The organism is Pseudoalteromonas sp. S3785 (assembly GCF_005887365.1).
Classification (GTDB): domain Bacteria; phylum Pseudomonadota; class Gammaproteobacteria; order Enterobacterales; family Alteromonadaceae; genus Pseudoalteromonas.
Genome location: NZ_PNCT01000027.1, coordinates 57,672 through 101,424, shown reverse-complemented (window position 1 = coordinate 101,424; position 43,753 = coordinate 57,672). Strand labels below are relative to the sequence as shown.

45 protein-coding genes and 1 pseudogene (1 of these 46 running past the window's edge) are annotated in these 43,753 nt (G+C 41.1%); 10 read left to right on the top strand and 36 right to left on the bottom strand.

The features are described 5' to 3' along the window. Nucleotides 1–72: 72 nt before the first annotated feature. From CWC17_RS08210 to rppH, 11 genes are all read right to left on the bottom strand, one after another. A complete protein-coding gene (locus CWC17_RS08210) occupies nt 73–750 on the bottom strand; it encodes a FlgO family outer membrane protein (protein WP_138612568.1) in 678 nt (225 codons plus the stop codon). Nucleotides 751–758: 8 nt separating this feature from the next. Continuing rightward, nucleotides 759–1,451 (bottom strand): FlgO family outer membrane protein, encoded by a 693-nt coding sequence (locus CWC17_RS08205; protein ID WP_055017390.1) that lies wholly within the window; start codon nt 1,449–1,451, stop codon nt 759–761. A 13-nt stretch (nt 1,452–1,464) separates the two neighbouring features. Beyond that, the gene (locus tag CWC17_RS08200; protein ID WP_138612567.1) at nt 1,465–2,058 is read right to left on the bottom strand and encodes a FlgO family outer membrane protein; all 594 of its coding nucleotides are present in this window, start codon (nt 2,056–2,058) and stop codon (nt 1,465–1,467) included. A gap of 72 nt (nt 2,059–2,130) precedes the next feature. Beyond that, nucleotides 2,131–2,718 carry an SPOR domain-containing protein gene (locus CWC17_RS08195; protein WP_138612566.1) on the bottom strand — a complete coding sequence of 196 codons (588 nt, stop codon included), beginning with the start codon at nt 2,716–2,718 and terminating at the stop codon, nt 2,131–2,133. A 39-nt stretch (nt 2,719–2,757) separates the two neighbouring features. Continuing rightward, complete coding sequence (locus tag CWC17_RS08190) at nt 2,758–3,456, bottom strand: SPOR domain-containing protein (RefSeq protein ID WP_138542084.1); 699 nt, start codon at nt 3,454–3,456, stop codon at nt 2,758–2,760. A 381-nt stretch (nt 3,457–3,837) separates the two neighbouring features. Beyond that, nucleotides 3,838–4,716, bottom strand: a complete 879-nt coding sequence (gene galU / locus CWC17_RS08185) for a UTP--glucose-1-phosphate uridylyltransferase GalU (RefSeq protein WP_138612565.1) — start codon at nt 4,714–4,716, stop codon at nt 3,838–3,840. A 19-nt stretch (nt 4,717–4,735) separates the two neighbouring features. Continuing rightward, nucleotides 4,736–5,587 carry a thymidylate synthase gene (locus CWC17_RS08180; RefSeq protein ID WP_055017386.1) on the bottom strand — a complete coding sequence of 284 codons (852 nt, stop codon included), beginning with the start codon at nt 5,585–5,587 and terminating at the stop codon, nt 4,736–4,738. Between the two features lie 11 nt (nt 5,588–5,598). Continuing rightward, a complete protein-coding gene (lgt, locus tag CWC17_RS08175; protein WP_055017385.1) occupies nt 5,599–6,402 on the bottom strand; it encodes a prolipoprotein diacylglyceryl transferase in 804 nt (267 codons plus the stop codon). Nucleotides 6,403–6,412: 10 nt separating this feature from the next. Beyond that, a complete protein-coding gene (locus tag CWC17_RS08170; protein WP_055015356.1) occupies nt 6,413–7,222 on the bottom strand; it encodes a sulfite exporter TauE/SafE family protein in 810 nt (269 codons plus the stop codon). A gap of 72 nt (nt 7,223–7,294) precedes the next feature. After that, on the bottom strand, nt 7,295–9,559 hold the full coding sequence (ptsP, locus tag CWC17_RS08165; RefSeq protein ID WP_138612564.1) for a phosphoenolpyruvate--protein phosphotransferase: 2,265 nt from the start codon (nt 9,557–9,559) through the stop codon (nt 7,295–7,297). A gap of 29 nt (nt 9,560–9,588) precedes the next feature. Continuing rightward, on the bottom strand, nt 9,589–10,107 hold the full coding sequence (gene rppH, locus CWC17_RS08160) for an RNA pyrophosphohydrolase (protein WP_004586239.1): 519 nt from the start codon (nt 10,105–10,107) through the stop codon (nt 9,589–9,591). A 577-nt stretch (nt 10,108–10,684) separates the two neighbouring features. On the opposite strand from rppH, the gene mutH reads away from it, so the two are divergent. Beyond that, nucleotides 10,685–11,356, top strand: a complete 672-nt coding sequence (mutH, locus tag CWC17_RS08155) for a DNA mismatch repair endonuclease MutH (protein ID WP_055015358.1) — start codon at nt 10,685–10,687, stop codon at nt 11,354–11,356. A gap of 166 nt (nt 11,357–11,522) precedes the next feature. Here the strand turns inward: mutH and eno are convergent, their stop codons facing one another. The 5 genes from eno to rlmD all read right to left on the bottom strand — a co-directional run bounded on the left by eno (nt 11,523) and on the right by rlmD (nt 19,036). Continuing rightward, complete coding sequence (gene eno / locus CWC17_RS08150; protein WP_055015359.1) at nt 11,523–12,821, bottom strand: phosphopyruvate hydratase; 1,299 nt, start codon at nt 12,819–12,821, stop codon at nt 11,523–11,525. 113 nt (nt 12,822–12,934) lie between these two features. Continuing rightward, nucleotides 12,935–14,569, bottom strand: a complete 1,635-nt coding sequence (pyrG, locus tag CWC17_RS08145) for a CTP synthase (protein WP_055015360.1) — start codon at nt 14,567–14,569, stop codon at nt 12,935–12,937. Nucleotides 14,570–14,746: 177 nt separating this feature from the next. Beyond that, complete coding sequence (gene mazG, locus CWC17_RS08140) at nt 14,747–15,544, bottom strand: nucleoside triphosphate pyrophosphohydrolase (RefSeq protein WP_171042075.1); 798 nt, start codon at nt 15,542–15,544, stop codon at nt 14,747–14,749. 1 nt (nt 15,545) lies between these two features. Then, nucleotides 15,546–17,702: a GTP diphosphokinase gene (gene relA / locus CWC17_RS08135; RefSeq protein WP_055015363.1), complete on the bottom strand. Its 2,157-nt coding sequence runs from the start codon at nt 17,700–17,702 to the stop codon at nt 15,546–15,548. A gap of 8 nt (nt 17,703–17,710) precedes the next feature. Then, nucleotides 17,711–19,036 (bottom strand): 23S rRNA (uracil(1939)-C(5))-methyltransferase RlmD, encoded by a 1,326-nt coding sequence (rlmD, locus tag CWC17_RS08130; protein WP_138612562.1) that lies wholly within the window; start codon nt 19,034–19,036, stop codon nt 17,711–17,713. Nucleotides 19,037–19,147: 111 nt separating this feature from the next. Here rlmD and barA point away from each other — a divergent pair, with 111 nt between their 5' ends. Continuing rightward, nucleotides 19,148–21,922: a two-component sensor histidine kinase BarA gene (gene barA / locus CWC17_RS08125; RefSeq protein WP_138542075.1), complete on the top strand. Its 2,775-nt coding sequence runs from the start codon at nt 19,148–19,150 to the stop codon at nt 21,920–21,922. 107 nt (nt 21,923–22,029) lie between these two features. On the opposite strand, the gene pdxJ is transcribed toward barA, so the two are convergent. The 10 genes from pdxJ to rpoE form a co-directional block, all read right to left on the bottom strand. Beyond that, nucleotides 22,030–22,761, bottom strand: coding sequence for a pyridoxine 5'-phosphate synthase (gene pdxJ, locus CWC17_RS08120; RefSeq protein WP_138542074.1), 732 nt, complete (start codon nt 22,759–22,761; stop codon nt 22,030–22,032). Nucleotides 22,762–22,782: 21 nt separating this feature from the next. Next, on the bottom strand, nt 22,783–23,475 hold the full coding sequence (gene recO, locus CWC17_RS08115) for a DNA repair protein RecO (protein ID WP_055019286.1): 693 nt from the start codon (nt 23,473–23,475) through the stop codon (nt 22,783–22,785). A 20-nt stretch (nt 23,476–23,495) separates the two neighbouring features. Continuing rightward, nucleotides 23,496–24,428 (bottom strand): GTPase Era, encoded by a 933-nt coding sequence (gene era, locus CWC17_RS08110; protein WP_138612561.1) that lies wholly within the window; start codon nt 24,426–24,428, stop codon nt 23,496–23,498. After that, nucleotides 24,418–25,095: a ribonuclease III gene (rnc, locus tag CWC17_RS08105; RefSeq protein WP_055017379.1), complete on the bottom strand. Its 678-nt coding sequence runs from the start codon at nt 25,093–25,095 to the stop codon at nt 24,418–24,420. The genes era and rnc overlap by 11 nt, the downstream gene beginning before the upstream one ends. A gap of 2 nt (nt 25,096–25,097) precedes the next feature. Then, nucleotides 25,098–26,033: a signal peptidase I gene (gene lepB, locus CWC17_RS08100; RefSeq protein WP_004586227.1), complete on the bottom strand. Its 936-nt coding sequence runs from the start codon at nt 26,031–26,033 to the stop codon at nt 25,098–25,100. Nucleotides 26,034–26,049: 16 nt separating this feature from the next. Continuing rightward, nucleotides 26,050–27,837 carry a translation elongation factor 4 gene (gene lepA / locus CWC17_RS08095; protein ID WP_055017378.1) on the bottom strand — a complete coding sequence of 596 codons (1,788 nt, stop codon included), beginning with the start codon at nt 27,835–27,837 and terminating at the stop codon, nt 26,050–26,052. Nucleotides 27,838–28,026: 189 nt separating this feature from the next. Beyond that, entirely contained in the window at nt 28,027–28,476 is a 450-nt protein-coding gene (locus CWC17_RS08090; protein WP_055019290.1) for a SoxR reducing system RseC family protein, read from the bottom strand. A 19-nt stretch (nt 28,477–28,495) separates the two neighbouring features. Continuing rightward, nucleotides 28,496–29,446: a MucB/RseB C-terminal domain-containing protein gene (locus CWC17_RS08085; protein WP_055017376.1), complete on the bottom strand. Its 951-nt coding sequence runs from the start codon at nt 29,444–29,446 to the stop codon at nt 28,496–28,498. Between the two features lie 4 nt (nt 29,447–29,450). After that, entirely contained in the window at nt 29,451–30,077 is a 627-nt protein-coding gene (locus CWC17_RS08080; RefSeq protein ID WP_138542072.1) for a sigma-E factor negative regulatory protein, read from the bottom strand. Nucleotide 30,078: 1 nt separating this feature from the next. Next, nucleotides 30,079–30,660 (bottom strand): RNA polymerase sigma factor RpoE, encoded by a 582-nt coding sequence (rpoE, locus tag CWC17_RS08075; RefSeq protein ID WP_004586222.1) that lies wholly within the window; start codon nt 30,658–30,660, stop codon nt 30,079–30,081. A 245-nt stretch (nt 30,661–30,905) separates the two neighbouring features. Between rpoE and nadB the strand changes: the two genes are divergently transcribed. Next, complete coding sequence (gene nadB, locus CWC17_RS08070; RefSeq protein WP_138612560.1) at nt 30,906–32,516, top strand: L-aspartate oxidase; 1,611 nt, start codon at nt 30,906–30,908, stop codon at nt 32,514–32,516. Here the strand turns inward: nadB and CWC17_RS08065 are convergent. Beyond that, the gene (locus CWC17_RS08065) at nt 32,491–32,862 is read right to left on the bottom strand and encodes a protein YgfX (protein WP_349654487.1); all 372 of its coding nucleotides are present in this window, start codon (nt 32,860–32,862) and stop codon (nt 32,491–32,493) included. The genes nadB and CWC17_RS08065 overlap by 26 nt on opposite strands. A 40-nt stretch (nt 32,863–32,902) precedes the next feature. Then, nucleotides 32,903–33,154, bottom strand: a complete 252-nt coding sequence (locus tag CWC17_RS08060; RefSeq protein ID WP_004586219.1) for an FAD assembly factor SdhE — start codon at nt 33,152–33,154, stop codon at nt 32,903–32,905. Between the two features lie 161 nt (nt 33,155–33,315). Here CWC17_RS08060 and ygfZ point away from each other — a divergent pair, with 161 nt between their 5' ends. Then, complete coding sequence (ygfZ, locus tag CWC17_RS08055; protein ID WP_138612558.1) at nt 33,316–34,227, top strand: CAF17-like 4Fe-4S cluster assembly/insertion protein YgfZ; 912 nt, start codon at nt 33,316–33,318, stop codon at nt 34,225–34,227. Between the two features lie 12 nt (nt 34,228–34,239). Beyond that, nucleotides 34,240–34,725 carry an FKBP-type peptidyl-prolyl cis-trans isomerase gene (locus tag CWC17_RS08050; RefSeq protein ID WP_138612557.1) on the top strand — a complete coding sequence of 162 codons (486 nt, stop codon included), beginning with the start codon at nt 34,240–34,242 and terminating at the stop codon, nt 34,723–34,725. 41 nt (nt 34,726–34,766) lie between these two features. On the opposite strand, the gene CWC17_RS08045 is transcribed toward CWC17_RS08050, so the two are convergent. The 3 genes from CWC17_RS08045 to CWC17_RS08035 all read right to left on the bottom strand — a co-directional run bounded on the left by CWC17_RS08045 (nt 34,767) and on the right by CWC17_RS08035 (nt 36,447). Further along, nucleotides 34,767–35,255, bottom strand: a complete 489-nt coding sequence (locus CWC17_RS08045; RefSeq protein ID WP_138612556.1) for a hypothetical protein — start codon at nt 35,253–35,255, stop codon at nt 34,767–34,769. Between the two features lie 16 nt (nt 35,256–35,271). Then, nucleotides 35,272–36,051 carry a DUF481 domain-containing protein gene (locus CWC17_RS08040; protein ID WP_138542090.1) on the bottom strand — a complete coding sequence of 260 codons (780 nt, stop codon included), beginning with the start codon at nt 36,049–36,051 and terminating at the stop codon, nt 35,272–35,274. A 66-nt stretch (nt 36,052–36,117) separates the two neighbouring features. Beyond that, the gene (locus CWC17_RS08035) at nt 36,118–36,447 is read right to left on the bottom strand and encodes an HI1450 family dsDNA-mimic protein (RefSeq protein WP_055015370.1); all 330 of its coding nucleotides are present in this window, start codon (nt 36,445–36,447) and stop codon (nt 36,118–36,120) included. 249 nt (nt 36,448–36,696) lie between these two features. On the opposite strand from CWC17_RS08035, the gene CWC17_RS08030 reads away from it, so the two are divergent. From CWC17_RS08030 to CWC17_RS08015, 4 genes are all read left to right on the top strand, one after another. After that, entirely contained in the window at nt 36,697–37,488 is a 792-nt protein-coding gene (locus tag CWC17_RS08030; RefSeq protein WP_138542068.1) for a crotonase/enoyl-CoA hydratase family protein, read from the top strand. 72 nt (nt 37,489–37,560) lie between these two features. Continuing rightward, nucleotides 37,561–37,914 carry a CidA/LrgA family protein gene (locus CWC17_RS08025; RefSeq protein ID WP_138542067.1) on the top strand — a complete coding sequence of 118 codons (354 nt, stop codon included), beginning with the start codon at nt 37,561–37,563 and terminating at the stop codon, nt 37,912–37,914. Then, a complete protein-coding gene (locus tag CWC17_RS08020) occupies nt 37,907–38,626 on the top strand; it encodes an LrgB family protein (protein WP_138612555.1) in 720 nt (239 codons plus the stop codon). The genes CWC17_RS08025 and CWC17_RS08020 overlap by 8 nt, the downstream gene beginning before the upstream one ends. A gap of 36 nt (nt 38,627–38,662) precedes the next feature. Continuing rightward, nucleotides 38,663–39,496: a mechanosensitive ion channel family protein gene (locus CWC17_RS08015; RefSeq protein ID WP_138612554.1), complete on the top strand. Its 834-nt coding sequence runs from the start codon at nt 38,663–38,665 to the stop codon at nt 39,494–39,496. A gap of 42 nt (nt 39,497–39,538) precedes the next feature. On the opposite strand, the gene CWC17_RS08010 is transcribed toward CWC17_RS08015, so the two are convergent. The 5 genes and pseudogenes from CWC17_RS08010 to CWC17_RS07990 form a co-directional block, all read right to left on the bottom strand. Then, nucleotides 39,539–40,891, bottom strand: coding sequence for a magnesium transporter (locus tag CWC17_RS08010; protein ID WP_138612553.1), 1,353 nt, complete (start codon nt 40,889–40,891; stop codon nt 39,539–39,541). 269 nt (nt 40,892–41,160) lie between these two features. After that, nucleotides 41,161–41,910: an RIO2 family protein gene (locus tag CWC17_RS08005; RefSeq protein WP_138612552.1), complete on the bottom strand. Its 750-nt coding sequence runs from the start codon at nt 41,908–41,910 to the stop codon at nt 41,161–41,163. 133 nt (nt 41,911–42,043) lie between these two features. Further along, the gene (locus tag CWC17_RS08000) at nt 42,044–42,568 is read right to left on the bottom strand and encodes a MarR family winged helix-turn-helix transcriptional regulator (protein ID WP_249929279.1); all 525 of its coding nucleotides are present in this window, start codon (nt 42,566–42,568) and stop codon (nt 42,044–42,046) included. A gap of 97 nt (nt 42,569–42,665) precedes the next feature. Next, nucleotides 42,666–42,815 (bottom strand): hypothetical protein, encoded by a 150-nt coding sequence (locus CWC17_RS07995; protein WP_502704909.1) that lies wholly within the window; start codon nt 42,813–42,815, stop codon nt 42,666–42,668. A gap of 5 nt (nt 42,816–42,820) precedes the next feature. Continuing rightward, a pseudogene (locus CWC17_RS07990) lies at nt 42,821–43,232 on the bottom strand (cache domain-containing protein); the annotation flags it as partial. 404 nt (nt 43,233–43,636) lie between these two features. Here CWC17_RS07990 and CWC17_RS07985 point away from each other — a divergent pair. After that, nucleotides 43,637–43,753, top strand: partial view of a bifunctional glycoside hydrolase/polysaccharide deacetylase family protein gene (locus CWC17_RS07985; protein WP_138542061.1) — the 5' end (the start) only. 2,592 nt of this gene lie beyond the right edge of the window; 117 of the gene's 2,709 nt are visible here — the first part of the coding sequence; it begins with the start codon at nt 43,637–43,639; its stop codon lies beyond the right edge, outside the window.

Below are 43,753 nucleotides of genomic sequence, written 5' to 3'. Positions count from 1 at the left end.
CTAACAGCTTACAGCTTACAGCTTACAAAAATTATAACGGCATCTTGTTTTTCATATCAAGCTAAAATTAACTTAATTGCTTGATAAATATATATCTTCTTTGTTTAACACGTACAGTGGTATGAGTTTACGGCTGCTTGCCACAATATGTTTACTGTGAACATTTATAACGCGGGTGTTTACTGCTACGCCATTTGGGCGGTAAATTAACGTACCTGCTAATACATAGTTAGCCATGCTGCTTTCACTTAGCTTTTCTATATCGCGAGATAACACAAAGTCGCCTCTATTTGATACATCAATGCTGTCCATGGTTTTAAAATCGACCACGCCGTAGCCAAATTTTTGCAGCTGATGAATAAACGTCTCTGCTAATTGATTACCCAACTGATTACTTTTATTAAGCGATGCGTCTAAATCGACAATGGTGGTAACCGCTATGTTGATGCTATTGTTATCGGGCGCTTCGGCTTCAAGCGTATCCACTAAATCCAGCGCCATTTGCTCTACATAGTTTGCCAGCGTTTTGTGGTGTTTAAGCGGTGTAAACTGCCTTGCTGTGTCGTACTCACTTTGTTGCTGCACAGATTGGTTGGCATACACTGGCGTGGGTTGGCTGTTTTGCGTGACTACGGTGTAATCTGAGCGCGTGTTTATGCTTTCGTTATGCTCATTATTTTGCGTTATTGAACAGCCAGCTAATGCTAACGTTGCCGTGAGCCCCGCTATAGCAGATAGTTTGTAAAACATGGTCAACCTCACTCGCTGGCTTGTTTAAGCATAATTCCGTCGGTGCGATAGCTACTGTTTAGCGCATCAACCACCGATTGCGGGATAAACCCTTGCGCACTGCCCACTACCGCTTTACTTTTAATACCTACTATACGTGCATTTACCAGTACGCCGCCTTGGTGGCTCACAAGTGTTCCTGCTAATACGTAATTAAAGTTTTGATCTTGGTTTAGCTCTAGGTAGTCGCGGCTAAATACAAAGTCGCCTGCGGGGGTTACTCGCATATAATCGGTGGTTTTAAAATCGATAACCGGTACTCCAAAACTATGCAGTTCATGCATAAAGCTTTCGGCTATTTGGTTACCTAACAGGCTTCCATCACTGTAGTCATCATCTAAAAATACAAAGCTAGAAACGGCAAGTGGCGTTTTGTCGTTTACGTATTGCAGATTTTCGACCATGTCTTGCATTATACCGCGCACATAATGGTTTATATTTTTGCGTTTTGCAGGGGCACTTTTGGTGTAGTTACTTTGCTTGTTTAAGTTAGACTGAAATAACGCGTCATTTGCTACAGGTGCTTTTACCGCACGTTGCTCTGAAACAAGCTGGGCTGCATTGTCTTGCTCAACTTGCTCCGGCTCTGAATGTAGCGAATTTAACATTTGCGAACAGCCAAAGCCTAATGGCAAACATAGGGTAATTAATAGGTTTCTCATGGTGTGCTCCTGATTAATATTCGCTGCGGTACAAAGAGCCGTCGCGCTGCTGAATTTTTTCACTTCCCCACATTACATTTATAGGGATCTCTGTGCTGCCTGCCGACAGGACTTGCTTGTTTTCAATATTAACGAGTCGTGCATTAACTATATAAGCATGCTGTTGGCGCGTTACAGTGCCGGTGATGACTAAGTCAATATTTTGGCGATTGCGCAATTTACTTAAGTCGCGGCTTAATATGCTGTCTGCGTTTTGCGCTAATATAAGGTTATTACCAAGTCGGTACTCAACAGTATGATAGCCAAGCTGGGTAAATTGCGTTAGTAAGCTTTCTTGAATTTGTAAGCTCAAACCCGAGGCCTGCCCTGCTACTAGCTTAGTATCTAAAGCATCGGCATAAAAAAAGCTACTCACACCAATACGCGCATTGGCATTTAAAGCGCCATTTATATGATTAAGCTGCGAGGTTAGATTGGCTACATACTCGTTTACAGTATAGGGTGCCATTGCTGCTTTTGGCGCGGCAGTGGGCACACTCGGCTCCGGGGGCGGAACCAAGTTGCAAGCAGTTAAATTTAACAATACTAAAGGCAGTAAAAGGCGCATAGTTGCCGTCCTCTTTAAAACATATCGAGGATAAAGCAATTATTATGCCTAATTAACCTTAAGGCGTTTTTATTAACTTTGAGGCGTTTTGACATAATAGGTTACAAAGCAGTTATTAATTTTTATTAATGACTTACATGCATCTTCAGCTGCGTTTTTTGTTTTAAACGCACCAAGCTTTAACCTATAAAATGTGTGCTGCTCAATGAGTACTTGTTCGATATTAACTTCAAGCATATTTGAGGCCGATTGATATTGTTTTACAGCCGCTTCAAGTACCGCTTTATTTTTATAAGCCCCTACTTGAACTGCAAACAGCGCATTTGTATTTACAACAGCTAAGTGGTTAGTTAGCTGGGTTTGCTCAAGTTCTGGCTGGGTGTTTAGTTGTTTTAATTTATCGACTGTGCGCTGTAATTCACTTTCTAGCTTTAACAGTCTTTCTAATTGAGGCTGGGTTTGTTGCCACTGCTGCGCAGACTCTTTTAGTACAGCTAAATCATCCTTTTTAATAAGCACCGCCTGCTTTTGATCTGTCGCTAGTGCGTGAGCACTGTTTGCTAATGCAGAGCCTAAAACTAATGTAGCTAAAAAGTCCTTGTAGTGCAGCATAAGTATGTTGTTAATTTGGGTAAGAGTGGGCGCTATTTTAACAGCCAATCAACGCTTAGCAAGTCAGGGCTTATCGAGCTATCAGCTTTAAAGTTTAATTGGCTTGTCGGTATAGTTACTTACAATGCAGTCAAGCTTATACATTTTAAATACTTCACAATCGGCTTTGGCATTTTTAAGGTTTTTATAAGAGCCAAGCTTTAAGCGATAAAAGGTTTTATCATTTATTTTTGCGGTTTCTACGTTGGTTAATATTTTATCCCTAAATAGTGGTGCTGCTTTAGTGTTCAGCTCTTGCCAAGCCTTCGCTACATCTTGCTTAGAGTCGACCGAGGCAACTTGTAATGCAAATACATGTTTAGGTGTATTAAGCTTTATAGTTTGCTTTTGATTATTGTTAGCGGCTTTATACCTTTGCTGGCGACGTGGCTTGTTACTGACTATACGCGAAGGCGTACGAGTATAGCGGCTGCTGTAGGCAGGGCTTGCATTAGATTGTGCAATCGCCTTAGAGTTTATTATATCTATATGGTTAACGAGGTAAGTAATTTCTTTTTCAAGCTTTAAAATGCGCTCTATACCGGCGCGTGCTTGTTGCCATTGCATGGCGGCATCTTTCAATTGGGCCAGCTCCAGTGCCGTTATTGATACGTAATCGGGCGCGGTGTTAGGTATTTCATTATCAATAGCAGGTTTAGCTGTAGGCGTAATAGAGCACGCCGAGCCAAACGTAAGCGTAAAAAGGCATACAAAAAAGTGTTTATAATATTTTTTTAATTTAAGCATGTACCCGTTATCCTGAAAGCAGTGCCTGTGCACTTGCATTTCAGTTAAACATTCTCACAAGAAAGCGTTTAACTTAGCAATTTAAACAATGAGCGATTTTTGCTCCTGCACGCTAATTGACCTACATAGGTAATAATTAACGTGTCCCTTCCGTGAGTTTGGCTTTTAATACAACTTTAATGCCAATTAACATAAACTTTACAATATAAATTACGTTATGTAGCTATATAACGCAAGTCAAATTCAGAACATAAATAAGCGTAGACCAACTTTATTACTTGCGCCGTTAAAATTAAGTAAAGCTATACCCATAGTGGCATTAATAATTTAGCAATAAAAAAGGCGCCTAAACAGGCGCCTTGGTCGGTGATTTAATAAAACCTAAATTAACGATTTAATAAATGTTTTTAAATCATCTGCAAACTCGTCGCGGCGCAGGGCAAACTCTATCGTTGCTTTTAAGTAGCCTATTTTGCTGCCACAATCGTGGCTACGGCCTTTCATTGCGTAAGCGTCTACTTTTTCTTGCTCCATTAGCATGGCAATTGCGTCTGTAAGTTGAATTTCGTTACCAGCCCCTTGCGGCGTTTTAGCAAGCAGTGGCCAAATTCTTTCGCTTAATACATAACGCCCTACTACCGATAGGTTTGAAGGTGCTTCATCTACTGGTGGTTTTTCTACCATGTTAATAATTGGCGAGCTTTCGCCTTGGTGAAGCTCTACGTCACCTAAATCAACAACACCAAATTTGTCTACTTCGTCCATGGGTACTGGCTCAACCATAATTTGGCTGTGCTTAGTTTGTTCAAAACGGGCGATCATCTCTGCTAGGTTGTCTTTTTTAAGATCGCTCTCTACGTCATCAACAATCACATCTGGCAAAATAACCACAAAGGGTTCGTTGCCAATAATTGGCGCAGCACAATTAATTGCATGACCTAAACCTTTGGCTTCCCCTTGGCGCACGTGAATAATGGTCACATCTTTAGGGCAAATTGCCTGTACTTCGGCAAGTAATTGCCGCTTTACACGTTTTTCAAGCGTGGCTTCTAGCTCAAAGCTGGTATCAAAATGATTTTCGATAGAGTTTTTACTTGAGTGCGTTACAAGTACAATTTCTTTAACGCCTGCGGCTACCGCTTCATTTACTACATATTGAATAAGCGGACGGTCTACCACTGGAAGCATCTCTTTAGGGATGGCTTTTGTGGCAGGTAACATACGCGTTCCGAGGCCTGCTACTGGGATCACTGCTTTCATCTTGTTCTCCTTAATCTTATTATACTGAAAACGGATATTGGATTGGTTCGTGGCATTGATAGCCTACTACTTCAAAATCGTCTCGTGTTACCCATGTTTCTATATCTTCTAGTGATTTTATGTTTGGGTTAATATTTAATTGCGGTGAATCAAACGGCTCACGTTTTAACTGTACATCGCGCATTAACGGTAACTGGTTTTCGTAAATATGCGCATTAGCAATTTTATGATACGCCTTGCCTGCTTTATGGCCGGTAATTTGTGCAACCAAGGCCAGTAATACAAAACACTGAATTTGATTAAAATTAAGGCCTAGCGGCACATCGCAACTGCGCTGATATGATGTTAAATACAGCGTGTCACCAAGCAGCGAAAACGTATGTGTGTGCATACATGGGCGCAAACAACCAAGCTCAAACTCACCAGGATTATAAAAGGTAATTATTTCACCTCTGTCATCAATCCCGTTCTTTAAGTTATTTACTACTTTAGCAAGCTGATCGAGCGTTGAGCCATCTGGGCGTTGCCAATTACGTCCTTGCACACCATAAACGCGGCCCATGTCGTCCTCGCCTTTGCGGTTAGGGTTATTTAGCCATGCGTTATTATCGTTTGCGTTTGCATCCCAGGTTTTACAACCTATATCGCGAAATTGCGCTGCGCTATCGTACCCGCGTAAGTAACCTAAAAGCTCTGCTATAGCGGCTTTGTAATAACTTTTACGCGTGGTGATCATAGGAAATTTATTATTACCTACATCGTATTCTAAGTCGGCATTAATAACAGTTAGGCAGCGCGTGCCTGTGCGTTTATTTTCTACCCATACACCTTCGTCAACGATGCGCTGACATAAATTCAAATATTGTTTCATGTTATGTTTTACTATGCCTTTGCTGCTGTTACAGGTTGCGGTTTTTTATATGCCCAAATCAATAGCCCAAGGCCACCAATAATCATAGGCAACGAGAGTATTTGCCCCATTGAGATAAAGTCGGCAAATAGGCCAAGCTGCGCATCAGGTTGGCGGAAATATTCAATACAAAATCTAAATACGCCATACCCTAATAAAAATACACCGGCTACACTGCCTGCAGGGCGAGGCTTTTTAATAAACCATAATAAAATTAAAAACAGGACTAACCCTTCAAAAAAGGCTTCGTATAACTGCGATGGGTGACGCGCAAGCGGCCCACCCGTTGGAAATACCATGGCCCATGGCACATCGCTTACGCGGCCCCATAATTCGCCATTTATAAAGTTACCAATACGCCCTGCTAATAAACCCACTGGTACAAGCGGCACTACAAAGTCACCCACTGCAAACAATGATTTTTTACGGGTTTTTGCAAATAGAATAATAGCGGTAATAACCCCTAAAGTTCCGCCGTGGAACGACATTCCGCCTTGGTCAATTCTAAATAAATAGAATGGATTTTCTAAAAAGTAGCTAAACTGATAAAACAATACATAGCCAATTCTGCCACCTAAAATAACCCCAAGCATGCCGTAAAAAAGCAAGTCACTTACTTGCTCTTTAGTCCAACCAGAGTTAGGTTTTGCGGCTTGACGATTAGCAAACCACATTGCAAACGCAAAACCAATTAAATACATTAAACCGTACCAACGTACGCTTAGCGGTCCAACAGAAAAAATGATTGGATCGATTTGAGGAAACTCAAGTGCCATAAATAAACCTTTAGCTAAAAACCATTTTAAGTGCGATGAGCACAAGCAACACCGCGAAAATTTTCTTTATTATAGTAACAGGTAAATAATGAGTTGCTTTAGCCCCTAAGGGCGCCACAAACCACGATGTTATTACAATACCAAATAATGCAGGTAAGTATACAAACCCTGCGAACCCGTGGGCTAAATCAGTTACGTTCCAACCTGCGCTTATATAACCAATAGAGCCAAATAACGCGATAACAATGCCGCATGCTGATGCGCACCCTATCGCTTTTTTTATATCAACCGAAAAGTAGTTAAGCATAGGGGCAATAAGCGCGCCGCCGCCAATACCTATTAAACCAGAAAGCGCCCCCATAAGGGCAGAAATGCTCCCTAAAATAGGCCCTTTTGGTAATGGTTTTTCATTAAGCGATTTACTGCGTGATGCCAATACCATTCTGCCTGCAATAAACACAACACTCACAGCAAACACGCTGCGTAACGCTTGTTCTGGTATTAAACTGGCGGCAAAGCCACTTATTAAAGCGCCTAGGCCTACACCCGACATTACCCAAGGCGCAATTTGCCACGGTACATTATCATTTTTATGATGAGCCAATACTGAAGAAGTAGACGTGAATAAAATAGAGGCAAGCGATGTTGCAATAGAAATAACCAAAACGTGATCAGGTGAAGTAACATTAAACATCAGCAATAAACTACTTAAAACAGGCACAATAATTAAACCGCCGCCTATCCCTAATAGCCCTGCTAAAAAGCCAACTACACAGCCAAGTAGCGCACAACTGGCCACGAGTAAAGCTAAGTCATACATAGTGTTCTCAATTACCTTTTCGTGCGCCTATATTAAAGGATTATTACGTTAATAGCATCCTTAAGCGCTGCATTATTTAGCGGTGTAGAATAGATCGCCTAATTGGTGCTCAATCATAAAATTGCGCGTTAGACGCAGTACCTGTTTAGCGTTCGACTGCATTAGGCACTCTGCAAGTAACTGCTGCATATCGTGAATGTTTAAGCGTCTTAAAATCCACTTTACTTTAGTCAATGACGACATGTTCATACTTAAATGCCTATAGCCCATGGCAATAAGTAAAATTGCGCCCTCTGGCTCGCCGCCCAGCTCGCCACATAAACTCAAAGGTAAGCTGTGTTTGCTGCATTCATTAGCCACTTTATTTAATACCCTTAACACACCGGGGTGATATGGGTTAAATAACTGAGCTACCCTCGCATTTGCTCTATCTACAGCAAGTAAGTATTGCGTTAAATCGTTACTGCCTACTGAGCAAAAGTCGACCTTTTTAGCCCACTCGTCGAGCATAAATATACTGGAGGGTACTTCAAGCATTATTCCTACCTCGGGGCGTTCTAACTTTTGATTTGGGCACTTTTCGCTTAATTCAAAATAAGCTTGTTCAAATAACGCGAGCGCTTCGTCTACTTCTTCTGAGCCACTGATCATTGGTAGCATTATTTTTAAATTACCTAAGCCCATATTTGCTTTTAACATGGCTTTGAGTTGATCTAAAAACAGTTCTGGATGGTCAAGGCTTATGCGTATACCCCGCCAACCTAAAAAGGGATTTTCTTCGGTGATATTAAAGTAATCTAAAACTTTGTCGCCACCAATGTCGAGCGTTCGCATAACCACTGGCGCTGGGTGATAACTTTTTAGTACCTCCCTATACCAGTTTTCTTGCTCGGCCTGTGAAGGAAATTGCCCCTTTTGCATAAACCATGCTTCGGTACGATAAAGCCCTACTCCATCGCAAATATGTGCACTGCTTTGTTCGGTATTAAGCTCAAGCCCTGCATTGAGCATTAAATTGATTTGCTCACCATCTAAGGTAACCGACTGTGCACTTTGTTCTGCTAAAAAGCGGTTATTGAGTAATTTATCTTGGTGCTTTAACTGTGCGTATTCATCGAGTAACACTTGCGAAGGAGAAATATATAAACGCCCAGAAAAGGCATCTAAAATCATTGGTTTACCATCAAATTGCAATAAGGGTAAATCTTCAATACCCCAAATAGCTGGTATTCCCATAGCGCGGGTTAATATAGAGGCATGGCTATTGGCTGAGCCATTTACACTCACTACACCTGCTAAATGCCCGTTGGGTACTTCAGCTAGCATGGCGGGCGTTAAGGTATTCGCAATTAATATAGTATTCGGCGGATAATCTTTTACTGCGTGCTCAGTGTTTACAAGATGGTGCAATACTCTTAGTCCAATGTCTTTTACATCAACGGCCCGCTCTTTAATGTAAGGATCTTGCATGGCATTAAACTGTGAAATAAGCCGCTCAATAACAATTTTTAAGGCGCTTTTTGCACACCAGCCCTCTTGTAACTGCACCTCAACGTTGTGGCCTAAACTTTTGGCATCAAGTAATTGTTGGTATACATCAAATACCGCGAGTGCTTCACGGGGTATTGAGTCACTCAAAGTCATAGACAGGGTATTAAATTCTTTGCGGGTGGCAGCAACGGCTTGTGTAAATAAACGTTTCTGCTCAGCACTATCAGAGTCTTTTTTAAGCTCTATAGATTTAAAATCAAGCTTGGGGAGCACTACAAAGGCTTGGCCAATTCCTATGCCCGGCGCACTCGACACCCCTTTTAGCACTGAGGTTTGATGTGATGATTCGTCTTGGCGTAAAAGCTCTTTTATTTCAGCATGCGCAAGTTGCGAGGCTAGCTGCGCCGAAAGCGTAATTAAAAACGACTCTTCGTCTTGGCTAAAAACCCGCGCCATTTTTTGTTGCACAACAATAACGCCCAATACCTTTTTTTGATGCACCACAGGTACAGACAAAAATGCATTGTAACCTTCTTCGTTTACTTCGGGGGAGAGCTTAAAACGCGGGTGAGATTTTGCAAAAGCAATATTAATAGGCTCTTCACGCTGAGCAACTAAACCAACAAGCCCTTCGGTAAAACCAATTCTAAACTTACCTACGGCATCAGGGTTTAGGCCTTCGGTTGCCATAAGTACAAAGTTATCTTGACTGTAGTCGGCAAAATAAATAGAGCAGCACTGGGTTTTCATGGCTTCTTTCACCATTTTCACAAAGCACACTAGGGCACTGTCTAAGTTCGCTTGTTGCGACACAGACTCAGCAATAGTTCTTAGTGTTGCCAGCATTACCTGCTCCTTATTTTATAATTATACTACTACCTTTTGTGTCGCCACTGCTCTTTATGATGTTCTCTTTTATTAAAAGGCATTGCAAACGGTGCAAACTCTTTCATCACCCGTCTGTATACATCGCGCTTAAACGACACCACTTGCCTCACTGGATACCAATAGCTTACCCAGCGCCAATCATCAAACTCGGGATGATGAGTTTTAAGCAAATTTACATCTTCATCTTTGCAACGCAGTTTTAATAAAAACCATTTTTGTTTTTGCCCAATACACACCGGACTAGAGTCGCGGCGAATTAATCGTTTGGGTAATTTATAGCGTAACCAATGTTTTGAGCTTGCGACTATTTCTACATCTTCTGGTCGCAAACCTACTTCTTCGTGTAATTCACGGTACATGGTTTGTTCGGGTGTTTCTCCGTCATCAACACCACCTTGGGGAAATTGCCAAGAATGTTGACCGTAACGTCTAGCCCAAAAAACTTGCCCCTGATTATTGCAAATTACAATTCCGACATTGGCACGAAAACCTTCGGCATCAATCACCTTAGTGCCTCATTTGTAAGTCGATTTTTAATGATTGTTCCACATTAGCTGCAATTCGGCAAACACTATTATCCCCAAAGTCATCACGCCCTAGTTACAAGTTTACTATTTACACTGTGCATAACAACTTAACTATAAATTAGCATCTGATGAGTCTAGGGCTAAAATAACCCCTAAATCATGTAACTTTTAGCAAAAAAAACTAAGCTATGCCTTGATTAATATGTTTTGTACTATTTACTCACAGCTTGTGAATAACTTTTAATAAACACGGCTATTTTGCAAACAAGTCCACAATAGAAGATCTAAAAACTTGCTTTCTCCACAGATTCTGTGGATAAACATGTTTATATTGTTGTATTTATCCCATGTAGAATTTGCCAACTTAATTAAAACTGAATAAGTTAAGCAAAAATATTAAAGCTGGTCAGTCACTTACAGTTAAATAGTGACTTTTTGACGTGAGCAAAATTACGCCAAACACAGCGCGTATAAAAAACAACCAAAAGCAAAGATATCCACCTAAGTAGGCTTTTGCTATCATGGTGCGGTTAATTATTCAAGGTAAACCAATAGCATGCGACCAACTAGACCCCATTCAATTAATGACTTAATGCAACGCGTAAACGCTATTGCCGGATTAACATTAGGGCAATTGGCATCGCAATACCGTTTTAAAACCCCTGACGACCTATTGCGCGAAAAAGGCTGGACTGGGCAACTTATTGAATACGTGTTAGGCGCTACTGCAGGCTCCAAACCCCTCCCCGACTTTGAAGATTTAGGGATAGAGCTAAAAACACTCCCCATTTCTTACAAAGGTAAGCCACTAGAGACTACGTTTGTATCGGTAACACCTTTAATAAACGTCACCGGTATGACATGGCATACAAGCGCTGTGCGTAAAAAGCTAAATCATGTTTTATGGTTACCCATACTAAGTGAGCGAGATATAGCCCCATTTGATAGAACGATAGGCAGCGGCTTTTTGTGGCAACCAACACCTGAGCAAGATGCGTTATTACAGCGTGACTGGGAAGAACAAATGGAGTTAATCGCACTCGGACGAGTAGATGAAATATCAGGTCATTTAGGGGATGCGATTCAAATAAGGCCTAAGGCGGCAAACAGCAAAGTGGTTACTGATGCTATTGGGCCAAATGGTCAAATTATAAAAACCCTACCGCGTGGTTTTTATTTAAAAACCAGTTTTACAGGTGAGATTTTAAAGCAGCAGTTTCAGCTTTAATTACACGTAATTATTAAATGCTTCAGGTGTGCTCGTTTTTACTAAATAGGCACCTTAGAAGGTTCACTCAGGTCTCCTATTAGAAAAGTAACTGGCATAAAAAATCCCCGCCTGAGCGAGGATTTTATCATCTAAAATTAAGAATTAGATTCTATATAAAACAGAATTACTGACCTTTAACTTCTTTAAGACCGTTGTAAGGTGCTTTTGAGCCTAGCGCTTCTTCAATGCGAAGAAGTTGGTTGTATTTTGCAACACGGTCAGAACGACTCAGTGAACCCGTTTTAATTTGACCTGCAGCAGTACCTACCGCTAAATCAGCAATTGTTGCATCTTCTGTTTCGCCAGAGCGGTGAGAAATAACAACAGTAAAGCCTGCATCTTTAGCCATTTTGATTGCTGCTAACGTTTCAGTTAGTGAACCAATTTGGTTAAATTTGATTAGGATTGAGTTAGCAATACCGTTGTCGATACCACGTTTTAAAATCTTAGTGTTCGTTACGAATAAATCATCACCTACTAGCTGGATTTTATCACCCAGTAGCTTAGTTTGGTGTGCAAAGCCATCCCAATCAGACTCATCTAAGCCATCTTCAATAGACACAATTGGGTATTGCTCAGTTAGCTCTTTTAAGAAGTAGTTAAATTCTTCTGAAGTGAATTTTTTACCTTCACCTTTAAGGTCGTAAATGTTTGCTTCTTTGTCGTAAAACTCTGATGCAGCACAGTCCATAGCAAGCGTAATGTCTTTACCTAGCTCATAACCTGCGTTTGCAACAGCAGTTTTAATAGCAGCAAGAGCGGCTTCGTTTGACTCAAGGTTTGGTGCAAAACCACCTTCATCACCTACCGCTGTAGAATGACCGTCTGCTTTTAATACTTTAGCAAGGCTGTGGAATACTTCAGCGCCCATACGTAGGCCTTCGCGGAAGTTTGCAGCGCCAACAGGTTGGATCATAAACTCTTGAATATCTACAGAGTTATCTGCGTGCTCACCACCGTTGATGATGTTCATCATAGGCAGCGGCATTGAGTAAACACCTGGTGTACCGTTTAAGTCTGCGATGTGCTCGTAAAGCTCAACTTTTTTAAATTGTGCAGCGGCTTTTGCAGTCGCTAGTGACACTGCTAAGATAGCATTTGCACCTAGTTTTTCTTTATTTTCGGTGCCATCTAAATCTAGCATTACTTTATCTACAGCACTTTGCTCTAATGCATTTTGGCCTTTTAGCGCATCCGCAATTTCGTTGTTAATAAAACCAACTGCGTTTAATACGCCTTTACCTAAGTAACGGGCTTTGTCACCATCACGTAGCTCTAGCGCTTCGCGAGTACCTGTTGATGCACCTGAAGGAGCGGCAGCTCGGCCCCAAGAACCATCAGCTAAATATACATCAGCTTCAACAGTCGGGTTACCACGCGAGTCCATAATTTCGCGACCAATTACTTTTACGATTTCTGACATCTTGATTCCTCTATATTCCCAAAATGGTGAGTTCAGCTAACTTTACTACGTTTTATATCTTTTAGTCAGCCCTTTAGACAAAAAAGCCGTGCAATATGCACGGCTTTTTTTAATTACGAAGACGTTTTTTGATGAGTATGAGCGGCTGCTACAAACCCTTCAAATAACGGGTGTCCATCACGTGGTGTTGACGTAAATTCCGGGTGGAATTGCGCGGCAATAAACCATGGGTGATCTTTATTTTCGATGATTTCGACTAGTTTTTTATCTTCTGATAAACCAGTAAAGCTTAAGCCTGCTTGCTCTAATTGCTCTACAAAGTTGTTGTTTACTTCGTAGCGATGACGGTGACGTTCAACAATTTCTGTATTGCCGTACACTTCGTGCACCTTAGAACCCGGCGTTAAATGACATTTTTGTGCGCCTAGACGCATTGTGCCACCTAAGTCAGATTTTTCATCACGTACTTCAATATTACCTTCAGCATCTAGCCACTCTGTAATTAAGCCCACAACTGGCGCTTTTGAGTTAATATTAAACTCAGTTGAGTTAGCATCGGTTAAACCAGCAACGTTACGTGCGTATTCAATAAGGGCTACTTGCATACCCAAACAAATGCCTAAGTAAGGTACTTTGTTTTCACGGGCGTACTTAGCCGCTAAAATTTTACCTTCAACACCACGGCCGCCAAAACCACCTGGTACTAAAATAGCATCTAGATGAGAAAGCAATTCAACCCCTTTGCTTTCTAAGTCTTGCGAGTCAACGTATTCAATATTAATAGTTAAACGGTTCTTAAGACCTGCATGTTTTAGTGCTTCGTTAACTGATTTGTATGCATCTGGTAGTTCAATGTACTTACCAACCATACCAATCGTTACTTCGCCCGTTGGGTTAGACTCTTGATAAAGTACTTGTTCCCATTCAACTAAATCAGCTTCTGGTGCGTCAAGGTGGAAACGACGACATACAAAGTTGTCTAATTCTTGAGATTTTAATAGCGCAGGAATTTTATAAATACTGTCTACGTCTGGTAGTGAAATAACCGCTTTTTCTTCAACATTAGTGAACAATGCAATTTTTGCACGCTCGTTGTTAGGCAGTTTACGGTCTGAGCGACAGATGAGAATATCTGGCTGAATACCTACAGAGCGCAACTCTTTAACAGAATGCTGAGTTGGCTTTGTTTTAACTTCGCCTGCAGGGCCTAAGAATGGCACTAGCGTTAGGTGAATAAATAGCGCACGTTCGCGGCCAATTTCAGTACCTAACTGACGAATTGCTTCAATAAACGGTTGTGATTCAATATCGCCTACTGTGCCACCAATTTCTACAATCGCAATGTCATGACCTTCAGCACCGTCGTATACACGTTGCTTAATGTCGTTTGTGATGTGTGGAATAACCTGAATGGTTGCACCTAAGTATTCACCACGGCGCTCACGGCGTAACACGTCTTCGTATACACGCCCTTGTGTGAAGTTGTTGCGGCTGGTCATTTTGGTGCGAATAAAACGCTCATAGTGACCTAAATCAAGATCCGTTTCGGCGCCGTCTTCTGTAACGTATACTTCACCGTGTTGAATTGGGCTCATTGTGCCTGGGTCAACGTTTATGTAAGGATCCAGCTTTAAAATGGTAACATCTAAACCGCGGGCCTCTAAAATAGCTGCCAATGACGCTGCTGCAATACCTTTACCCAACGAAGAAACCACCCCGCCAGTAACGAAGATAAATTTTGTACTCATGCGAACCCTAGAATATCAGGAATTAAAAGGAATATAACACCCGAGAAAGAGACTCTGGGTATATCATCAAGACGGGGCGAAATTATACCAAAACAGCGTTGAGCAATCCAGCTAAAAATAGCGTTTACCCGCACAAAAAATGTTCTTTGATTAACATTAGTTTGTGCTGAGCTCATCTCATTTCACTTTTTTAATGGCTTCCCATGCTTCTTCCATTTCATCAAGCGTTGCGCTCTCTAAACTTTTTCCTTTTGCAATTAAATAACCTTGCACTTTTTCAAAGCGCCCCGAGAACTTATCATTGGCTTGTCTGAGTAACTGCTCCGGGTCGCGTTTAACATGGCGAGCCACATTGACCGTAGCAAATAATAAGTCGCCTATTTCTTCTGCGGTGTGTTCAGATAAAGGGTCGTGCTCAAGCGCTTCTTTTACTTCAAGTACTTCCTCGCTTACTTTATCAAGTGCACCATGATAAGTAGGCCAGTCAAAACCAAGTGCGGCGACCCGCTGCTGAATTTTTTTAGCTTTAGCTAAGCTTGGCATATTAGTGGGTATATCTTGCCAAAGCGAGGCGTTGCTCGGCTGTACTTTTGCTGCACGCTCTTGTGCCTTAATTGCTTGCCATTGCGTTGCTAATTGCTCGTCGGTTAACGCTTGCTTAGTGTTAAAAACATGAGGGTGACGGCGGGTAAGTTTACTATTTAGCTCACTAACCACGTCGTTAAAATCAAATAATTCCTGCTCTTTGGCAAGTTGGGCGTAAAACACTATTTGAAACAGTAAGTCACCGAGCTCATTTTTAAGATCGTTTAAATTACCCGACTCTATGCAATCTGCAACTTCATAAGCTTCTTCTAATGTATGTGGCACAATAGATTTAAAGTCTTGTTTTAAATCCCAAGGACACCCTACCTCAGGATCGCGAAGTGTTTGCATTATATGTAAAAGCTGCTCGAGTGCGTTGGTATCAGCCACTTTATTGGTTTCGTTTGGCACTGTGCACACCTTCAATTTGATGCAACTTAGATAATACCCGGTTTGTGCCCGATAGGTCGTGCACTTCTATTTGCATAGTAAATACTGCCAGCTGATCGGCCCCAACGGTATTAACGTTCATGTTGATCACATTTACTTTTTCATTAGCCAGCACAGAGCTAATATCGCGGATTAAACCTGAGCGATCGCTTGCTTCAATTTTTATACTCAGCGCATAAGAGCCGTTTATTTCATCTGACCAACTCACCGATATAACGCGCTCTGGGTGCTGCTCTTTTAAGTTGTTAAATGCATCGCAATCTTCGCGGTGCACGCCTATGCCTCGTCCTTGTGTAATATAGCCAATTATTTTATCGCCAGGGACTGGGCGACAACATTTTGCAACGTGGCTCATTAGGCTGCCAACGCCGTCCACCACAATACCGTTTTTATCGCCCGTTACTTTACTAGGCGCTTTAAAACGAATAACGGGTTCTTCTTCGGTACGGTCGCTTACAAAGTTGAGCATCTGATTTAAACGTACATCGCCTGCGCCTATGGCAACCATTAAGTCATCTAACTCTTTAAAGTTAAAGCGCTTAATAGCGGGGTCTAAATCTTTATAGGTTAAATCTAGCTTTTGCAGTTCGTTATCAAGAATCTCTTTACCGGCGCTTAAATTTTTATCACGGTCGAGCTGTTTAAACCAATGATGGATTTTAGCCCGCGCACGCGACGATTTAATATAGCCAAGCGATGGGTTTAGCCAATCGCGGCTTGGATTAGGCTGCTTTTGTGTGAGTATTTCGACCTGATCGCCCGTAGATAACTGGTGCGTAAACGGCACTATTTTGCCAAATACTTTCGCTCCTATGCAGCGATGCCCTACATTTGAGTGAATGTAATAAGCAAAATCCAGGGGTGTAGCACCAACAGGTAAATCAATAATGTCGCCACTTGGGGTAAATATATAAACGCGGTCTTCTACAACTTGGTTTTTAAGCTCTTCAGCTAAGTCGCCCCCATCGACCACTTCTTCTTGCCATTGCAGTAATTTGCGCAACCAGCTAATTTTTTGCTCATAACCTGAGCCTCGCCCTGGTAAGGCGCCTTCTTTGTACATCCAGTGCGCGGCTACACCTAGCTCAGCATCTTGATGCATTTCGCTGGTACGTATTTGTATTTCTACAGTTTTTCCTTCAGGGCCAAATACCACAGTATGAATTGACTGATAGCCATTTTGTTTAGGTGTAGCAACGTAGTCGTCAAACTCTTTATTTAGGTGACGCCAATTAGTGTGCACAATACCTAGTGCGCCGTAACAATCTTGCAGGCGCTCAACCACTATTCGCATCGCCCGAATATCAAACAGCTGATCAAACTCGTAGTTTTTTTGCTGCATTTTTTTATAAATGCTGTAAATGTGCTTAGGGCGGCCATACACTTGCGCCTCAATACCGGCTTCGCTTAGGCGCGCTTTAACTTGCTCAACCATATCTTCCATATAGGCTTCACGGGCAAGGCGTTTGTCATCAAGTTGCTTAGCAATGCTTTTATAAGTGTCGGGGTGTAAATACCTAAACGATAAATCTTCAAGTTCCCACTTAAGCTGCCCTATACCTAACCTGTTTGCTAACGGGGCAAAAATATCGGCGGTTTCTTTAGCAGCAATAACACGCTCTTCTTCATCGCCATTTTTTACATTACGTAAATGGCACACTTGCTCGGCAAGTTTAATTACAACCGCGCGCACATCTTCAACCATAGTAAGTAACATTTTACGAATGTTATCTACCTGCATTGTTCCTTTACCTTGGTGAGATAAAGTACTAATAGCCGCCATTTGTGCAACCCCCGTTAGAAGCATGGCTACATTTTTGCCAAGTTGTGCTTCTACGGTTTCAAGATCCACTAAGTCATTTAAGTAATAATGCGTGAGGTACGCAGTTGCGAGAGATTCTGCATCTAAATTAAGCTCGGCTAAAATCTCGACCATTTCGATAGCCGTGTTTTGCCGTGCTTGGTTGTCACATGTAACACACAATGCTTGCGCTTTGTTTAGTAGCGTTATTTTATCTTGCGATAACGCTAACTGTTTTAGGCTAGTAGCAAAGTCACCTGTGTCGTCCTGCTGATGTGATTGACGTGTAGCGACCATAAAACGCTTTACCTCCGTTGAAATAACGCCATTGTTTCTATGTGTCCTGTATGCGGAAACATATTCATTAGCCCAATTTTAGTAACTTCAAAACCTGCTTGCGAAATAATTGCACTGTCACGGGCTAAAGTAACAGGATCGCAAGAAACGTATAAAATGGTTTTAAACTGCTTTAAAGGTAGTTGCTCTAAAACAGCCATAGCACCGGTACGAGAAGGGTCTAATACTAATACGTCTAGCGCCTTATTAAACCATTGTGCTGTTTCAATTTTTTGCGTTAAATCAAAACAATGAAAGTGCGCATTAGTAATAGAGTTAGTGTGCGCATTTTGTGTCGCCATTGCAACCGCCGATGCAACCCCTTCTACGCCAATAACCGATTTAGCATGCTGAGCAAGCACTAATGAAAAGTTACCAATACCACAAAATAAATCCAATACCTGCTCGTTTCCTTGCAAGTTAAGCCAATTTACCGACTGCATTAACATAGCTTGGTTCACTTCATCATTTACTTGAATAAAATTACCAAGGCCAAACTCGAACTTTAAATTAAACTTTTCTAAAAAATAATAAGGCGTAGGTAAGTGAGCTTGTTCTATAACATCGCTGCTGTCTTGCCAAGTAATTAACCACTGCTGTGCATTTGCCGCCTCTTGTACACAGCTTTTGGCTTCATCTGCTATCGCTTTAGTATGACGAATAACAATAAAGTTCCCAGCTTCGTTTTGGCATAACTGTAAATGACTTATACTGTGTAGCGCTTTATATTGATTAATAAGCGTTTCAAAAACACTAAATACGTTAGTAAATACCTTACTAAGCACATCACATTGCTCAATACTAATCACATTTTTAGAGCTAAGCGCACGATACCCAACTCGCATTTTTTTAGCTGCTTTATCATACATTACAGCAATTCGGGCGCTGCGCCTGTAATGAGTGGGTTTACTTAACAAAGGAGATTGCCAATTTAAGTCGCTTAATTTGGCAAACTTTTTAAATAATTGCGTCACTGCAGTCTGCTTTTCAACCACTTGCTGATTTATTTCAAGGTGCTGCAACTGACAACCACCACAGTGATTATAATGCAGGCAAAATGGTTGCGTGCGTGCATCGCTTGGATTAATAACCTTAACCAACTTAGCACTACTGTACTTAGCTTTATCTTCTATTAGGCTTGCCGTTACTTTCTCATTCGTTAAAGCGCCGCTTACAAAGCACACTTTATTATTGTGTTTGGCAACACCTCGCCCCTGATGATCCATGGCCGTAATATTAAGTGTGAGTGTTTGCTGTTTAAGTGGTTTTTTCTTTGCTTTAAAAATTTGCGCCATGCGGCATTACCTTAAATTTTGTATTACGTATAAGCAAATCAGATGCTTTGAGAATAGCCGATGAACCGTATATACTCGGTGCATACTAATAATGATAATAACGCTTCCATTATGACCAAATTAGGCTTACGTGATTCTGTTTTAACCTTAACCTTGATCCCCACAGTGATCATTGGTTTGTTACTTGGCGGCTATTTTACAATAAATCGTTACATTGAGCTTGATGAAATTTTATATCAACAAGGCAGCTCAATATCTGAGCCCCTAGCAATTGCATTAGAGCAGCCCTTACTTGAAAAAAATAAAAAGCTGCTCAATCGTCTTATTAGTTACACGCACAATAAGCACTCTCCTACCATTAAGTCGATTGCTATTTTTGATACTAACAATCAGCTTATTATGACCAGTAACTATCATCGCTCGTTTGATGAACTGACCCAAAAAGCACAAATTGAAAACCTCAATACAACAAAAATTAATAAGACTGAAGAATTAATCACCTTCTACACCCCTATTTTTAATCACTCCGCGCCGGTATCAAAATGGGATATTAATGATTTTCAAACCCCGCTTGGCACCGTTATTTTGCAACTAAATAAAGACCAAGCCATTATAGGCCAGCAACGAGCGGTGTTAATTAGCGGCATTGTTATTTTATTTTCAATAGTATTGGCTTCTATTTTAGCCCTTAAGCTTAGCCGGATGTTCATGAACCCACTTAATAAGTTGGTACTTGCTACCGACAAGTTAGTAGAGGGTAAAAGAGACACTGGTTTAAACGACACCATGATGGGAGAATTTGAACTGTTGCGTGAAGGGCTTAATACCATTGCCCACACTATGGTTATGCAAAAAGACGAAATGCAGAAAAATATTGATCAGGCCACCAGTGATTACCGCGAAACCCTAGAGCAATACGAAACTTCAAATATTCAGCTAACCATGGCCAAAAAAGAGGCGCAAGATGCGAACCGCGTTAAGTCTGACTTTTTAGCTAAAATGAGTCACGAGCTACGCACCCCGCTTAATGGGGTTATTGGCTTTACGCGGCAGTTGTATAAAACACCTTTAAATAAACATCAAAAAGACTACCTCGATACCATAGAGCTTTCTGCCAACAGCTTATTGACGATTATTAGCGATATTTTAGATTTTTCTAAGCTTGAAGCGGGCGCCATGGAACTTGAATCCATCCAGTTTCAACTGCGCGATAGCGTAAACGAAGTGATGACATTATTAGCGCCTTCGGCGCATGAAAAACAACTTGAGCTATCTATATATATTAACCCGCAGGTACCTGATGATTTAACGGGTGATCCAACACGCCTTAAACAAGTCCTTATTAATTTGTTAAGTAATGCCATTAAGTTTACCGAAAAAGGCTCAATAAAAGTTGATATTAGCTACCGTTTATTAGATGAAGACCGTGCCTCTATTTTAGTCTCAGTAACCGACACTGGTGTGGGTATACCAATGGACAAACAAGATGCACTATTTACCGCATTTGGCCAGGCTGATTCATCCATTACCCGAAAGTTTGGCGGCACAGGTTTAGGCTTAATCATTACTAAACACATTGTTGAAGCTATGAATGGCCGAATAACGCTAAATTCAGCTCCTGGAAGCGGCACCTGTTTTACCTTTAATGGTGTGTTTAGGTTGCCTGATCATACCTTCAGTAACGACCTACCTTCTAAGTCTCTTATTGGTAAACGCATATTATACTTAGAGCCACACGAGCATACGCATCACTCAGTGCTTTCTGTATTAAACGAGTGGGAGGCGGTTGTAACGGCCTGCTTTAATGAGGCTGCGTTTTTAGATGCTATCAAGCATAAAATGTTTAAATACGATATTTGTATTATTGGTGATATGGCATCGGTAGATGATATGCAGCGCCTTAAAGGCTATGTGAATATGGTTCGCGAGTCGTGCGATTATTTATACCTTATGCTCAATACGGTATCACATAATATGCGCGAGGCATTTATTGGCAGCGGCGCCGATGCCTGTTTAAGCAAGCCGCTTAATCATCGTAAATTATGTGAAGTACTCGCTGCACCTTATCGACTTGATCACCCAACCTTAAATATTGAGCCAAGCGATCAAACCTTATTGCCATTAAAAGTACTGGTGGTAGATGACAACGATGCAAACTTAAAGCTTATTTGCACCTTGTTAAAAGAACAAGTTGAATTTATAGACACGGCCTACAATGGCTCTCAAGCCTACAGCTTAAGTAAAAGCCACAAGTACGATGTTATTTTTATGGATATACAAATGCCGATAATGGATGGCATTACCGCCTGTAAACTGATTAAGGAGTCGTCTTTAAACGAAGACACGCCTATTATTGCGGTAACCGCGCATGCACTGCACAGTGAAAAAGAGCAGCTATTAAAAGATGGCTTTAAAGGCTATTTAACTAAGCCTATTGATGAAGATATGCTCAGCCAAATTATTTGCGATCATAGTCCGCAATCGCCTGTAACCCGCGACAAAATTAAAAGTGTAACGCCACAAAGCCCAGCTCCATTTGAAAGTAACTGCTTAGATTGGTCGCTTGCGCTACAGCGCGCTGGCGGCAAAGGTGAGCTGGCGATGGAAATGCTTAATATGCTGTTACATAGTGTGCCAGAGACGCTCTCGCAGCTTAACGAGGCTATTGAACAAAACGATTGCCAAACAGTATTAAGTGTTATTCATAAGTTCCATGGCGCGTGCTGTTATACCGGGGTGCCTAAGCTTAAATCTCTGGCAGAAACCATAGAAACCTCACTTAAAAGTGACTGTGTGCTCGATAACGTTGAGCCTGAATTATTTGAGCTGCAGGATGAGCTGGAAAATCTCATGGCAGATGCACGTGTTACTGAGCATCAACGCTAAAAAACACATAATAAAAAAGCGCAGTAAATGCGCTTTTAATAGGTTTTAATATTACGGCTTTACTTAGTTAAGTATTGCTATTAAATGCTGTCACCATAGGGTTAAATTTATAACCTTGCCTCTATCATTAGGCGTTTCATGTCGCGTACTGCTTTTTCAAGGCCATCAATAGCTGCACGCGCAATAATAGCGTGACCAATGTTAAGCTCATAAATCTCAGGCATTGCAGCAATCGGCTTTACATTATGATAATGAAGACCATGGCCTGCATTTACAATTAAGCCTAAGCTCGCTGCGTATTTTACACCCTCTCGTATGTGCTCAAGCTCTTTATGTAACTCTTCATCATTAGTGGCATCTGCATAGGCGCCGGTGTGAATTTCTACATACGGTGCGCCACACGCTTTAGCAGCATCTAACTGTGCTTTATCAGCATCAATAAATAATGACACTTTAATACCCGCATCAGTCAATGTTTTAGTGGCCGCTTTAATTTTATCTACATTAGCGGCCACATCTAAGCCGCCTTCGGTCGTTAGCTCTTCACGTTTTTCAGGCACTAAACATACGTATTCTGGCTTTACTTCTAGGGCAATGTTAATCATTTCATCGGTAACTGCGGTTTCAAGATTCATACGCGTTTGAATCGTTTTAGCCATTACGTATACATCACGGTCTTGAATATGGCGGCGGTCTTCACGCAAGTGAATAGTAATACCATCTGCACCGGCGTGCTCTGCCACACTGGCCGCATGTGCTGGATCTGGGTATGATGTACCACGCGCTTGGCGAAGCGTTGCAATATGATCAACGTTTACGCCTAAAAGAATGTCTTTCATTTTGTTACCTGTAAAATATGTTTATTGAGAGGCCATAAATAATTCACGGCTTTTTAATGGTTTATTACCCAGTAAAGGTTTTAGTAAATAACGGCTTAATTGTTTTGCCATATAAAGTACATCGCTTTGGCTAAAATCATGATTGGCAATCGCTTTAAGCTGCGAACCGCTAAACCCAGAGCGCGTATCTTGTTGCACCAAAAAACCCAGCTCAGGGAAATAACTATACGTTTGCTTTTCATCAATTGGCTCACCACTGGCATCAAAGCTAAAGTCAACACCATAACCTAAAAGCTCTAATAGCTGAAACTCGTATGAGCGCAGCACCGACTGTAAATCAACATCGCTATTTAAGTTCTCTAGGTGAGTTTTGTAAAGCTCGAACACGTGTTCAAGTGGCTCGTTTACCGGCACAATGCGGTTAGTCAGCTCATTTAAATAAAAGCCACAGTAAAGCTTATCCTTTGTTAAATATAAAGGATTGCCATGCAGCTCAAATTTATTAATGTATTTTAAATCGTACTTGCCACTGTAGTGAACAAGCAGTGCCTGAAAAGGCTGTAATTGTGCTTTGTGTTTAGTGGCCTGGCGACCACTAATTCGCGCCAGCATTCTAAGTTGGCCGACGCCTTCTACCAGCATATCAAGCATTACTTGGGAGTCGCTATAAGGACGCCGATGTAATAGGTACGCTGTGTAGAAGTCGCTATCCATATTAGTTGGCTAAATGCAGGTTAATCTTCGCCATAGCCTAAACTTCTTAAGGCACGTTCATCATCTGCCCAACCCGATTTAACTTTAACCCAAAGCTCTAAAAACACTTTGTTATCGAGCATTTCTTCTAGGTCTTTACGGGCTTCACGGCCTATCACTTTAAGCTTTTCGCCTTTGTTACCTATAACCATTCGTTTTTGGGTTTCACGCTCAACAAGAATTAACCCGTTGATATGCCACACACCGTTTTCTTGCCATTTAAACTGCTCAATTTCTACAGTAACAGAATACGGCAGCTCTTCACCCATAAAGCGCATGAGCTTTTCACGAATCACTTCTGCTGCCATAAAGCGCATTGAGCGGTCAGTGACATAGTCATCAGGAAAGTAAAACTCGCACGGTGGTAAGCGTTTAGTCACTTCGGCTTTAATTAAGTCAACGTTTTTACCTTGCGTTGCCGACACCGGCATAATGCCCACAAAATCAAATTTATCGCCAAGCATTTTCATATGCGGTAATACTAAGTCGCGGTCTTTAACTAGGTCTATTTTATTAATAACAAGTAAAACAGGCTTACCACTTTGCGATACTTTATTAAGCACCATTTCGTCATCGGCATTCCAGTGAGTGCCCTCAACAACAAAAATAATCAGCTCTACATCACCAATTGAGCTCGAAGCAGCACGGTTCATTAAGCGGTTAATAGCGCGTTTTTCTTCAACGTGTAAGCCCGGCGTATCAATATAAACAGCTTGATGCTGCCCTTCAGTATGAATACCCATAATACGATGGCGCGTTGTTTGTGGCTTGCGCGAGGTTATACTTACTTTTTGCTCAATGATTTCATTAAGCAATGTTGATTTACCTACATTAGGGCGGCCAACAATGGCAACCATGCCACAAAACGTATCAATGTCACCTTCATGAGGCTGTATTAAGGTATCAAGATTCATTTTTTAGTATCTTCAATGCTTTTTCGGCAGCTTTTTGTTCGGCTTTACGGCGCGAGCTACCAACAGAAATAATGCTATCCATACCTTCAACTATACATTCAACCGTGAACGTTTGATTGTGCGCTTGGCCTTTAGTATCAACAACAGTATAGCCCGGTAAAGATAACTTACGGGCTTGTAGATACTCTTGCAGCAGGGTCTTAGGATCTTTTTGATTAAGCCCTGGTGAAATAGCATCAAGTCGAGATTCGTACCACGCTAAAATCAGCTCGCCACAACGCTCTATATTAGAGTCTAAAAATACAGCACCAATAATAGCTTCTACGGCATCAGCCAAGGTTGATTCACGACGAAAACCACCGCTTTTAAGCTCGCCAGGCCCTAAGCGTAAATAATCGCCTAAACCAAACTCGAGACCAAATTCAGCCAATGTTTGGCCACGCACAAGCGTAGAGCGCATACGGCTTAAATCACCTTCACGCGCTTTTGGAAATTTGTCGTACAAAGCATTGGCAATAACAAAGCTCAAAATTGAATCGCCTAAAAACTCTAAACGTTCGTTGTGTTGACCTTTATGACTGCGGTGTGTCATTGCTTGCTCAAGTAAACCTTGATCAGCAAATTCGTAGCCAATTCGTTTATATAATTCTGTTACATTTTTTTTCATTGTTACTGAATATTACCTAGGCGTTCAAAACGAACACCAGTTGGAACCCATCCTGGTAAAACATCATCTGGGCCATTCTCAAATTCAAAACTCATCCATATAAAGACAGCTTTACCCACCAAGTTTTCTTTTGGTACAAAGCCCCAAAAGCGACTATCTTGGCTGTTGTCGCGGTTATCACCCATCATAAAATAATGATCAGCGGGTACGGTCCATTCATCAGAAGGAGTACCTGGTTGCTGATAGTAACGCCCTTTACGTTCAGGTGCGCGTGGGTTGATTAAAATGTCATGCTTGAGTGTCGTTAAATCTTCATTTACACGCGCAAGCGACATTTGGCCTTGTTTAAACTCATTATCGTTAATTAATTTAAAATCAATTTTATTAAACTCATTACAAAGTAGGTCACCCTGCTGGGTCTCACCTTCTTTACAATTAGGTTGAATATACAAACGTTTATCACGATAAACAATCTTATCGCCCGGTAAACCAATAGCACGTTTTATATAATCTACTCGCTCATCTAATGGGTATTTAAAAACAACAATATCGCCACGTTCAGGCTCGCCTACATCTACAAGCTGGCTTCGCCATACCGGGTCTTTAATCCCGTATGAGTACTTTTGCACTAAAATAAAGTCGCCCACCAATAGGGTTGGCATCATTGAACCTGATGGTATTTGAAAAGGCTCAAAAATAAACGACCTAAAAATAGTAATAGCTGCAATCATCGGAAAAATCGATTTTGCAGTTTCTGTAATAGCCGGCTCAGGTGCAATTAACGCCGCTGTTTCTTCATCAAGCTGGCCACCGGCAGATGTTTGAGCAAGCGCTAATCGCTCTTGCCTTTTTGGCGCATACATTAGGTGGTCAATTAACCATATTAAACCTGAGCCTAATGTTAATAACACCAATAAAACTGAGAAATAACCAGCCATCTATAATCCTTTGTTTTTATTTACCAACTTTCAAAATAGCTAGAAACGCTTCTTGCGGTACTTCTACGTTACCCAATTGCTTCATTCGTTTTTTACCATCTTTTTGCTTTTGCAATAGCTTTTTCTTACGGCTCACGTCACCACCGTAACACTTAGCGATTACATTTTTACGTAATTGCTTAACCGTGGTACGCGCAATAACATGTTGTCCTATTGCAGCTTGAATCGCAATATCAAACATTTGACGCGGAATAAGCTCTTTAAGCGCATCAGCAAGCTGACGACCACGCGATTGAGCACTATCTCTGTGTACAATAATAGCAAGTGCATCAACGCGTTCACCATTAATAAGTATATCAACACGTACCATGTCTGATGTTTGAAAGTGCTTAAAGTTGTAATCAAGCGATGCAAAACCACGACTGGTTGACTTTAATTTATCAAAAAAGTCCATAACCACTTCAGCCATAGGTAGCTCATAAGTTACAGCGACCTGCTTGCCGTGATAACTCATTTTAGTTTGAACACCACGTTTTTCGATACACAGCGTTATTACGCTACCTAAAAACTCTTGAGGCACAAGTATGTTAGCTTCTACTACCGGTTCGCGTATTTCTACAATATCATTAACCGCCGGTAAGTCAGACGGGTTGTCGATTTGACGCGTACCTTCTTTAGTAACTACTTCGTAGATTACAGTAGGCGCGGTGGTAATTAAATCAATATCGTATTCACGCTCTAAACGTTCTTGAATAATTTCCATGTGTAGCATACCTAAAAAGCCACAACGGAAACCAAAACCAAGTGCTGTTGAGTTTTCTGGTTCAAAAAACAACGATGCATCATTTAAGCTTAGTTTATTTAGTGCATCACGAAACGACTCGTAATCATCTGAGGCAATTGGGAACATGCCAGCATAGACCTGCGGCTTAATTTTTTGAAAGCCTGGTAAACGCTCTGGTGCCGCATTTTTTTGATGTGTGATGGTATCCCCGACTGGGGCACCATGTATTTCTTTAATACCAGCAATAACAAACCCTACTTCGCCAGTACGTAAAATACCTGTGTTGGTTTGTTTAGGGGTAAAGATCCCCACGTGATCAGCTATATGAACTTGCTCGTTTGACATTATTTTTATTTTGTCGCCAGCACGTAGTTCTCCATGCTTAATACGTACTAGTGATACAACACCTTGGTATGGGTCAAACCATGAGTCAATAATAAGCGCTTGTAAAGGTTCATCTTTCTCACCTACCGGTGGCGGGATGTCCTTAACAATCATTTCAAGTACTTCGGCAATACCCACACCGGTTTTTGCACTACATTGCACGGCATCTAGAGCATCTATACCAATAATATCTTCAATTTCTTCCGCTACTCGAAGTGGGTCGGCTTGTGGTAAATCTATTTTATTTAATACAGGGATTACTTCTAAATCCATTTCAATGGCGGTGTAGCAGTTTGCCAGCGTTTGAGCTTCAACACCTTGTCCGGCATCTACTACTAAAAGCGCACCTTCACATGCCGCTAACGAGCGAGAAACTTCGTAAGTAAAGTCAACGTGCCCTGGTGTATCGATAAAGTTAAGTTGATAGGTTTCGCCATCGTTAGCAGTGTAGTTAAGTGTTACGCTTTGCGCTTTAATGGTAATACCACGCTCACGCTCGATGTCCATTGAATCTAACACTTGCTTTTGCATTTCGCGGTCTGTTAAGCCACCACAAACCTGGATCAAACGATCAGAAAGGGTCGATTTACCATGGTCGATATGGGCGATGATCGAAAAATTACGGATATGCTTCATAAACTGGATTCTAAACTTCTATTTTAATAGGCTAAGTACGAACACCTGAGTGACTTGAAAATACTTATTGAGCACAAGTGCAATATTAATGGCTAAATACGCATTGTATAACCAAATTATTAATTGCCTTTTTACCCTGTATTTCCAAGTTACTCTGGTATAAAACGGCAATTTTACATTTAATTGGCCTTAATCACCATCTATTTGCGTTAAAGGAAGACTAATTGGATGAATTTTTATCACTTTTACATCGTGTCTTAATGTTTTCACTTTGCTTTTAGCTAAAAAATAACCACCTACTCCACCCAAAGCGGCGAATAAAATTTGCCATCCCTGCGCTAAAAGTAGTAATTCGGCACTAACAAATGCCAACGCTAAGCCTAAGAATAAAGGCAGCATATATACTGCAAAGGCATGTTTTACTAAATGCGAATCATCTAATGAGAGCGTGACTTTTTGGCCTACTTCAACGGGTGTATCGAATTGATATGGAAAGGTTTTTTTATCACTGCCAAAGAGTTTGGCAAAAACTTGTGAGCCACAGCGGCCATTACACCCTTCGCAGGCCTTTTTTTGCTGGGCTTCTAAGTGAGCAGTGGAGCCTTCTAGGGCTACCACTGTAAGTGTTTGTTCAATCATAACAACCCTTACGAATTGTTTATAATGCGCGAGTCACCGACTCTGCAATTGCCTTGGCGGTTTGGCTTGGCACATTACCAACAACAGATACATCAAAGTTTCCGCCATTATGCACATAAATTGTCGTTGCGCCAGATGTTAATGATCCACTTAAGCGACGACCCGGTAAGGGGCGCTGTACAAAAACAGATATTTCAACAAACCCATCTGAATATAAATAATAATCGGTAAGCTCGTTGTTTAAATCAAGCTTATGACGATCTGATTTTAGTAATTTAAAACCACTAGGCAACCAGCCAATGTGCCAGTTTGTGGCACTGCTTTTTTCACCTTCCAATGCGTTACCAGGTAACGGCGTTGGGAAATTACGATTTAGGACTTCTAAAATCATCGGTGCCGGCTGCTCTGTTACACTAATATGGGTTAACTGCAGCTGCTCTAGGGCTTCGCCTTGGTGGTTAACATAAGCGGCTTTTAACAACAGTGACGACTCAGTATCAAGCCAAATCCAATAGTTATATTTGTGTTCATCTTTTGATTCTATTCTCACTAGTTGCGCAGCTCGCCCTGCAATACGCCCTTTGCCGCCTAGTACAAAATCGTATTGGGCACTTAGCGCTTCAATATCTTTAAATAGTACTTCCGGTATTGGCCCTGCAATAGAATCTGTATTGATAGAGTATGGCTGAGATTGCGGTTCAAAGTAGGTAACTTGGTCGTTAATTCTAACCATTTCTAAGCCCGCGCCATTAAGTAAACTTAAATGCTCAAGCTCTGTTTCACCTTGCTTTGCATGAACCCAGCGGTAGGGTTCCATTGCTTTACCCTTTACCACCACAAAGGAGGCGTCAAAATTACGGGTATGCACAGCGTTTGCCATGTTAAGTAGTAAATCTTTGGCGGGGTTTGTGTCGTTAGCAAAAACAGTAAAGCTTACTACTAACGACAGAACAAAAGTAATTACTTTCATTTAATTAGTTTTTTTCCTCTTGCGCTTTGTCGCTATTTTGCGCTGTTTGCAAAGAGTGTGCAACACGTGCTTGACGTTGATGCTCTAAAACTAACGCGCCAATGCGTTGTTGCTGTAATTCGCGTAAACCTTGCTCAGCATTTTCAAGAGCAGGTTCTGATGAATAGCTCACCGGTGATGCCATACCAGTTAACGGGGTAGTTTGTAACAGCGGAATTTCGCTTTCTTGCTCGCCCGCCCCTTGTGGTAAGGTATTTACGCCAACAATGGCAAACATAGCTACGCTTGCAGCAATAGCAAGTTGTGCCACCGGCCTGCGCCAGTTAAACGCCACAACTTTATTATCTTGCTGCGCATCACTTTGCTCGGTATCTGGAGCGTTCTTTACTGTTGATTGAGTGAAATCGGCATACACAGGCTCACTTTCAAGTGCTAAAGCTATGTTTTCGCTTATATCGATGTGTATGTCGTTGTTATTTTTTTGAGCACGCATCGCATCACCAATTAGCGCATATCGACCAAACGTAGCAACATCTTCATCAGAAATTTTACCCTCTGCAAGGTGTTGTTCGCCGTCAAGTAATGCTGATAACGTTTCGCTATCCAACTTGTTAACGTGTGCTTTTGTCATACTAAGACTCGCCTATTAATGGGTTTAATTTATTATCTATTGCTTCTCGGGCTCTAAAAATACGCGAACGTACTGTCCCAACAGGGCAATCCATTACCACGGCTATTTCTTCATAGCTCATCCCTTCGATTTCTCTTAGGGTAATCGCGGTTTTAAGGTCTTCAGGCAAACTATCAATCGTATTAAAAATAACAGCGCGTACTTCGTCGCTTAACAGTAAGTTCTCAGGCGATGCGTTAGAACGCATCGAATCCGCGCCATCATAAAACTCAGCATCTTCAGCGTCTATATCGTTTGCTGGCGGTTTACGGCCCTGAGCTACTAAATAATTTTTAGCACAATTAACGGCAATACGGTATAACCACGTATAAAAGGCACTATCACCTCTAAAGTTTGGAAGTGCACGGTAAGCCTTAATAAATGCCTCTTGTGCTACATCTGCAATATCGCCTTGGTTAGACACATAACGTGAAATCAACCCTGCAATTTTGTTCTGATACTTCTTTACTAATAGGTTGAAGGCGTTTTTATCTCCTTGCTGGACCCTTTTTACAAGCGCTAAATCTAATTCCTGCTCGCTCATTCGAGCCGGTACTCCTCTGTTTGATTCTTGCTGGTTATTCATAGTGTCGCCATTGTTCACAAATACTCTGACCTCTTTATGAATAAAAAGTTCTGCTTAATATTCTTTTTTTATAAAATAGTCTTAAATAACGCCGCTAAGCCATTAAAATCACTACATAGTAATATGACAAATATGATACAACTACATTATTAAAAACAAATATTGCTCTAATTTGAGCATTGTAACCGCAAAGTACCTCTGACATGAACCAAAATAAACATCATATTGCTGATGTCGCTATTATCGGTAGCGGCGCGGCGGGCTTATCGCTTGCATTGTCTTTAGCTAACTATTGTAATGTTACTGTGATCAGTAAAGGGGCCCTTACCGAAGGCTCGACACTGTATGCACAAGGCGGGATTGCCGCAGTATTTGATAAAAAAAACGACAGCATAGAATCGCATGTTGAAGACACTCTCGATGCCGGCGGCGGTTTATGTGACCGAGAAGCGGTGCATTATACTGCAAGTAATGCGCACCAGTGTCTACAATGGCTCATTGAGCAAGGCGTTCCTTTTGATATGGAGTTTGATAGTAAAGGAAAAGAGCGTTTCCATTTAACCCGCGAAGGCGGACACAGCCATCGTCGAATTTTACATGCAGCCGATGCCACTGGTAAGGCTGTACAAACCACGTTGATTAGCCAAGTTAAAGCGCATAAAAACATTACCCTACTCGAGCAATATAATGCCATCGATTTGATTAGTGATAAAAGCTTAGGTAAACCAGGTTCGCATATTCATGGCATGTACGTGTGGAATAAAAAAGCAAAAAAAGTAGAAACTATCTCCGCTAAGTTTGTAGCGCTCGCTACAGGGGGAGCAAGCAAGGTGTATTTATACACTTCAAACCCTGATGTATCTAGCGGTGACGGTATTGCCATGGCATGGCGTGCAGGCTGTAGAGTAGCCAATATGGAATTTAATCAATTTCATCCCACCAGCCTTTACCACCCTGAGCTGCAAAACTTTTTAATTACCGAAGCCATGCGTGGCGAAGGTGCGTATTTAAAGCGCCCCGACGGCACCCGCTTTATGAAAGACTTTGATGATAGAGAAGAGCTTGCTCCGCGCGACATAGTGGCTCGGGCTATCGACTTTGAAATGAAACGTTTAGGTGCAAATTGTGTGTACCTAGATATTAGCCACAAAGATAAAGACTTTATCATTGAGCACTTCCCGACTATTTACGCAAAATGTTTAAGTGTAGGGCTGGATATAACCAAAGAGGCTATTCCGGTTGTACCTGCTGCGCATTACACTTGTGGCGGTGTAATGAGTGACTTTAACGGTAAAACTGATTTAGATAACTTATACGCTGTAGGCGAAGTTGCCTACACGGGTTTGCACGGTGCAAACCGTATGGCGAGCAATTCACTATTAGAGTGCATTGTATTTGCCCATGCTGCTGCGAAAGATATTTTAAGTAAGCTCGGTGAGGCGCCTGAACCTCTTGCACTTCCAAACTGGGATGAAAGCCGAGTCAGTAATTCTGATGAAGAAATTGTTATTACCCATAATTGGCACGAGCTGCGATTATTTATGTGGGATTACGTAGGTATTGTGCGCTCAACTAAACGCCTAGAGCGAGCACTACATCGTGTTGAATTATTGCAGCAAGAAATACATGATTATTACGCAAACTTTAGAGTCAGTAATAACTTATTGGAGCTTCGTAATTTAGTGCAAGTAGCCGAACTTATTATTAGAAGCGCAATGCAACGTAAAGAAAGTCGGGGCTTACACTATACAATTGACTACCCTGAGCAAAATGAAAACCCAACGCCTACTATTTTGACTCCTCCTCGTCATTAATAGCAATCAAAGCTGCGCGCTTTAACCGCGCGTAGCTTTGATTGTTCACACTATTGGCTGAGATAATTAACCACTGACGTTTATTAAAGCCTTTAATATGTAGCCATACACTGGTATTTAATATGATAGTTTTTGGGGTGATTTGCCCTTGAATCTTTACGTTTTCGTTTTCAAAGCGTATTTGTTTATGCTCTAAAATAATAACGCCACTATCTGGGTGAATTGCGAGTATCTTTTGCCATACCCAGCAAAGTGCAATTGCATTTAGAGTTAAACAGACAACAATGCTAAAAAAAGAGCTCAAGTAAAGCCCTAATACAACACTCAATAAGCAGAAAAACAGCACCACAGGCCGATGTTCTGCTTTGTTATTTACTACTGTAAACCTATACACGTACTCGGTCTAAAATCAGCGATACCATAGTATTAAGCTCAGCATCTTTACATTCTTCATGGCCCATAAACCATGCAAACAAATCAGGGTCTTCTTGGGTTAGCAAACGCTGAAATACAGCCTGTTGCTGTGCATTTAATGAATCATATGCCTGCTCGACAAATGGCATAAACAAAACATCTAACTCTAACATGCCGCGGCGACAAGCCCAGCGTATACGTGCTTTACTATGAATTTCAGTCATTTTAAACCTCATACTTAATTGCCCTGAGTTTAACAAATACCTGCATAATTAGCAGCTATTAATCATTGGCCAAATAATAAAAACTGCCCAGCTTCGTTGCTGTACCCTTGGTTATAACTACGTTATTATGTCTACTCATTTGTATTGCACAGAAGGTTTTTATGTCGAGCGTTTATGCATGTCCGTTATCTCACCAGCTTATTAGCCTAACCGGTGCGGATAAATTGTCTTATCTTCACGGACAAATTACTCAAGATCTCAATAAACTATCTAACAGCAATTATTTATGGGCTGGCCACTGCAGTGCCAAAGGCAAGCTGTGGGGTGTGTTTAAATTATTTTCCCATCAAGATAGTTATTACCTAGCAGGCTCACAGCCTGAGGTAGAGCAATCGCTTATCGAGCTAAAAAAATACGCTGTGTTTGCCAAAGTAGATATAGATATCTCTACGAATAGACTAATTGGGTTGATCAGTGACGATTTAGCCCCAGTGCTTGAAAAGCTCGATATTCGTTTTTCTGACGAGCAAACAGCCTGTGACTTTCCAAGCGGTAAAGCACTAAAATTAGCGCCAAATCGCGTTTTACTAATGGTTGATAGCCAATTTAGTATGCCAGATGATGTGTCTACTTTAGATAACTGCGCGCTATGGCAAGAAGCCGCTATAAAAGCGGGCGAGCCACAATTAAATAGTGACGCCATTGGCGAATACGTACCACAAATGGTGAATCTTCAGGCGATTAACGGCATTAGTTTTAAAAAAGGCTGTTACACCGGCCAAGAAACCGTTGCCCGTATGAAGTACCTAGGTAAAAACAAACGCGCTATGTATATTGTTACAGGTAAAAGCCATGGCCTACTTGAAGAGCCAGAGCTTGAAACCCAAGTGGGCGAGAACTGGCGCCGCGCTGGTAAACTAATTGCCCAAAGCTATAACGAAAATAGCCAAACCTTATTTGGCCTTGTTGTGCTGCCAAACGATACACCAAGTACACACGTACTTCGTGCAAAGCACACCCCTCAGGTAGAGCTAAGCATTCTGCCTCTACCTTACTCTCTTGAAGATGAATAAATAGGAATGACTATGATCGTTGCACCAAACACAGTAGTAAAAATGCATTATTCAGTACTGGATAACGATGGCAATACCATTGATAACTCTTTTGATGGCGAGCCACTGGTTTTTATTATTGGCACAGGCTACTTAATCCCAGGGCTTGAAAATGCACTCCAAGGCAAGCAAACCGGTGATACATTAAATGTAAAAGTAGAACCTGAAGAAGGCTACGGCGAACGTCACGATAACCTAATGCAAGCGGTGCCTAAGTCAATGTTTGATGGCATGGAGATTGAAGTAGGTATGCAATTTAGAGCATCAACTGATGATGGTGATCAATCTGTAATGATTATCGAGATTCAAGATGAAGACGTTATAGTTGATGGAAACCACCCGCTTTCGGGTATTACTCTTAATTTTGATGTAGAAATTTTAGAGGTGCGCGAAGCAACCGAGGAAGAGCTTGCGCACGGCCACGTGCACGGTGAAGGCGGTTGTGGTCACGATCACTAATCATAGTGCCGTTTATAAAAAAAGCGCCTAAGGCGCTTTTTTTATAACATATTGTTGTAGGTCGCGGTTTTTATTGGCGCCGGTTCCTCTAAAGGCGTTTCATTAGGTGTTATTTTACCCTCAAGCGCACGTAATAAGCCTTGCTGATCGTTTGTTCCTACTCGGTACTTAGTACCGTCTTTTAAGGTTAGCTGCACTGCACTAAAGCCTGATACAGAATACACCCACCCATCATGTGTAATACGAATACCAATACCGTGGCGGTAGGAGTTTTGCACCGCTTTAGCCTCTACTATGTCTGCAAGCGCTAATCGTTGCCCCGCAACGCCAGGACCAAAAGCCCAACTAATTGTTTGCTCGTCAACTTTTACAGTTAAACCATGAAACAAAAAGCCAACTAAAACGAGTACACCGGCAAATACCATTAATGGCACATCTGCACCCATTAAGTTCCAGGCTAAGGCTACAAAGCCGCCTATCCATGCTAAAACAAAAAATATAAACACCGCATATTGTTTATGCTGATACATAACGCTCTCTTTATTATTAAAAACTGTACACCAACGTGGCGCTTAATTCTGAGTCGTATTTAAGATTATCGTCTTCAGGTTTTGAGTTATAACGATACATGTAGGCAAACTTTAACGATACCGCGCCTATGACTTGACTAATCAAAGCGGTTTCTGACTTCAAACGTGAATTTAACCCCGATAAAGACTGTTCAATACTCACATCTTGATTAAAGCGCGTACGCTTTGATACCAAACGTTCCCACTGCATTGCAATACGTACTAAATAACCGGTTTGGTTTTCATCTTCTTCACTCACTTCTGACTCATCATCAGCCACTGAGCGATATAGACCGGGGCCAATATCAATATCTACTTTATTTTTTACACCTTGATATACTCTGGCACCATAACCAGTAGCGACTGTACTTTTGTATTCTAGACCGCTAAATTTATCTTCTTCGTAGTCACCGTAAATAAAAAATGAAGAATTTTTAACCCCCACCTTGTAGTTACCTTGTGCAGAGACAAAAATACGGTCCGCTGTTACGTCTGTTTGCCCTGTGTCGTCATTTTCATCGCGTTTATATAAAGTGTCTAATTTAAACTGATTGCGCCAGTTTTCGAAGTCTTGGTATAAATTCCCTCTAAATTTAAAACTAGTGGAGTTAGTGTTACCTTTACTTAAAATCAAGCCAAATTCAGTATCACCATAAAGCATTTCGCCTTTATGCAGCTCGTGAATTTCTTCATCAGAGAGTTGTCCATATTCATGAAAGTCTTCAAATGGGTCAACAGCCCAACAGCGGCTGCACATTATTAAAAACACGAATAGTAAATACTTATGCACGGTAAACTCTCTGGCACATACAAACAAAACTGCTTACTCAGCGTGCTCTGTTTCTTTCCACAAAATATGACAAAACGGCGCGTCTTTATCACGGCTAATTAAAATTTTTGCAAACAACACATCTTCGTTTTCAAACTCTAACCCCACTAACACCTGTACAAATAACTCCGGCTCTATTTCAAGTGCTACAAAGTCTTGCCATTGCGCATCAGGTTCGCCCTCTTCAATAAACCCAAGTTCTTCTCGGTACTCGTTAAAGTCTTCAACATCTTGCTCGCTAAGATTATTTGGCGCCAGCTCTAAAAAAATATCGTACGCTTGATGGGTAACTTCTTCTTCGCTGTATAAACGTGGGCCTGACATGGGTAAAACCTCAATGCATTTTAAGTGCACACATAATACCAAAACTCATCTGTGATTTGAGAAAAAACACCAAAAAATAATGACTTTTTTGTTACCAGCTCATGTGTGGTTAAGCTTGAATAAGATTCGACGTACTTTGACTAAAAAAGTTAAAAATAATTCAATTTATTTTGTATTATAAAACAAACTGTTACTTTACTTAGCACTGCGTACGTCATAAGCTCAAACACATGCGAATAGGAGAGCGCAATGATAAAACTAGAAATACAACAAGGCATTGCTAACGTTACTCTAAGCCGCGCAGAAAAACAAAATGCACTTAGCTTTGATATGTTTATGAAATTAAACAACACAATTAAACGTATTAAAAAAGATAAGCGTGTTCGCGCTGTAGTGATAAAAGGTGACGGTGAGCATTTTTGCTCAGGGCTAGATGTTGCAGGCGTTATGGCTTCACCTTTGAATATTGTAAGGCTGCTATTCAAATGGCTGCCAGGCAATCAAAACCTAGCGCAAAAAGTGGTGCTGGGGTGGCAATCTTTAAGCGTACCAGTTATTGCACAAATAAATGGAAATTGTTTGGGAGGTGGGCTACAAATAGCGCTAGGCGCCGATTACAGAATTGTTGATATTCAAGCAAAGCTGGCCATTATGGAAGCGCGCTGGGGATTATGCCCCGATATGGGTGCCAATGTAGTGTTAGCTGGTTTATTAAAACGTGACCAAGCGCTTTGGCTTGCAAGCCACGCAAACCCTATTAATGCGCAAAAAGCTTACGAGCTTGGATTAGTCACAGAGCTTACAAGTAATACAGAGCAAGCCACCCAACGTATGTTAAATACATTGCTAGAGCGCTCCCCCGACACACTTGCCGCTATAAAGCGCGTTACTCAGCAAAGTTATGCAACAAACCAACGAAAAATATTAGCTAAAGAAACGTTTAGCCAAGTTCGTTTGCTACTCAACCCCAACACAAAAAAAGCAATCGCCAAAACAAAAGGGAAAGCAGATATAAACTATGCAAACTCTAAACGCTGGTAAGACTAAGTTCGCATTTAAAAATGGGGTGAATTTGCTAACGTTAGCTTTTTTATATACTAATGAGCCATTATCATGAAGTACTTGCTTAGCAGTGTAATTATTTTACTGTGTTTAGGGTGTGCTAAATTAATAATGCATTTGATAGGTGGCAGCTTTCCTGCCCCCCTCCTTGGCATGGTTATCTTACTAAGTTTATTACTGTTAGGTGTAGTGAAAGAGCACCATATTAAACCCTCGGCCTCCCCTATTTTAAATATTATGCCAATATTTTTTATACCCGCGGGGGTAGGATTTATCGAGCACATTGCACTTATTAAGCTGCATTGGCCCTATTTAGTTTTGGTTATTTTGCTCGTCCCTGCCAGTACGCTTTTACTGGTAAGCAGCGTTGTTGGCTATGTTAAAGGTAAAAATAACAATGACTGAGCTGCACCTTACGCTATGGTACTTAACAACTCCCGCTATTATTTTGCTGTTTTTACTATTAAGAGCGTTTAATAAACACTGGCAGTACAGCATAGTAAAGTCGCTCACCAACCCGGTGTTTTTAAGTATTGCGATTATTGCCTTAGTGCTGGTTAATTTAAACTTACCTTATGCTGACTTTTTTGCTCACAGCCAACTACTTAGTTGGCTATTAGAGCCCGCTATAGTGGCCCTAGCCTTACCCTTATACCAGCAATTTATTCATGTCAGAAAAAATCTTCTTTTAATAGTAAGTACATGCAGTTTAGGTATTATTAACGCAACGGTTGTGGCCTTTATTTTAAGTATTTTATTTGATGTTCCTGCTAACTTAAGCGCATCCGTAGCTGCATTAAGTGTAACTACGCCTATCTCGTTAATAGTTACGGAGTCTTTAGGGGGGATTAGCTCACTTGCCGCCGCGTTAGTTATTTTTATTGGATTACTCGGTGCGCTCTTTGGCTTAATGCTCATTAAGTGGGTGGGTGTTTATAATCACCAAGCTCAAGGTGTAGCTATGGGAACCGCTTGCCATGCTATAGGCACCGCGGCAGCTCTTGCTGAACACCCAAAAATAGGCGCACTTTCATCAGTTGCTATGGCCTTAAGTGCACTACTAACGGCAATTATCGTCCCTGTGCTTTATCCATTTTTAATCAACACTTTGCTATAGTTAGCAAAAATAATTACGCAATATAAAGAGCCCACTATGATCAGTTCTGAAATAGAACAATTTGAAAAATACTACACCATGCTCACTGAGTATTTAGTTACCTACAGCATGCAAATTGTGGGCGCCATTCTTATACTTATATTAGGTTTGTGGGTTGCAAAAAAACTCTCAAACCTAGTCGCTAAATTGATGGCTCGTCACAATGTAGATGTCACACTTACCAGTTTTGTGAGTAACGTGGTAAAAGTATTACTTATTGTGATGGTCATCGTTATAGCGCTTGGCAAAATAGGCATTAGTGTTACCCCCTTTGTAGCGGCTATAGGTGCCGCCTCTCTAGGTGCGGGTTTAGCCTTACAAGGGATGCTTTCAAACTATGGCGCAGGCCTTGCTATTATTGCCACGCGCCCCTTTGTGGTAGGCGATACCATTGAAGTAAAAGGGGTCAGCGGCCAAGTAAAAACAATTGAGCTGGGTTACACAATTTTAATTGATGAAGAGAAAGTAGAGATCACGATTCCTAATAAGCACATAGTGGGTGAGATTATTCATAACTCCTTTAGCTACTCGTTAGTTAAAGGAGAAATAGACATAGCTTACACTGCATGCGCTGATACCGCTGTTAGCCTTATTGAAGAAGTGTTAAAGGCCCATGACCAGGTCGCTCAAAACCCTATTTTTCAAGTAGGCATAGAGCGCTTTGCCGATAGCGGCGTTACCATTAGTTATCGCTATTGGGTACCTACAACCAAAATTATAGAAACCAAACTAGCTATTAATGCTGGTGTTTATAAAGCCATTAATGGCGCTGAGATAGAAATACCGTTCCCGCAACGCGTAGTGACTATTAATAACAACGCGCATTTGTAATAACAAACAAAGCCGCTTAATGCGGCTTTGTTGTTTTATAGCTTAAAGCAGTAATAAACTGCCTAACCCTAAAAAGGTCACAAACCCGACTATATCGGTCACCGTGGTTAATATTACCGAACCAGAAAGCGCAGGGTCTATTTTCATTTTGTCTAAAATAGACGGTATAACAACCCCAGCTAACGACGCAGCAACTAAGTTGAGCAATATCGCAATGGTAATTGTAATGCTTAGCATGGTGTCGCTAAACCAAGCAAAAGTTAACCCGCCAATCACTAGGGCCCACACCAAACCATTTACAGCGCCTACCCGTAGCTCCTTTTTTAAAAGTGCATTGCGGTTAGAGTCAGTGACTTGGCCAAGCGCTAAACCGCGCACTATTACTGTTAACGTTTGACTACCCGCGATTCCGCCCATAGAGGCCACCACAGGCATAAGCACCGCCAGGGCCACAACTTGCTCTATTGTTGCGCCAAACAAACCTATAAACCACGATGCTAAAAACGCCGTCGCTAAATTTATACCCAACCAAATTCCGCGGTTTTTAGCACTCTTTTTGACACTCGCAAACAGGTCTTCGTCTTCACGTAAACCACCGGCTTTTGCCGCGGCTTCATCGGCAATTTCTTGGCGTAATTCGTATGCCGCGCTAATGGTTAAACGCCCTACCAATTTATTATCACTATTAACCACCGGCATGGCCATTTTTTCACTGTGAATAACCACTTCTGCCGCTTCGTATAAATCATCATCTGCATGTAATGATGAAAAGTCATAGTTTGCCAGCGCCAATAGGTTATCGCCTTCATCGGCTTTTATTAAATCATTTATTGCAAGTTCACCTATTAGGCTGCCTTGGCGGCTAACTAAATACACCACTTCGCTGTATTGCGGCAACCCTTTTTGCAGTAGTTTTTTAACACCTGCTATTGTTGCTTTTTCGGTTATTTTTAAAAAGTCGAAACCAGCCCAATGGCCTAATTGCTCAGGCGGATACTGTTGAGCAAGATCGTATTGTTTGGTTTGTGCTTCATCGAGTTGCTTTTTTGCATAATCAACAAAGCGCTCAGGGATAACCTCTTCAAGCTCAAGTAACTCCTCAACATTTACTTCATCTAATAACGCGTACGCCTCGTTATCATCTAAGGTTTGTAGTAACCATAAACAGCTGTCATCACTGAGGGTGACAAATATTTCGTGTTGCGTGTCTTTATCTAATAGTTGCCAAATTTCTAAGCGCTGCTCTTTGGGTATGGCTTCAAAAAGTAGTGATAAATGCTCAGTAGATAAATTAAGCTGTGCATCGGCTAAAAGCTGGCTTTTTTGTGCGTGTGTTTCGCATTGTAATAAATCGTTTATTAGCTGCGGTAGTTGGTCGACTGGATACTCAATCATCTTAAAACCTTAAATTTAAAAATGCACATTGCTTATAGTTTACTTAAACAATAAAAAATTGCAGAAAAAACCTAAACTTATTAAAGCACTTTAAGCTTTGGTATTTGAAACTGCACTCATTTTTTTGCGCATTGTAGGGGCAAAAACACCCGCGATACTACTGTTTATTTTAAAAATTTAAAAAGAAGTGATTGGCCTTATTTTTAGCCAAAAAAAAGCCCATAACGCTAAGCGGTTACGGGCAAAGTTACACAATGAAAAAAGGGGAATTAAAATCTATCGGTTAAGTTACGTATTAGGTCAGAGTCCACAAACTGCGTGACCATTGCAACACCCCATGCATATGCACGTTGTATTGGGTAGCCTTTGAATATCCATCGCTTACGAACATGGTTAAAACGCTGCAAATACTGCTGCTTAGCACGCGGCAAAGGTGTACTACTTAGCTTATCCCACGCTTTGTATACGCCCGACATGTCGCAGCCGCGCATAAAACGCTGCAACCAACGCGCAAAGCGCGAAAAGCTAATGGTTGACTGAAAATCAATGATATAAGGCTTGCCATCGCTACCACATAATATATTGCCCATATTACGTAAATCTAAATGCACAATGCCTAGGCGGTGCATTTTTGCAACTTGGCGTTCAAGCTCAATAAAAAACTCAACAGGCAACGCCTTGCCCTGCTGTATTAAGCTGCTAAGCGGCGTGCCTTCTATGTAGTCATACGCCACCGCTATCGGCGATAAACGGCTAAACCGATTAGCTACTGCATCAAGCTGTGCTAAACGGCTCAACCCTTTAAATTCTTGATTTACAGAAAGCTTGGCAAAGGTTTTACGAATAAACCACGGGCTTTGGCTAAAGTCTTTTACTATTAAGTCAAACGTATCATCTTTGTACCTGTATACAATTGCGTTCGCAAAACGCCCTTTATGAACAACACTTAAATACTGTTGCATAAATACATGTTCAGGAAACTGCTGCTGTAATTGTGATAACAACTTATTTTCAATCATAACAAACCTAACAAGATGATAACTTTAATTGCCTAGGCAACTATATTAACAAGATTGGATTTGCCGCACAATGAGAACTAGTACTTAGCAAGCTAAGTTTTTATTGAAACAGTATCGCTAAAATGTTGATAATCTATTCGGGGGGTGAGTCTAAATTGGTTATTGCTTTAAATAATAAATCTATAACTTGCTGTTTTTCATCATCAGAGAATCCGTTAAGCGCTTTAGCATACACCTCATTTACCAGAGGCATTATTTGCGGGTACAAGGCTTTGCCTTTTTCACTTAAACCTAAAATGGTAGAGCGCTTATCGAACTCGCACTGAGTTTTTGCAATAAGATCTTTTTCTTCTAGGCGCTTTAGCAAGCGGCTCATAGCCCCTTTATCGTAAACCATATGCTCACACAGCCCAGCTAATGTATTTGCCGAGCCTTTTGCTAATAATACCACCACAATATATTGGGCCGACGTTAAACCCATTGACTGAAGCTGTGTATCAATATGGCTAGAAAGCTTTGAACGTAAAAACGAAATTACTCGCCCTAAATCTTGCTCAGGTATTAATTGTGCTCGGTTACAGCTATTTATCGAAGGCATACTTTGTTGCATATAAGGATTACTCAGTTTATTTAAAAATGCGTGTAATAGACTACACATAATTAATAAAATTCCCTAGGGTTAGCATACTTTCAATAATAAAAAGCCGCAACGTAAGTCGCGGCTATTAGTAATTTAAACAATACTGTTTAAAACTTTAAACCTTAAACTGCCCTATTAATTGCCCTAAGTTCTCACCGCGCCCAGCTAAATTTTGGCTAACCTCAGAAGTGGCCTTACTTGCTTGAGTTAGTTCATTAACAATTTCTTGAATGGCAAACACATTACGGTTTATCTCTTCTGTCACTGAGCTTTGCTCTGTTGCAATAATCCAACAATTATTTTTTACCATTTGGGTCTGTCATCCCTATTTTATTCTGCCCTTCAATAGCGCTTACTAACAGAGCATGGAACACGCTAACGCCGCGTGTGTCGTAAATAAAAAAGTAACCGTCGTCACCAAAAGTAAGCTCCCTCAGGACATTTTTAACACCTTGTGTAGATCCGTTATCCAACTGATGGCGTACCAACTCAATTGAGATTTCCACTTCAGTGGCAAGTAGCGAGGGTTTGTCTTTAATGAGTTTAGATTTAATTGTTTCAAAATTTTGTTGCTGATTTTGCGATTCTAAATAGTACGAGCTGGCCATTAAGCTCATTAATAACTAGCTCAACGGTAAAATAGCCAGTAAAAAAGTTTATTTCTTAAGCTTATGTTACTCATTAAATCTCCACAAATAGGGTATACACGTAGACACTGTCTGCTTTGCCGTAATCAACGTAATAAAGTAAGCATTCAATATGTCACTATTTATACCAATTTATAAATACCATAGGGGTTTGCCAAGGGCTGGCAAGGTGGGCGCATTATAATTAGATTACAGCGCTTTAGATATATAGTATCACTTGGCATTAGTCGCAATTTTTATCGAAAACATTGTGCAGTAACGCGTCTTTATTACCTTTTATTTAGTTAACGCTTAAGCAATAGAGCCAGTCTTCACCTCACATTAAGGTAGCCAGGCATTTTTATTTAACATATAATCATCACAATTCTAATAATAAATACTTATACAAAAAAACGGAACAATGTTCAACGTTAACTTAGGCTGTGGTTTTTAAAAAATAATGAAGTATTTCTTATATCTAACGTTGTTAATTTGTTTAAACGTGTGCGCTCAACCTGCCAGCAAGAGTATTGCTTTTTACTATTCATCCCCCATGCCACTGGCTGAAATGACCTTT

Bases quoted from the DNA above. Each gene is read 5' to 3' on its own strand.
- CWC17_RS08210 (WP_138612568.1), bottom strand. From the start codon at position 750: ATGTTTTACAAACTATCTGCTATAGCGGGGCTCACGGCAACGTTAGCA.
- CWC17_RS08205 (WP_055017390.1), bottom strand. From the start codon at position 1,451: ATGAGAAACCTATTAATTACCCTATGTTTGCCATTAGGCTTTGGCTGT.
- CWC17_RS08200 (WP_138612567.1), bottom strand. From the start codon at position 2,058: ATGCGCCTTTTACTGCCTTTAGTATTGTTAAATTTAACTGCTTGCAAC.
- CWC17_RS08190 (WP_138542084.1), bottom strand. From the start codon at position 3,456: ATGCTTAAATTAAAAAAATATTATAAACACTTTTTTGTATGCCTTTTT.
- galU (WP_138612565.1), bottom strand. From the start codon at position 4,716: ATGAAAGCAGTGATCCCAGTAGCAGGCCTCGGAACGCGTATGTTACCT.
- CWC17_RS08180 (WP_055017386.1), bottom strand. From the start codon at position 5,587: ATGAAACAATATTTGAATTTATGTCAGCGCATCGTTGACGAAGGTGTA.
- lgt (WP_055017385.1), bottom strand. From the start codon at position 6,402: ATGGCACTTGAGTTTCCTCAAATCGATCCAATCATTTTTTCTGTTGGA.
- CWC17_RS08170 (WP_055015356.1), bottom strand. From the start codon at position 7,222: ATGTATGACTTAGCTTTACTCGTGGCCAGTTGTGCGCTACTTGGCTGT.
- ptsP (WP_138612564.1), bottom strand. From the start codon at position 9,559: ATGCTGGCAACACTAAGAACTATTGCTGAGTCTGTGTCGCAACAAGCG.
- mutH (WP_055015358.1), top strand. From the start codon at position 10,685: ATGCGACCAACTAGACCCCATTCAATTAATGACTTAATGCAACGCGTA.
- eno (WP_055015359.1), bottom strand. From the start codon at position 12,821: ATGTCAGAAATCGTAAAAGTAATTGGTCGCGAAATTATGGACTCGCGT.
- pyrG (WP_055015360.1), bottom strand. From the start codon at position 14,569: ATGAGTACAAAATTTATCTTCGTTACTGGCGGGGTGGTTTCTTCGTTG.
- relA (WP_055015363.1), bottom strand. From the start codon at position 17,702: ATGGTCGCTACACGTCAATCACATCAGCAGGACGACACAGGTGACTTT.
- rlmD (WP_138612562.1), bottom strand. From the start codon at position 19,036: ATGGCGCAAATTTTTAAAGCAAAGAAAAAACCACTTAAACAGCAAACA.
- barA (WP_138542075.1), top strand. From the start codon at position 19,148: ATGACCAAATTAGGCTTACGTGATTCTGTTTTAACCTTAACCTTGATC.
- pdxJ (WP_138542074.1), bottom strand. From the start codon at position 22,761: ATGAAAGACATTCTTTTAGGCGTAAACGTTGATCATATTGCAACGCTT.
- recO (WP_055019286.1), bottom strand. From the start codon at position 23,475: ATGGATAGCGACTTCTACACAGCGTACCTATTACATCGGCGTCCTTAT.
- era (WP_138612561.1), bottom strand. From the start codon at position 24,428: ATGAATCTTGATACCTTAATACAGCCTCATGAAGGTGACATTGATACG.
- rnc (WP_055017379.1), bottom strand. From the start codon at position 25,095: ATGAAAAAAAATGTAACAGAATTATATAAACGAATTGGCTACGAATTT.
- lepB (WP_004586227.1), bottom strand. From the start codon at position 26,033: ATGGCTGGTTATTTCTCAGTTTTATTGGTGTTATTAACATTAGGCTCA.
- lepA (WP_055017378.1), bottom strand. From the start codon at position 27,837: ATGAAGCATATCCGTAATTTTTCGATCATCGCCCATATCGACCATGGT.
- CWC17_RS08090 (WP_055019290.1), bottom strand. From the start codon at position 28,476: ATGATTGAACAAACACTTACAGTGGTAGCCCTAGAAGGCTCCACTGCT.
- CWC17_RS08085 (WP_055017376.1), bottom strand. From the start codon at position 29,446: ATGAAAGTAATTACTTTTGTTCTGTCGTTAGTAGTAAGCTTTACTGTT.
- CWC17_RS08080 (WP_138542072.1), bottom strand. From the start codon at position 30,077: ATGACAAAAGCACACGTTAACAAGTTGGATAGCGAAACGTTATCAGCA.
- rpoE (WP_004586222.1), bottom strand. From the start codon at position 30,660: ATGAGCGAGCAGGAATTAGATTTAGCGCTTGTAAAAAGGGTCCAGCAA.
- nadB (WP_138612560.1), top strand. From the start codon at position 30,906: ATGAACCAAAATAAACATCATATTGCTGATGTCGCTATTATCGGTAGC.
- CWC17_RS08060 (WP_004586219.1), bottom strand. From the start codon at position 33,154: ATGACTGAAATTCATAGTAAAGCACGTATACGCTGGGCTTGTCGCCGC.
- ygfZ (WP_138612558.1), top strand. From the start codon at position 33,316: ATGTCGAGCGTTTATGCATGTCCGTTATCTCACCAGCTTATTAGCCTA.
- CWC17_RS08050 (WP_138612557.1), top strand. From the start codon at position 34,240: ATGATCGTTGCACCAAACACAGTAGTAAAAATGCATTATTCAGTACTG.
- CWC17_RS08045 (WP_138612556.1), bottom strand. From the start codon at position 35,255: ATGTATCAGCATAAACAATATGCGGTGTTTATATTTTTTGTTTTAGCA.
- CWC17_RS08040 (WP_138542090.1), bottom strand. From the start codon at position 36,051: ATGTGCAGCCGCTGTTGGGCTGTTGACCCATTTGAAGACTTTCATGAA.
- CWC17_RS08035 (WP_055015370.1), bottom strand. From the start codon at position 36,447: ATGTCAGGCCCACGTTTATACAGCGAAGAAGAAGTTACCCATCAAGCG.
- CWC17_RS08030 (WP_138542068.1), top strand. From the start codon at position 36,697: ATGATAAAACTAGAAATACAACAAGGCATTGCTAACGTTACTCTAAGC.
- CWC17_RS08025 (WP_138542067.1), top strand. From the start codon at position 37,561: ATGAAGTACTTGCTTAGCAGTGTAATTATTTTACTGTGTTTAGGGTGT.
- CWC17_RS08020 (WP_138612555.1), top strand. From the start codon at position 37,907: ATGACTGAGCTGCACCTTACGCTATGGTACTTAACAACTCCCGCTATT.
- CWC17_RS08015 (WP_138612554.1), top strand. From the start codon at position 38,663: ATGATCAGTTCTGAAATAGAACAATTTGAAAAATACTACACCATGCTC.
- CWC17_RS08010 (WP_138612553.1), bottom strand. From the start codon at position 40,891: ATGATTGAGTATCCAGTCGACCAACTACCGCAGCTAATAAACGATTTA.
- CWC17_RS08005 (WP_138612552.1), bottom strand. From the start codon at position 41,910: ATGATTGAAAATAAGTTGTTATCACAATTACAGCAGCAGTTTCCTGAA.
- CWC17_RS08000 (WP_249929279.1), bottom strand. From the start codon at position 42,568: ATGTGTAGTCTATTACACGCATTTTTAAATAAACTGAGTAATCCTTAT.